Source organism: Ornithinibacillus gellani (genome assembly GCF_003730295.1).
Classification (GTDB): Bacteria; Bacillota; Bacilli; order Bacillales; family Amphibacillaceae; genus Ornithinibacillus_A; species Ornithinibacillus_A gellani.
This window is the reverse complement of sequence record NZ_QTSZ01000007.1, coordinates 1-57,671: the sequence shown is the minus strand read 5'-3', so window position 1 is coordinate 57,671 and position 57,671 is coordinate 1. Positions and strand designations below refer to the sequence as shown.

Sequence of the window (57,671 nt, the reverse complement as noted above, 5' to 3'; positions counted from 1 at the left end):
ATTTGGTCCATCTTGCGGTTAATAAAGATGGAGAACAGTATTATACGGTCACCATTGATGCAGAAGGATATCGGGAGCGCCGCCGTGAAACACTGGAAGGCTTAGGACTTCGAATGGCGGAGAAAGCGAAGCGGATCCAGCGCAAGGTTGCTTTAGAACCGATGCCAGCATATGAGCGAAAGATCATCCATAGTATTTTGCAGGAAAAAGGTGAGGTTACCACCTATTCCGATGGCGTCGAACCGCATCGCCACATCGTAATAAAACCATAACGACAAAAGCCCTCGGGAAACCGGGGCTTTTTTATATAGTTAAACCAACCCCCGCAGCAATCACCACCGCAGCTCTTGCATTTGAAGCGGAGCGCATCACACAAGCAGCCTTAAACTGCCCAAATGAAAAATCAGTCGGTCCGAGTCAAAAAATCTGCTAATCCTTTGGTGAAACTGCACTCACCAGTTGTTTGAGTTAAAAAATTTGCTGATTCTATTTGAAAACTACACTCACCAGGTGTTTGAGTCAAAAAATTAGCTGATCCTTTGGTGAAACTTCACTCACCAGTCGTTTGAGTTAAAAAATTAGCTGATTCCATTTGAAAACTGCACTCACCAGGTGTTTGAGTCAAAAAATTAGCTGATCCTTTGGTGAAACTGCACTCACCAGTCGTTTGAGTCAAAAAATTAGCTGATTCCATTTGAAAACTACACTTAAAAGATGCTTGAGTTAAAAAATTTGCTGATTCTATTGTAAAACTGCACTCAAAAGATGCTTGAGTTAAAAAATTTGCTGATTCTATTGTAAAACTGCACTCAAAAGGTGTTTGAGTTAAAAAATTAGCTGATTCCATTGTAAAACTGCACTCAAAAGGTGTTTGAGTTAAAAATTTTGCTGATTCTATTTGAAAACTACACTCACCAGGTGCCGAAGTTAAAAATCCGCCAATCATCTTTAAAAATTCAACTCACGTACTTCTGAATCAAGAAAATCTCACTCAAACAATCCCACATAAGACCATGTACCAACAAATAGCTGCTCATTATCTCTTGTGCCATGCTTGGCTTATCTACTTTGATCGGGGGGCTTACGTTGAGTTATGCTATTTTCAGGATGGAAGGGATTAAAACAACAAGTGATTTACGGCGGGATTGGGTAGCATAATGACGAAAGAATATCGGCAACAAAAGACGATATAAATAACGAACTTAGTCATGAAAATAATGTATTAGTTTCACTTAAAGATAAGTCTTATTTGGAACGATTTAATGAAATTGTTGAGCCTTACAAAAAAGAACTGTTAATGAAGATAAAGATATTAAGCCTGCACCAAAAACGATGAAAAATATTACAGGAAACCAAGTACCACTGAAAACCATGCTGTGTTTCTTCGAATTTATCGAGGTATTTCGATATATTTTTAATACTAACCCACGTTTCACCTTCGTTTTTACTGGACATTAATCCTTAATAGCATTCCCTGACAATTCTCGTAGAAGAAATTTTTAAAAATAGTAATTAAATGAAGGAGAATAAAAAAATATGTAGAATATGTAGAATTAGTAATAGTAATAAAGTGAGGAAAAAACAAATGAATGTAAGGGAAAAGTATGAAAAAAAACAATAAATATTTTTTGCTTTTCTACTATCATGATATTTTTAAACCTAAGTGTGGTATCGGCAGAAAAAAGTACTACATCCGAGCTTCTACAAAGCTGAATAAACTCTTACAGACGGAAACAAAGCAATATAGAACATCGAAAAAAGTTCAAGAACCCGGTATGTGTTTCCCCCCAATATAAATATATAAATAACAATCGATCGATATATATTTAATGGTAAAACTTCTAGCTGGAGTGGACTTGGTTTAAACTTTGCTAGTGAAGTAAAAAGTTGGAGGAAATAATATTGAAAAAAAAATAAAATGCATTGAATGTAATCAAATTAACGGTGTAACAATCGATATATTTAGGCAACCAAAAAAAATCTATTGCTCCAACTGTAATAAAAAAATGAAACCAACTTTTTTATCAAAATTAGTTTTTTCACTTATTCTCTTCATACCTAGTATTATTTTAATATATAATCTAGATAGTATAATTAACATGATACTGTTTGGTATATGGGTTATTCTATGTTTTTTTATCATTCAACCTGTAATATACAAATACGAATAACGAAAAAACACCCCCATTTTGATCATTTATTTGAAACAATTTCATAATTCAAAAGAGCGCTCCAAAAACCAAACTTTATAATTTGAGCAAAAGGCTTCCATTCTAGGTGGTCGCTTTCCGCGGGCGGCTGATAAGCCTCCTCAGGCTACGCCTTGCGGGGTCTTATCTAGGCCTTCCTCCCGCAGGAGTCGACCACCTGCCGTTTCAACCAATATCTGTATGAGCTGAAACACGAATAATTGTATTATATTTTCGTTTAATGATCGGTTTTATTCCGGCAATGACCTATTGTGAAACGGTTTAATATAAAAGGCTATTTCCCTATTTTCAGAAAATCAGGAAATAGAAATGTATTAATTGTCGTTTTTTGATTTGGATAGAAATAGTATTGTCTCAGTCTCTTTCCTTCGCCGAACGGATAAGGATGCCACAAACAACTAGAAGGTGAGAGGGAAACCCCTCACCTCGCCACTTAATTTAAATATTTCAGCATTTCAAAAATGTATAAAACAACTGAATATGTATGGGGAGTTTATGCTAAAACATCATCCGGCTACAAAAACAAGTTTTGTAGCCGGATGATATTTTTTATTCGCCAGTGATGGTGAACTGGTTTTGATTTTAGACTTAATTTTTTAAACTTGTTTTTACCCTTGGAGAGCACATATTGGAAAGGGTATGCCAATATAAGCGTGTGTACTCTTGTTGACTGGAAATACGCCATCTTAAAAGCCCCAAAACCAACATCTGCTTTTCACAAAAGTTCTCAGCTGCGAACGCATTAAAACAGAGAGGCTTTGTGGATAGTCTATGAAAATGAAAAATCTCATTATCCACATGTGGATAAAACACCATAAAAAAAGACAAAAATTCCAATTGTGGATAAGTTTATTTTTCGTTTTTTTTATGTTATTCTATTATGTTAGTGACATTAAAAAGTTTGTGGATAATATTCGTATAGTGAATTTTTCATATAGAAGGGTTTGTGTTGGAGGTGACAGGGATGGAAACAGATACGATAACGGCGATTTCAACCCCGGTTGGAGAAGGTGCAATAGCAATTGTGAGATTGAGTGGTCCAGATGCCATTCGAATTGCCAATGAATTGTTTCAAGGGAAAGATTTAGAAGCAGTGGAATCTCATACCATTCATTATGGAAAAGTGATGGATCCGGAGACAAATGAGATTGCAGATGAAGTCATGCTTTCGGTAATGCGTGCGCCGAAAACATTTACCCGTGAGGATATTGTTGAAATCAATTGCCATGGTGGGATGGTCGCGGTCAATCGTGTGTTGGATATCATCCTTGGTAAAGGAGCACGTATCGCAGAGCCCGGCGAATTTACAAAACGTGCTTTTCTTAATGGACGAATTGATTTATCGCAGGCAGAAGCAGTGATGGATCTAATTCGTGCCAAAACAGATAAAGCAATGTCTGTTGCTTTAAAGCAAATGGATGGAAGGCTATCCGGTTTGATTCAGAAATATCGACAATCTCTATTAGAAACGGTTGCTCATGTAGAGGTAAATATTGATTACCCGGAATATGATGATGTCGAGGAAATGTCGCATGAAATGATGCGGGAAAAAACAAAAGCCGTGCATGCAGAAATTGAAGAATTGCTATCTGTTGCCAAGCAAGGAAAAATATTGCGTGAAGGACTGGCGACGGCCATTATTGGCAGACCAAATGTTGGGAAATCCTCCTTGCTGAATACGCTTGTTCAAGAAAACAAAGCTATCGTAACAGATATTCCCGGTACAACAAGGGATATTATTGAAGAATATGTGAATGTACGTGGCGTGCCATTACGGCTTGTAGATACGGCCGGAATCCGGGAAACAGAGGATATTGTTGAAAAAATTGGTGTGGAGCGGTCCAGACAAGCGTTGATGGAATCGGATTTGGTGCTTTTTGTGTTAAACTATAATGATGCATTGACGAAAGAGGATTTGGCTTTATTCGAGGTCGTACGCGGACTGGAATTCATTGTCATTATTAATAAAACAGATTTGGAGCAACAGCTTGATTTGGAACAAGTGAAACAGCTGGCAGGAGATCATCCTGTTATTTCCACTTCTTTAATACAAGAGGAAGGAATCGACGAATTAGAAGCTGCGATTGCTGGTACCTTCTTTTCAGGAGATTTAGATGTTGGCGATATGACGTATGTTTCCAATGTAAGACATATTCAGCTGCTCAAACAGGCAAAACAAGCACTGGAAGATGCAATGGAAGCTCTGGAATTGGGAATGCCTCTGGATATTGTGCAAATTGATGTGACACGCACCTGGGAGTTTTTAGGTGAAATTATCGGCGATACAGCGAGTGACGGATTGATCAACCAGTTGTTTTCACAATTTTGTCTTGGAAAATAAGGAATAAAACGATATATCGTAAGGATTAGTGGATGATAAGAAAAGAGAGGATGAAATAAGATGGTGTACAATGCAGGAAAATATGATGTCATTGTTATTGGTGCTGGCCATGCTGGCTGTGAAGCAGGTATTGCTGCTGCACGAATGGGCGCCAAAACACTCATGCTGACATTGAATTTAGATATGATTGCCTTTATGCCCTGCAATCCATCACTTGGTGGACCAGCAAAAGGGATTGTTGTACGTGAAATAGATGCCCTTGGTGGGGTCATGGCAAAGGTAATTGATAAAACATACATCCAAATGCGGATGTTGAATACAGGTAAAGGACCGGCAGTGCAAGCATTACGGGCCCAGGCAGATAAGCCATTGTATATTCGAGAAATGAAAAATATACTTGAAAATGAAGAAAATATTACCCTAAGACAAGGGATGGTCGACGAGCTGATCATTGAGGATGGTGTCTGTAAGGGTGTGCTGACAGAAACTAAATCAGCTTACTATGCTGATACGGTCATCGTAACTACTGGTACATTTATGCGTGGAAAAGTGCTAATGGGTGATCTGGAATATGAAAGTGGTCCAAATAACCAGCGCGTTTCCATTAAGCTATCGGAGGATTTGGAGAAGCATGGCTTTGAATTGACACGCTTTAAAACAGGTACGCCACCACGTGTTAATAGCCATACCATTGATTATTCCAAAACAGAAATCCAGCCAGGAGATGAGAAGCCTCAAGGATTCTCGTATGAAACAACAGAATTCATTTTGGACCAAATTCCATGCTGGTTAACTTACACAAATGAAACGACCCATCAGGTAATTAACGATAATTTAACGTTGTCTGCCATGTATTCTGGTATGAAGCGGGGGACAGGACCACGTTATTGCCCGTCCATTGAGGATAAAATTGTTCGTTTTCATGATAAGCCGCGTCATCAGGTATTTTTGGAGCCGGAGGGACGTGAAACAGAAGAGGTATATGTTCAAGGACTTTCCACCTCTTTACCGGAATCGATTCAATATGACATTGTCCGCTCTGTTCCTGGCCTGGAAAACGCTGAAATTATGCGTCCTGGCTATGCGATTGAATACGATGCTGTCATCCCAACACAGCTATGGCCAACATTGGAATCGAAAGCTGTGTCCGGGCTATTCACTGCCGGCCAAATTAATGGTACATCCGGTTATGAAGAAGCAGCAGCACAGGGAATCATGGCAGGAATTAATGCAGCTTGCAAGGTATTTGGGAAAGAACCTGTTATTTTGGATCGTTCCCAGGCGTATATTGGTGTGTTAATTGATGATTTGGTTACAAAAGGAACAAAAGAGCCATATCGTCTATTAACATCTCGGGCGGAATATCGTCTATTATTACGTCATGATAATGCAGACATTCGTTTGACAGAGCTCGGTCATTCACTTGGATTAATTCGTGAGGAACGCTATGCAAAATTTGTAGAAAAAAATCGTTTAATCGAACAAGAAAAGCAACGTTTGAAAAAAATAACGATTAAGCCAAATGCGACCATTCAGGAACAAATGGCTGAAGCGAAATCTACAGCATTGAAGGATGCTATTAAAGCTTATGATTTACTGAAGCGTCCAGAAATCACGTATGCAACGATTGAAAAAATGATCGGTGCAGAAGAAACATTACCAACAGAGGTAAAAGAGCAGGTAGAAATTCAAGTCAAATATGAAGGCTATATTAAAAAAGCAAACGAACAAGTAGACCGCATGTTGAAGATGGAAGATAAAAAAATACCGGACAACATTGACTATGATGCCATAAGCGGTATTGCTACGGAAGCAAAGGAAAAATTAAAGCAGGTACGACCACTATCCGTTGGGCAGGCATCACGGATTGCTGGCGTAAACCCAGCTGATATCTCTATTTTGCTCATCTATATTGAACATGGAAAAATAGCCAAGGTCGCTAATTAATAAGCTAACGCAGCATCTGGAGGGAATTCTGGATGCTGCATACATATTGAGCCAATGATTAACCTCGGATAGACGAATTGGTATGAAAAGGAGACTGTACATGAATCCCGAACAATTTGCCGCTGAATTAAAGCAGCATGGTATTCTGTTGAATGAAACCCAGCTTAAACAATTTGAGCTTTATTTTCAAATTCTAGTAGAGTGGAATGAAAAAATTAATTTAACTGCATTGACTGTGAAAGAAGATGTTTATTTAAAACATTTTTATGATTCGATTTCAGCTGCCTTTCATTATGATTTTTCTGGTGAGCATACGATCTGTGATGTTGGAGCAGGAGCGGGATTCCCAAGTATCCCACTAAAAATATGTTTTCCTGAACTAAAGGTAACCATTGTAGACTCCTTAAAAAAGCGGATTGTATTTTTAAATCATCTTGCTGAAGCTTTAGGCTTGGAAAAGGTTGCATTTTATCATGACCGTGCAGAGACATTCGGTAAAAACAAGCAATTTCGTGAATCCTTTGATATCGTAACAGCACGTGCAGTTGCACGCATGTCTGTTTTGAGTGAATTATGCCTGCCACTGGTGAAAAAGGGTGGGGTATTTCTTGCGATGAAAGGTGCACAGGCGAAGGAAGAACTGGATCTTGCTGGAACGGCATTGCAAGTACTGGGAGGGGAAGTAGCCGCTTATCATTCCTTTACATTACCAGAGGAAGAAAGTGAGCGCTCCATCATTGTGATTGCCAAAAAACGACAGACACCGAAAAAGTATCCACGCAAACCGGGTACACCAAATAAAGAGCCTATCGAATAAAATGTAATTAATTTCCATTTAATGAGTGAGCGAGACAAATAAATGTATTCGTAAATTGCCATCGAATTGTTTCTTACCTTTCACTTTGTATCTATGGTAAAATAGAGTATACAGACGATTCGTGGCAAATGTTCCACGTGAAACATTTTGCTTGCGCTTTTTTATTGGCATATACATAGATAGAGAGAAGTATACTGCTAGTCTATTTATTAGTGAAGGTGGTGTTGGATTGTGTTGCAGCCTTTTAATAGAATATTTGGCTTGGGGGATAAATCCAATTCTGAAGACGAGAAAGTGGAAGAATCCTTTCATCCGGATGAGGTAATCCAGCTGCCGGTTGATCAAATTGAACCAAATCAATTTCAGCCGAGAACGATTTTCGATGATGAAAAAATCGCTGAATTGGCGCAAACAATAAATACACATGGTATGATTCAGCCCATAGTTGTTCGTAAAATGGACGATGATAAATATGAGCTGATTGCAGGGGAAAGAAGATGGCGTGCTGTTCAAGTGCTCGGGTGGGAACGTGTTTCTGCTATTATTCGAGAGATGACAGATACGCAGACTGCTTCCGTCGCGCTGATTGAAAACCTCCAACGTGAGGAATTGACAGTAATTGAAGAGGCGCTTGCCTATCAGCAGCTATTGGAATTGCATGATTTAACCCAAGAGGCATTAGCTCAGCGTTTAGGTAAGAATCAATCAACAGTTGCAAATAAATTACGTTTATTAAAGCTTCCAGATGAGGTACAGCAAGCACTGTTGCAAAAACAAATTACCGAACGCCATGCGCGTGCGTTAATTAAGCTGAAAGATGAAGAAAAACAGTTAAAATTACTTGCCATTATATTAGAACGAGGCTTAAATGTAAAACAGACGGAAGAGCGGATCGCAAAAATGAATGATCCCGTACCCGTAAAGAAAAAGCCTAGATTAAAAGGATTTAATAAAGATGTGCGCATTGCTATGAACACGATTAGACAATCCTTGTCCATGGTATCAGATACTGGTGTAGCTGTTGAATCGGATGAACAAGAACTAGAAGATTATTATCAAATTACGATTAAAATACCTAAAAAGAAATAATATATTTTCCTTATATCCATCCCCACCTTTGTGATCGGAGGTGGGGATTTCCATCTGAAAACTGCGAAATATAATAGCTTCATTACAAATCTCTAACAAAATCCACTTAAATGACTTATTCAAGAGATAAAAGTGATAGAATAAAATAGATAGACTAGGTAGGTGAAAACATGGGAAAAATAATATCCATCGCTAATCAAAAGGGTGGAGTAGGAAAAACAACTTCCTCCGTCAACTTAAGTGCATGTTTGGCACAATTGGGCAATAAAGTATTGCTTGTCGATATTGATCCGCAGGGAAACGCAACGAGTGGGGTAGGCATCAATAAAGCGGACGTAAATCAATGTATTTATAATGTGCTTGTAGAGGATGTCCCTGCCAAAGATGTATGTTTTCCTACTGATGTAGTAAATTTAGACATTATTCCTGCAACGATTCAGCTGGCAGGAGCAGAAATTGAGCTCGTGCCAACTATTTCAAGAGAAATTCGCTTGAAGGAATCATTGGAGAGCTTAAAGAAAGTCTATGATTATATCATTATTGACTGCCCGCCTTCATTAGGCTTGCTGACAATCAATGCATTAACTTCATCTGATTCAGTTTTAATACCGGTTCAATGTGAATATTACGCGTTGGAAGGATTAAGTCAGCTATTAAATACGATTCGATTGGTTCAAAAGCATTTGAACAAGCGCCTAATGATTGAAGGTGTGTTACTAACCATGCTGGATGCAAGAACAAATCTAGGGTTACAGGTTATCGAAGAAGTGAAGAAATACTTCCAAGACAAAGTATATAAGTCTATTATTCCGAGAAATGTTCGTTTAGGTGAAGCACCGAGCCATGGTAAACCGATCATTACATATGATCCGAAATCTCGTGGAGCAGAGGTGTATCTAGAATTAGCTAAGGAAGTGATGGAGAATGGCACGAGGGTTGGGTAGAGGGCTTGACGCGTTTTTTCCAGAAATAGAAGAACATGATGAGGAAATGATTCAAGAGATTGCAATCTCTGAGTGTAGACCAAATCCTTATCAGCCTAGAAAAACCTTTCATGCGGATGCAATAGAGGAATTAAAGGACTCCATCCTAGAATACGGCATCATTCAGCCATTAATAGTCCGAAAAAGCATCAAAGGCTATGAAATTGTTGTTGGAGAAAGAAGATTTCGTGCTGCCAAGGAAGCCGGACTAAAGGTTATACCTGCAGTTGTTAAAGAACTATCCGATGAGAAGATGATGGAACTTGCCTTATTGGAAAACCTGCAGCGCGAAGACTTAACTGCCATTGAGGAAGCACAAGCATATGCCAATTTAATGAGGGAATTGGATCTAACACAGGACGAGCTATCGAAACGACTTGGTAAAAGTCGTTCACATATAGCTAATATTGTTAGATTACTGTCCCTGCCCGATCAGGTTGTTGCATATATTAATAATGGTGAGTTATCCATGGGACATGGCAGGGCATTGCTAGGATTAAAGGATAAAGATAAGTTAATGCCATGTGTACACAAGATACGAAAAGAAAAATTAAATGTACGCCAGGTAGAAAAGCTCATCACCTTATTGAATGAAAAACCTGTGAAGAAAAAGCAAATTAAGAAAGACATCTTTATTCAGGAACGAGAATCCATCCTACGTGATCGCTTAGGTACAGCTGTAAATATTAACCGAGGCAAACGAAAAGGTAAAATTGAAATTGAATTTTATACGGATGATGATTTAGAACGCATTATAGAATTACTAGAAACAGAATAAAAGAAAATAGAATTTGAAGGATGAGTGCTTCGGCATTTATCCTTTTTCTTTTTATTGCATGATATAATAGATGCAATGATAAAGGGGGTGATGGGTATGATTTATTTTGATCAAGCAGCAACATCTTTTCAAAAGCCGCCCCAAGTATTGGAAGTAGTACAGGAAGCGATGCTGCATGCATCTGCTAACCCGGGTAGGGGAGGGCATATGCTGGCTAGAAAAGCGAGTGCAATTGTAGCAGACGTGAGAGAGAAGGCGGCTAAAGCATTTGGATGTAGTGACCCGCGACAGGCATTATATTTTCATAATGCAACGGCAGCTTTAAATCAAGCGATTAAGGGGATAGAGTGGCAGGCTGGCAATCATGTCATAGCGACTGCAATGGAACATAATTCCATTAGACGGCCATTGGAATATTTGCGTAAAACAAAAGACATTGAAGTTACATATATAGATGCAATGAAGGAAGATTCTTGTGGGAGCGTTATGAAGTCCATCACCCCACAAACCAAATTAATTGCTATGACACATGCTTCTAATGTTACAGGTGATATGGTGCCAATTCGAGAAATAGCTGGTATTGCCAAAGCACAACAAATTCCTGTGCTCATTGACGCCTCACAAACTGCGGGACATATTGCGATAGACATGAAAACAGATGAAATAAATATGCTCGTTTTTCCAGGTCATAAAGGTTTAATGGGACCACAAGGAACAGGCATGCTGTTGGTAGAAGGTGATATAGCCTTGAAACCGATTTTACATGGTGGAACAGGAGCATTTTCAGAGAATGTGGCACAACCTGAACAATGGCCTGAACGCTTTGAAAGTGGGACACTAAATGTGCCAGCCATTGCCGGTTTAGGTGCTGCAATAGAAGTCTATATGTCAAGAAAACATGAAAATGTTCCACGTGAAACAATCCTTATTAATCAACTAATAAAAGGGCTGGAACAAATAAATGGGATTCGTTGCTATGGACCTGGAGTAGGGGAGGACAGGCTTCCTATTATTGCATTTAATATAGAAGGTGCGAACTCACAGGAAATTGCAATGATCTTGGATTCCAGCTATAACATATGTGTACGAGCAGGCTTGCATTGCAGTCCACTCATTCATGATTCGCTTGGTACATTAGATCAAGGAATTGTAAGAGCGAGCTTAAGCATGTATAATACAGAAACAGAAATAGACCAATTTCTACATGCAATGACAGAAATAGCAGCTGCCTATCGCGTGTAATGGGTAAAATGGAGATATTCGCATGGCATTATTCGGAACAATCATCAATGGAATACTAATCATCATAGGAAGTTTGCTGGGCTTATTTTTCACCAAAATTCCAGATCGTTTTAAAGAAACAGTGATGCAGGGAATTGCACTAACTGTTATATTAATTGGCTTGAAGATGGCATTTGAAACAGAAGTGATCATTATTGTCTTGTTAAGCTTGTTGAGCGGGGCAATCATTGGTGAACTATTACAGGTGGAAAAAGCAATTAATCGTTTCGGAAATTGGATTGGCAGTCATTTCAAGAGCCAACAAGAGCAATTTTCCATTTCAGAAGGGTTTGTCACCGCATCACTTATATTTGTTATTGGAGCGATGGCTATACTAGGTGCTTTAGATAGCGGTATCCGAGGGGATCATGAAGTTTTGATAACGAAAGGGATTATTGATGGCTTCACCGCATTGGTACTTACAACAACATTAGGGATTGGCGTCATCTTATCTGCCGTACCCGTTGTCTTATACCAAGGCATCATTGCATTGCTTGCTACACAAATAGACAGACTGGTGCCGTTAGCATTTTTAGACGGTTTTATTGTAGAGTTAACTGCAGTCGGTGGCATTATAATCGTTGCAATTGGATTGAATCTATTAAAAGTGGTTCACATCCGCATCGGAAACTTACTCCCAGCAATACTAACCGTTATCATGATATATTCTATTTATTATCATTTCATATCTTGATAGGGAAGGGCAGCATATTTTAGAATATGCTGCTTTTTTATTGGAAAAATGTTATGTAGCTGCAACTGCATCCTCCAAAACTTCACTACGTCATAAATCCCCAGGTTGGTGGCAAGCATTTAATCATTTCAATTAAAAGGAATCTAAATCTATCGCCATTCCAGTTCTTTTGATAGGACGAGCATAAACTCTTCTTCAAGCGTGGTCCACAGCATGTATGACACGAAGGATGATAAGATGCTAGCGTAGTAATCCAAGAAAATTTTGTGTTTTTCTGAATGGGCGCTTATGCTCTTCCACAATTGTGTTTCGTTGGCGTATAATACGTTGCCGACGAATAGACCGTTTTGTAAGCTGATTGTCCAAATCTATGATTATATTTGCCATGGATGCAGCGATATCATAGACGAGTGATAATCTTGTATGCTGTAGGACAGCATACTCCATAAATCCGCCCACATTAACTATTCCAATCATATGCATATGCCCGACTGCCGGTAAATCTTTTTTTAAGGCGGCACCAGGCTTTAATGAGCCAATGCCTGTTAATATCGTGCCAACCGTTTGTTTCTTTCCAAGACAGGCATCTACACCAATAATATAGGGATTATGATGCTTTTCATAAATTTGATCAAGGGTTTCTACTAAATTTAATGCATGGACAGGCTCGTGCAGGGTGCCATAGACATGAAGATGTTTCAAGCCGTGTTGATGTAGATAAGTACCTGTTAATGGACCAAGTGCATCACCAGTGGAACGATCGGTACCAATACATAGAATAATATATTCATGAGCTTGTATGGGTAACCAGGATGCAATCGTTTCAGGCAATGCTGCGGCTTGCTCTGCATCTGTATGAGAAATCCGAATAGAATTTTTTTGATTATTTAGGAATGATTGCTTTCCATTCATAGCTTATCCTCCGCAAACATATTGTTAGTAGTATACGGATAATTGCCAAGCTTTATACATATGGCAATGACATACTAATGGAGGATGAGCATGCTGAAATCTGGATTGAAGTGGATGTTTTTAATCATTGGCACAACGATTGGTGCAGGGTATGCATCAGGGCGTGAAATATGGGAGTTTTTTGGCCATGGAAGTGGACTAGCAATCGTGTTATTTATCCTATTTTTTACGATATCATGTACCGTCATTATGTATATTAGTCATCAATTTCAAACAGAGGAATATCGTCCGGTGCTGCGGACAATTGTTGGTGGCAGATTAACCGCTGTATACGATGGGATGATTTTTTTATATTTGTATACAACAACAGTCGTGATGCTTTCAGGAAGTGGTGCATCTGTTCAATCCTTTCAACTATCATATGGCTGGGGAATTATCATCATGTGTATTGCATTAATCTTATTGTTTATCCGTGATATTAATGGTTTATTGGAAATCAATCAGATCATCTTGCCTGTATTGATTATTGGATTAATTGCTGTGCTATTACAATTTATTAGAGATGAACAGCTGGAGCTATTTTCGCATTGGCATGAGCAGGATAATTGGCATGCAGCATTTCCATTTACAGCCTTAAATATATTGCCTCTCATCGCGGTGCTCGGTGCGATTGGCAGTAAAATTAAATCGAAGCAGGAAATATGGATTGCCTGTATTGGCAGTGGACTTGTATTGGGAATCATTACATACATCTATAATAATAGCTTAATCCAAATTGCAGATGAATTATTGGTATATGAAATTCCATTATTCGCAATATTAAATAGTTATTCGTTAAATATGCTTATTTTTATGTCGTTCTTATTATGGTTTGCCATTTATACGACGGCTGCAGCTGGATTATTAGGTATTGTGACAAGATTAAAAGGATATTTCAAAAATGTACCGCTTTGGCTCATGACTAGTTGCCTGCTTATAACGATGCTGCCACTAACAGCGATCGGTTTTTCCACCTTGATTGGGTTCTTGTATCCATTATATGGAATTTTAAATTTATATGTATTAATACGATTATTACTCTACCCATTGTGGAATACAACGAAATAAGCGCCGATTGCATTATCCTTTAAATGCAAAAGAGAATGCGATAAAATCATCTATAATACGGTTTTCCGTTATAGAAATTGTCGAAGTCAGATGTTGGAGGTTTTGTTTTGAACAATGAAATTACAAATCTAATTGAATATTTAAAAGGACCCGAGCTATGGGTGAAGCTGGCACAGGGTGCATTGAAAATCGTGTTTATTTTGCTTCTGATGCTTATTATTGTGAAAATAAGCAACCGATTGATTGAGCGATTTTTCACTCGGAAGCAGCATGGACCCATACGAATATCTGAACGTCGGGAAAATACGCTGAAGAAGCTCATTCAAAATATGGTTTCTTATGTTGCGTATTTCACCGCGTTTATTATGATTTTAGAAGTATTCACCATCAATATTGGTGCTTTATTAGCTGGTGCAGGAGTTGCAGGTTTGGCAATTGGTTTTGGTGCCCAAAACCTGGTGCGTGATGTGATATCCGGTTTCTTCATTATATTTGAAGATCAGTTTTCGGTTGGCGATTATGTCGTCGTATCTGGTGCTGAGGGTACCGTGGAAGAAATCGGTATTCGTACAACGAAGGTAAAGAGCTGGACAGGGGAAATGAACGTCATTCCAAACGGAAACATTACCCAGGTAGTCAATTACTCGGTGCGAAACGGATTATCTGTGGTCGATGTCAATATTCCCTATGAAGACGATGTAGAACGGGCAGAACAATTAATTTCTGAAATCATCGCAACGCTACCGGAAAAATACGAGGAATTTGTATCCACGCCAACGATTCACGGCGTGCAAGTATTGGACACATCACATTATGTCATTCGAGTCATTGCGGAAACACAGCCGGTATATCAATGGTTTGGTGAACGAGTGATTCGGAAGGAAATAAAGGATAAGCTATATCAAGCAGGAATAGATATTCCATCCCCTCGTCTTGTATTGTATCATGGTAGAGAAGAAGCAGAAGGACCAATCCAACGGGCGCAAGAGGAATAAGCTGTGGTCAACGATAAAATAGAGGAGAACGATGAAGATGGCTGAAAAGGACTTTGGTTTAAATGACGTGGTACAAATGAAAAAGCCGCATCCATGTGGTGAAAATCGCTGGAAAATTATTCGAATGGGTATGGACATTCGCATTAAATGCTTAGGCTGTGACCATAGCGTCATGATTCCAAGACGCGAATTTAGCAAGAAATTAAAAAAGGTATTAGAATCGGCAGAACAGGAATGAAAATAGACGAAAACAATGTAAAAATGGTATACTAACCATAGAACATGCAACGAAATTCAAAAAAGCGTCTAATATAAATGAAAAATGGGTGCTGAGAAGTGCCCGTTTTTTGTGTTTTACGCTTTTGTCTTCTATTTCGCTTGTCATTATAATGGGACGTAACGCGTTCATATGAATGGAATCCTTAAGGAGTGGTAACATGTCGTTGACAGCAGGAATTGTCGGGCTACCGAATGTGGGGAAATCGACTTTATTTAATGCCATTACACAGGCAGGAGCGGAATCTGCAAACTATCCGTTCTGTACGATTGATCCAAACGTAGGTATTGTAGAGGTACCTGATGATCGCTTAAATAAATTAACAGAATTAGTCAAACCAAAGAAAACCGTACCGACTGCATTTGAATTTACAGATATTGCCGGTATCGTAAAGGGGGCTAGTAAAGGAGAAGGGTTGGGGAACCAATTTCTTTCCCATATTCGTCAGGTAGACGCAATATGTCAGGTGGTTCGTTGCTTTGTCGATGAAAACATCACACATGTCTCCGGACAAATTGACCCAATTGATGATATTGAAATTATTAATTTGGAACTGATTTTAGCAGATTTAGATACGGTTAATAAACGCTTTGACCGGGTGCAAAAGCTTGCCAAGCAGAAAGATAAATCAGCGATGGCTGAATTTACTGTTTTGGAAAAGCTTAAGGCTGGTTTAGAGCAGGAACAACCAGCACGTGCATTGGAATTCACAGACGAGCAGCAAAAGCTTGTGAAAGGTCTTCATTTACTAACAGGTAAACCAATGCTGTATGTTGCGAATGTTAGTGAAGATGAGGTTGCTGATCCGGACACCAATGCAAATGTGCAAAAGGTAAAGGAATATGCTGCCAAGGAACAAGCAGAAGTGATTGTTGTTTGTGCAAAAATTGAAGAAGAAATTGCAGAGCTGGACCAGGATGAAAAGGAAATGTTCCTGGAGGAGCTGGGAATTGCAGAATCCGGATTGGATAAGCTTATTAAGGCTTCCTATCATTTGCTTGGACTAGCCACTTACTTTACTGCTGGGGAGCAGGAAGTACGTGCATGGACATTCCGTAAAGGGATTAAGGCACCACAGGCAGCTGGTATTATTCACACGGATTTCGAAAGAGGTTTTATCCGTGCAGAAACAGTTTCCTATGATGATTTAGTAGTGGCAGGCTCCATGGGACAAGCCCGTGAAAATGGACGTGTTCGTTTGGAAGGTAAGGAGTACATTGTACAGGATGGGGACGTTATCCACTTCCGATTTAATGTGTAAGTAAGAAACGTAGAAAAGGTCTCTCGAATGCTTGTTATTTTATAATCTATTTGATATAATAAATCGTCGTGAGTAATTTTAATTTGATTACTCCTTGCTTCATCTGAGCTGACCAGGCTCAGCAACAGGATGGAGCCGCTAAGACCAAAAGGAGGTGCTACGGATGACCAAATACGAAATCATGTATATCATCCGCCCAGACATGGAAGAGGAAGCGCAAACAGCTTTGCTAGAGCGTTTCAACAAAATTTTGACTGATAATGGGGCGGAGATTGAAAAGGTTGATGAAAAAGGCAAGAAGCGTCTTGCATATGAAATCAACGACTACCGTGATGGATATTATGTTGTAATTAACTTCAGCAGTGGCGATGAAGCAATCAATGAATTCGACCGCCTAGCGAAGTTCTCTGATGACATTATTCGTCATATTATCATTCGAGAAGATGATCAATAATAAGGGAATGTTCTAAAAAACAGTTTTACCTGTTTTTGAGCAACCTTTCATAAAAGGAGTGTTCTGATGTTAAATCGTGTCGTACTTGTCGGCAGGTTAACGAGGGATCCTGATCTACGTTATACACCAAATGGCGTGGCAGTAGCTAATTTCAACATTGCAGTTAATCGTCCATTTTCCAACCAGCAAGGAAATCGGGAAGCCGATTTTATCAATTGTGTCGTATGGCGCAGACCAGCAGAAACGCTGGCTAACTATATGAAAAAAGGTAACTTGATTGGTGTCGATGGACGGATTCAAACACGTTCATTTGAAGGACAGGATGGTAAAACTGTTTATGTAACGGAAGTGGTAGCGGACAGTGTTCAATTCCTTGAATCGAAAGGCTCCGGCTCTTCTCAACCAAGAGAAGGACAAAACCAATTTGGGGGATCTGGTCACCAGCAAAGTCCAAATCAGAATCAAAACTTCAATCAGAACCGTAAAGAGGACAATCCGTTCCAAAATGACGGAGAGCCAATTGATATATCAGATGATGATTTGCCTTTCTAATGAAGAAGGAATCGTTAGAAGGAATCGTTCCAACTAACGGATAAACTGCAAAAAAAGGAGGGGTACACATGGCAGCAGCTCGTCGCGGACGTGCAAGACGTCGTAAAGTGTGTTACTTCACAGCAAACGGTATTACACATATTGACTATAAAGATGTTGATTTGCTAAGACGTTTCATTTCTGAACGTGGAAAAATTCTTCCTCGTCGTGTAACTGGAACATCTGCAAAGTATCAGCGTAAACTTACAAAAGCTATTAAACGTGCTCGTATTATGGCACTACTACCTTTTGTAGCAGAATAATAATAAAATCCCATTTTGGCTTAGGCTGGAATGGGATTTTTAAGTTGAAAATGATAAGTGATTTAGTATCCAAAAGGAGAAGGGTGATGCATTTGTATCTGTAGTATAGATAAAGCCCCCCAACCTCAGCTTGTGTAAATATTTCACGGAAGTGGGGGGTTCGTTTATTTGACGCTTACTTTTATGATGCTGTCCTCTCCTGTAATGGTTGAATCTCCTGATATTCCTTTGTGCCTTTCCAAATTTCGTCTTTCAAAGGATGTAGACGAAATTTCATAATTCTATACACTTGCCATATTGCTAGAAAAACGTTTAATCCTAAACTAATTAAAGCAATCGTCCAGTTAGCTGCTGGATTATAGGATACACTGACATTAAACGTACTTCCTGTTGCGAAGAAGTACGGGAATGTCATGACCCACATCATCCAGAAGGATAGGGTCTGTGCACGGTTTTGCATCCATGTTCCCTTGGCCCAAAGTAGAGCAGGAACGGTTGCAGCGATATTTAGTGCAAATCCGGAATAAAAGGCATTACCTGGTGCACATGCATACACGTAAGCAATATTCCAAACACCGTAGGCAATGATCCATAGCTTTGTTTGGTCGGGCCATATCATATCTTTTTTCTTACCAGATGTTGCATATATTCCGGCCCAGCCACAGATTAATAGTAAATTTAGGATACCGGCAATCGCATTCACATAATTCCAACCACCAGAAATATAATACATACCATCGATTACGCCTTCAAATCCCATAATACCAACTTGGAATTCACGAATAACAGCTTCGGCAATATTAATGGCTAGTATCAATGGTACGAGTATTAAATACCATGGATGCTTTTTGTGGAAATCCGTAAAACGAATCACCATATAAATGATACTACCAGCAAGGGCCGAATAAACCTTCACCCAGTGGAACCAAGAAGTAAGTTCAGAATCTACGACAAAAAACCAAATGGGTGTTAATACAATTGGTATCACCATAAAGATAATGACACTTCCCCACTTACTAGAACGAGCAACTTCATTCAAACCAATTAAAAGACCAAACACAACAAACCACATGAAGACGTTGTACCAGGGAATGGATTCAAAGAAGAACATTGCTCTCCTCTCCTTTATGAAGTTTTAGGACAACCGGGTGAAAGCATGATGTATGTTATTTTGTGACATAACGAATGTTCGGTATGTCCTTGTGAATATCTTAACAAACACCATACCTATTGTCAATATTGCAAAGGATTACTGGGTTTGTTTTGGTAAACGTTCACATTTTTTTCATTCATACTTTACCAATTGTTCGCAATTGCTACCTTGGGGTGGGAGAAATAATTTATGATATAATGATTCATTATAGGTAAGGAGTTTCGATATAGATGTGTAATACTGGCAAGACAAAAATTATAGATGCAGCCAGAACCATTATCAGTGAACATGGGATACAAGGTGCGACTATTCGCGGAATTGCGGAAGAAGCAGGAGTTAGTACGGGTGCCATTTATCATTATTACAGTTCGAAAGAGGCTATATTATACGATGTAATGGATGATGGTTTAAGTGAGATGAAACGTATCTCAACCATTTCAACGGAACAAAAGAAAAAATTTGAAACGCTTATTCAAGAAATATTTGATAGCATGCAGGAGCGGTTTCAGAAGGATGCGGAAAGCCGTTTACAATTTTACTTAGCACATGAAGCGATTCTTGGGAATGAAGAGCTGAAACATAAATTCAAAGATAAATATAAGGATTGGATTGATCGACTAGAAATCATTTTCGTACAAGCGTACCATATCGAGCCTGGACCATTAACGAAGGCAGTTGCGGCCTGGACGCTGGCCGGGATCGATGGTATGGTGCTCCAGATTCTGTTAGAGACAAATACCGTAAACCTGACACATATTAACCAAATATTAGATTATTTATTAAATGAAGGGTTTACGCATTTCTTTCAAATCATTGGAAATGAATGAATATCTGCATGATATCGCGTTTACTTTCAAAAGTGATGAACGCTGCCTTTTATTGCAGAATAATGATAAAATCCCATTTTGGCTTAGGCTGGAATGGGATTTTTTAATAGAAAAAATAGTATCATATAGATATGGTATTTTATAAAAGCATTTGTTATAATAAATAGGAACGTATATTCGCATTTTATTAAAGGAGGGAATCCAATGGATGGTTCCATTATTTTTTGGTCAACGATGAATTGGGGGACACGTACGTTTTACCTTGCTGCAGGAAAGAAGGGGTTATGTTATTTAAGCACACCTGGTGCAGACAGCAAAGAAATGGAAATCTGGTTACGTCGTAAATATCCAAATAGCCAGCTGGTAGAAAATGAGGAAGCGTTAAAGCCATATAAGGATGAGCTTGAAGCCTATTTTAATGGGGAAAGAATGGCTTTAAATTTGCCAGTTGCGATTAAAGGAACCCCTTTTCAAGAGGCGGTATGGTATGCGTTAAGAGATATACCAGCAGGTGAAACTGCCAGCTATTCTGAAATAGCAAATCAGATTCAAAATCCAAAGGCTGTCCGGGCAGTGGGAGCAGCAATTGGAGCCAATCCCATCTTAATTTACGTACCTTGTCATCGGGTGATTGGAAAAAATGGATCATTGGTTGGTTTCCGGGGTGGTATTGATATGAAAACCGATTTATTAGCGTTAGAAAGCAAGCTGCCGGTGAAATAGATTTAAACGATCTATTTCACCGGTTGGTCTCGTTGCAATTTTCCATCGTGTAAGTATAATATGCGATCACCGAGTTTTTCTGCTTCCTGTTGGCTATGGGTAACAAGAATGATTGGAATTTTCCAGAGACGGTGCAGGCGTAATAGCTCCTCATGGCTTCTTGCGCGTGCCTGCTCATCTAGTGCGGAAAAAGGTTCATCCAGGAGCAGTAGCTTTGGTTCTGTTGCAATCGCACGGGTAATGGCAGTTCGCTGTTTCTCACCACCAGATATCTCATTAGGGTATCGGTCCCGAAGATGGTCAATACCCAGTTCCTTCATGAGCTGCTCTGCGAATGCTTTTGATTTCATACCATAGGATATGTTTTTCCAGACGGTCATATGGGGAAATAAAGCATAGTCTTGAAATAAGTAGCCTATCTTACGCTGTTGAATCGGCAAGAAGGTTTGCTTGTCTTCTACCAATATCACGTCATGGAGCTGAATTTTACCGGTGTCAGGCTTTGCCAGCCCTGCAATACAATTTAAAATGGTCGTTTTTCCAGATCCGGAAGGGCCAAATAAAACGATAATTTCATCGGAAACGGTAAATGCTACATCTAATTCAATATGCTCCAGTTTTTTCTTCATTTGTACAGTCAGCATTTATATATCACGCCCTCATTGATGATGCTGTTTTTGGGAATAACGCATCATATTTCGTTTGCTCCACCAATTGAGCCAATAAATGGCAGTAAATCCAAGTGCAACGATAATGATTACCCAGAAGGTAGCCATCTCCATGTTGCCAGATTCTACGGCGAAATATATGGCTAACGGCACCGTGTCCGTTACCCCGGGGATAAAGCCGGCCAGCATTAAGGTAGCACCAAATTCACCAAGCGCTCTGGCAAAAGAAAGCACTAGTCCTGCAAGCAAGCCGGGCCATGCAAGCGGGAAGGATACCGTCCAAAATACTTTCCATTTAGAAGCGCCCATCGTGTATGCAGCATGCTCCAGATTAGGATCATCATGTTGAAATGCAGCAGATGCACTTTGATACATGAGTGGGAAGGATACCACAACTGCAGCAATGATCACCGCATGCCACGTAAAAACAACCTGAAAATCAAACATATCTAAAAGCAACCGTCCTAGGATCCCATTTTTTCCAAATAGGTAGAGTAATCCAAAGCCGACAACAGTAGGTGGCAGTACGAGAGGAAGCATAAAGACGGCCTCCAAAACACCCTTACCGAAAAATTGGTTTCTAGCAATGATACGTGCTAGGAAAACACCTGTTAAAAATACAATGATTGTTGCAACTCCCGCTGTTTGGAAGGAAAGCCAGAGCGGGGATAGGTTGATATCTGACATATTCATCACCTGCAATTATTTGGTAAAGCCGTGTTTTGCTAAAATATGCTGGGCAGTATCTGTTGCCATAAATTCCATGAATGCCTTTGCTTCCTTCACATGTGGTGAATCCGCAATGACAGCGCCAGGATAAATGATTGGATCATGCATGCCTGTTTCTGCAGCGGCAAGTATTTTTATTTTATCTGAGCTTAAAGCATCACTTTCATATACAAAACCAATGTCTGCATTCCCAGTTTCTACATAGGTAAGTACTTGGCGAACATCTTTAGCGAGTACAAACTTACTTTCCATTGTATCCCAGAGGTCCAGATTTTTCAGTGTTTGTTCCGTATATTTGCCTGCGGGGACACTTTCCGGGTTCCCGATTGCCAGCTGGTCGATGTCTGCGGTATCGATGTCATGAAAGGATGAATAATCAATGGTTGCATCTTTACCGGTAATAAGCACCAGCTGGTTCCCAGTGATATCATCTCTCGTATCGGAAATGATTTCTGCTTCCGCCTCCAAGGTATCCATCCAATCCTGGTTTGCCGAGATAAATACATCTGCCGGAGCACCTTGCTGAATTTGCTGTGCTAGTTTCCCAGAGCTGCCAAGATTGAAGGACAGCTCTACTGGATGATTTGCTTCATATATCGCTTTTATTTCCTCCAATGCATCTGTCAGGCTAATAGCAGCAGAGATGGTCAGGCGTGTTTGATCTGCATTCTTTTGAGTCGTTGCTGAATGCTTCACTTGATCATTTTTTCCACCACAGGCAATTAAAACAGTCATGAGTAAAACGAGCGTAGCAAATATACGAAGCTTTTTCATGGAAACCCTCCTGGATATATCTATTTATAACCACTTATAATTAGTTATATTTAATTATAAATGGATTTATGTGAATAGCAAATGATAAAATATAAGAAATGAGCAGAATTCGGAGTTGATGACATGGCAAATGGGGAGTCATATACAACAGAGGACATTGCGCGCTTGCTGAAGGTTTCCAAGCTAACGGTTTATGATCTGATTAAGAAAGGTGAACTGAAGGCATATCGAGTTGGACGCCAAATGCGAATTGACGCTTCAGAATTGGAAAGTTATAAACAACGAGGTCAAGAGGTGCAAACCCCCGCTAGGACGGAGGGAAATAAAGCATCAAAAGCAGCCGCACAATCCATCGTCATCAGTGGACAGGATCATTGCCTGGATATTTTGGCGCGTCAGTTGGAAACGGATTATCATCAATCCTGTTTGCGATCCTATAGTGGGAGTTTGGATAGTTTAATTGCGATGTATGAAGGTAAGGTCGATATGGTCAGTACGCATTTATTTGACGGCGATACAGGGACATATAATATTCCCTATGTGCGGAAACTGTTTGTGAGTAAAGCGTTTGTGATCGTACATTTTATTAAACGGCAGGCAGGACTATATGTAGCAGAGGGCAATCCGAAAGCTATTCATGGCTGGCAGGATTTAGCCAAGCCGCATATTACCATTGTAAATCGGGAGGACGGTGCAGGGGCACGTGTCTTGCTGGACGAACAATTGCGTATGCATGGTATTCCCAAACAGGATATCAAAGGATATACCAATGAGCGAACCAGTCATTTAGCGGTTGCCTCTGCTGTTGCCAATGGACAAGCAGATGCAGGGGTTGGAATTGAAAATGTCGCCAAAGTGGCGGCAATTGATTTTATTCCCATGGTGGAGGAAAGCTATGACCTCGTCATGCTGCGAACAAAAGATAATGAATCATTTATACAGCAACTATTGGAAACCTTACGGGACAGCGAGTTCCAAGCAAAACTTCAAGCTCTCGGCTACGGAACCACCAACATCGGGGAAATCGCCTATGAGCAGTGAAAAGCCTGCAGCAAAAGAGCTGCAGGCTAGTTCCTTTTCCGACGCTTCGGATAAATAGAGATAATTTTGATTAAAAACAAGAAAACATAAATAATAATGAGCAGCATACAATGATCGCCCAATGGATACATAAAGGAAATCAATGCATAAAGCAATAAAGGAATCGTCGTCGCATAAGCAGACATTTTCCACAGAATAGAAAACCGCAATTTCCGTTGCATGATTCGGGTAATGAAGGTTCCGATATAGGCGATGATAGATAAAGCAATAAACACCATAATCGTTAGTGGCAGATAAGAAAACATAAAAACATAGATAAGCATGAATAATATATTTAACGATGCAGCAACCCCAGTAGGATGCGCAATCTGGTTAATCATCACAGGAAGTTGCACAAGGAATATTAACATAAACATGTAAATGACGGTGATATCCATCCCGGAACGATTTAATTTGAAAACTGCCTTCTTGCTGGGTAATCGTAAACTATCCAAAAAAGTTTGCCAAAAAATCATGAAATCCATCCTTATTCTATAAAACCATGATGCCTATATTATATATGATAAAACCGTTTCTGCGTACTACGACGGTGGCAATTCCGTGACAGCCATACATGCATCAACTTCAAATCCAATCTCCAAACCTAAAAACATCAAGCCTGGAAATCAGCCCCAAGAACATCTTATTCCCAAAAAACCAACATAACATGTTATTATAAGAAGATGAATCTGATTTTTTAATCGGTCAGTCATCTAGTTTGTATACGTTATTTTTCTTTAAATAGGATAAACGGGTTGGTATCTTTAATTGAGGTGTGAATATGAAACAAACGAAACCATTAGTTGAAGCGGCACTGCTGACGTCTATTTATATGATTGTGCTGCTAGTCTTTTTTTATGTTCCGTTGCTATCGTTTATCGTCATGTTTATGCTGCCGATACCTTTTGTCATTCTGGCGCAGCGCCAGGGCTGGCGGGGTTCCTTGTTCATGCTAATGTTAGCGAGTGCGCTTTCCATGCTGCTGGCAACAATCTTTTCCCTGCCAATTACCCTGTTGGCCGGTATTGGTGGAAGCATGATTGGGCTTGCGATTCATAAGGGGTCATCCGCGTATGAAACATGGGCACGTGGTACGGTCGGTTTTGTGATTGGCTTGGTACTGACATTTTTTCTGTCTACCTTTTTGTTTCAATATAATTTAACAGAAGCATTTAATGAAGCCATTCAGGAATCCCTGCAATTTAGCCGTGACATGTTTAATCAGGTTGGCCTAAGTGATCAGGCGGAACAACAACTGCAATTATTCGAGGAGCAGATTGGTTTATTCCAGAGCTTAATGCCAGTTTGGTTCGTGATGACAGCGATATTAATGGCTTTGGTTAGTCAATGGCTTAGCTATAAGCTGATTAACCGATTACAACCAGAGAAGCTCTATTTTCCCAAGTTTCAGGAGCTGCAATTTCCAACAGCCATTATCTGGTTTTACTTTTTGGCTTTGATTATTACGTTTTTCGATCCGGAGCCAGAGGGAATGGTCAATATAGGTGCCCAAAACGTCCTGATGCTTGCCGGGCTGTTTATGGTCATTCAAGGTTTTTCCTTTATTTTCTATTATGCCAATGAGAAAAAAATAACAAAGGCGATGCCAGTTATTGTATTGATTTTGTCACTGATTCTATCACCTTTATTACTTCCATTGGTACGAATCTTGGGTATAATTGATATAGGCTTTAAATTACGTGAAAGACTCTCACAGAAATAGCATATAAACGCCATCAGGCATGAATGGGACGAATCGGAAACACAGGCATAAGCGCGTGTGACGACTCGTCCTCTTATGTCCTAGAGGGTCGTAATCATATAGGGTAAGGGAAGGCACGTTTTTTTACATCAGGCGTGTGTCTGAATAGGAGCTGAAGTTATGGCGAATTTACAAAAAAAACGGGGACTAAGCAGTCATTTAATGCTCATTTATATGCTGTCATTGATTCTGCTAGTTGTCATCTGGTATTACCAGTGGATACTGGGCTTGCTGATGACACTGTTTTTGGCCGCGTCCTTTTATTACAGCCTGAAAACAGAAAAGGTGATGCATGATGAGACGGAACAATATATTACAACCCTCTCTCATCGTGTGAAAAAAGTAGGCGATGAAGCACTACTGGAAATGCCTATAGGTATCATTCTGTTCAGTGAGGATTATAAAATTGAGTGGACCAACGCATATATGAATCAGTTTGCCGAGGGGGATAATTTCTTTGGCAAATCATTAAATGAAGTGTCAGAAGACCTCATTCCAATGATCAATGAAAATTTAGAAGAGGTCTGGATAGAGCTTGAAGCATTTACCTTTCAAGCGTATGCGAAAAAGGAAGAGCGGCTCATCTATTTATTTGATCGAACCAAGCAGGCGGAAATAGAGCGTTCCTATGAAAATGAACGTGCGGTGTTTGCTATTATTTTTCTCGATAATTATGAGGAAATTACACAGACGATGGATGATACGGCGAAAAGTCGTTTGAACTCGGCTGTTACGACTTTATTAAATGAGTGGGCTCATCAATACGGTTTATATTTAAAACGGACATCACAGGAGCGGTTTTTAGCAGTTGGGACAAAGGAAATTTTGGAACGATTGGAGCAGTCTAAATTCGATATCCTCGACGAAGTCCGTGAATTGGATGAAGAGAATCGTAATCCGGTCACACTTAGCTTTGGTGTCGGCTTTGGGGCCTACGGTTTACCGGAGCTTGGTCAACTGGCCCAATCCAGCCTAGATTTGGCATTGGGACGTGGTGGTGACCAGGTCGTCATCAAGGAAGAGTCTGGTAAGGTGCGTTTTTATGGTGGGAAAACAAATCCAATGGAAAAACGTACGCGGGTACGGGCAAGAGTGATTTCTCACGCACTGAAAGAGCTGGTAACGGCCAGTGATCGTGTCATTATCATGGGACATAAATCACCGGATATGGATGCGCTTGGCGGTGCGATTGGGATTCTTAATTTGGTTCGAACGAATGGGGTGGAAGGACATATCGTCTTTGACCCGGATGATGTAGATATTGGGGTAAGCCGACTGGTGGACGCCATCCAAAATGATGCAGAGCTATGGCAGTATTTTATCGAACCATCCGATGCAATGGATCTTATTACGGATGACAGCTTACTTGTAGTAGTGGACACACATAAGCCGTCCATGGTCGCAGAAAGTAAATTATTACGTAAGGCGGCACATACCGTTGTAATTGACCACCATCGTCGTGGCGAAGACTTTATTGAAAATCCAACGCTTGTTTATATGGAACCATACGCGTCCTCTACAGCAGAGCTGGTGACAGAGCTGTTGGAATATCAGCCGAAAGGAAAGAAGCTGACGATGCTCGAGGCGACGGCAATGCTGGCAGGGATTATTGTCGATACGAAGAGCTTTACCCTTCGTACGGGCTCGCGTACGTTTGATGCTGCTTCCTACTTGCGCTCCAAGGGGGCTGATACGATTCTTGTTCAACAGCTGCTGAAGGAAGACCTGGATCAATATATTAGACGCTCGAAACTGATTGAGCATGCGGAAATTTATCATGAGCATATTGCCATTGCCAAAGCAGCTCACGGGCAAAAATATGGCCCAGTATTATTAGCACAAACAGCGGATACCTTGCTCACGATGAGTGGCGTAAATGCTTCCTTCGTGATTTCAGAGCGTAAGGATGGAAAGATTGGAATTAGTGCCAGGTCACTTGGCGATATTAATGTGCAGGTGATTATGGAGCGGATGCATGGTGGCGGTCACTTAACCAATGCTGCTACACAGCTGGAGGATACGACAATTGATGCAGCTGAAGCAGAGCTAAAAGGTATATTAGATGAATTTTATGAGGGGAGCAATCAAGAATGAAAGTAATTTTTATTGAAGATGTAAAAGGCAAAGGAAAAAAAGGCGAAGTAAAGAACGTTTCACTCGGATATGCACGAAACTACTTGCTTAAAAATAATCTTGCCATTGAAGCAACCCCTGGCAATTTGAAGGCGTTAGAGAATCAGAAGAAGAAGGACGAACAACAAGAGCAGCGTGAAAAAGAAGAAGCGATGAACTTGAAGGATAAGCTTGCTGAATTAAGTGTTGAAATCAAAGCAAAGGCTGGAGAAGGCGGTCGTTTATTCGGTTCCATCACGAGTAAACAAATTGCGGAAGAACTGAAAAAACAGCATAAGATCAAGGTAGATCGTCGTAAGATTGAGCTTGACCAACCAATTCGTGCATTAGGCTATACAGTTGTACCTGTGAAGCTGCATCCAGAAGTTTCCGGTAGCGTAAAAGTACATGTCGACGCACAATAGGTATGGTACAGCATGAAAAGAGGAGGAAAATGTCGATGGAAGCAGGACGCAGACCACCACATAATATTGAGGCTGAACAGGCCGTCATCGGTGCTATCTTCTTAGAGCCAGAGGCATTTTCAACGGCTTCCGAAATTTTGCTTCCGCAGGATTTTTACCGGGCAGGGCATCAACGGATATTTGAAGCGATGATGCGTCTAGCCGATCGTGGCGAGGCAATTGATGTCGTAACGGTCACCGCAGCGCTTGAGAATAGCAAAAATCTAGAGGAAGCTGGCGGCGTATCGTACTTAACAGAGATTGCAACGAGTGTACCAACTGCAGCAAATATCGGTTACTACAGCCGTATTGTCGAAGAAAAGGCGGTATTGCGACGACTCATTCGAACGGCAACAGATATTGTCACCAATTCCTTTGATAATGAGGATGCGGTCGAGGATGTCCTGAATGAAGCGGAAAAAGGTATCCTTGAGGTATCCGGCAGACAAAATTCCGGTTCCTTTAAACAAATTAAAGATGTACTCATAGAGGTATACGATAATATTGAACAGCTTCACCAATCGAAGACAGATATTACTGGGATTCCAACTGGATTCCGGGATCTGGACCGCATTACATCGGGGTTCCAGCGTAATGACTTAATCATTGTGGCAGCAAGACCATCTGTTGGTAAAACTGCCTTTGCCCTGAATGTAGCGCAAAACGTGGCCGTTAACACAGATGAAAATGTTGCGATATTCAGCCTGGAGATGGGCGCGGAGCAGCTCGTTCAGCGGATGCTTTGTGCAGAAGGTAATATCGATGCCCAGCGGCTCCGAAATGGACAATTGATTGCAGAGGACTGGGGCAAGCTTACGATGGCAATGGGTTCCTTGTCCAATGCTGGAATTTTTATTGATGATACTCCAGGTATTCGGGTCAGTGAAATCCGTTCCAAATGCCGTCGCTTGAAGCAGGAGCACGGACTTGGGATGATATTGATCGACTATTTGCAGCTCATTCAAGGTAGTGTCAATTCCAAGGAAAACCGGCAGCAAGAGGTTTCGGAAATTTCACGTTCCCTAAAAGGCTTGGCACGGGAACTGAACGTACCGCTTATTGCCTTATCACAGCTTTCCCGTGGCGTAGAGCAACGCCAGGACAAGCGTCCGATGATGTCAGACTTACGTGAATCTGGAAGTATTGAGCAGGATGCGGATATCGTTGGATTCCTATATCGTGATGATTATTATGATCAGGAATCTGAAAAACAGAATATCATCGAAATTATTATATCCAAGCAACGTAACGGTCCAGTCGGCACAGTCGAGCTGGCCTTCGTGAAGGAATACAATAAATTCGTTGACCTGGATCACCGCTATGATACGAGCGACATCCCACCTGAACCTATGCAGGTGTAAAGGAGTAAGCTAGATTTGGACATCCGAATCTAGCTTATTATTTTTGCTTGCTAGTGGTGGGGGTTCCAAGCGTAGTGAAGAATCCAATATTACAGTGGGATGACAAGAGGGACGTTTTTCGACAAAATCCGACTTGAATTTAGCGATACACATCAAATTTATCGTTGTAAAATGTTATAAATTGTAAGCTATTATACAGTTTCTTTACATTACCAAAATCGGCTATCTAATCCATTAGACCTATGGTAAATTAATAGTGGAAATCATATAGCTAGATTCGGCTTTGCTTTTTACATAGATTCATAAACAAACAGACCTTGAGAAAGTCTTACAGCGCAAGCAAAGTTCCGTTTTGGTAAGGAGGATACGAAGGTGTCAGGGGAATACAATCGAAAAGAAGGCTTAAATGGCCAGCTCCGTAGACAAAAAAAGCCGAGCGGTACATTTATAGCATTGATCCTATTGGCTATCTGTGTGCTTTTTTCTGTTTCATCGACTGCATGGGCAACAGGTAAGCTACAGACGGTTTACCACGTCTACGCAGATGATACATATATTGGCAAGGTGGACGATCAGGCAGTGGTAGAGCAATTTATGGAGGACAAGCTGGAAGCAGCGGCACAGGAGGAACCTTCCGTACATCCTGTTTTTGCGGAGGAGATATCCTTCGTTCCAGAAAAAATGTTCGAACCATCCTTTAATAATGACGAAACGATTGCTGCATTAGCAGGAAATCTTACGATAGCAGCAGATGCTGTGGAATTACGCATTGGCGGTACATCTGTCGGCTTTTTTCCAGATGAGGAAACGGTGCTTGCCGTGTTAACGGATTATGTCACCGCATTTGTAGATGAAAAGGATTTTGCAGGTATAGAAGTGGTTGATGGAGCGGAAGATGCTGTTTGGCAGGATGTACAGCTGACATTAAATAAAGGGAAAAAGAAGCTCGCGGTCGGCTATTCCGCTATTCGTGACGTGCAATTCTCAGAAACGGTACAAATCGGCAAGCAAAAAATGGATCCTGCTTCGCTATTAACGGAAAAACAAGGTGTCAAGCTATTGAAAAAAGGAACATTGGCGGAGAAGGTTCACCTCGTTCAGTCTGGTGAAGTATTAAGTGAAATTGCTGCGGCATATGATTTGTCGACGAAGAAGCTGCTGCAATTAAATCCGGATGTGAGGAAAAATGATGTCCTGAAAATTGATCAAGAGATTCAGGTGGAGAAACGAGAAGCTCTACTTGATGTTTTGGTAACCAAAGAGGAAAAACAGGAAAAGAACGTCGCATTTGAAACGGAAGTCATTGATTCCAAGGACATGTACAAAGGCGATGAAAAGCTTGAACAAAAAGGTAAAAAAGGAAAGAAAGAAGTTGTTTATTCGATAAGCCTAAAAAACGGCAAGGAAGTTAGCAAAAAGAAAACGGCTGAAAAAGTCATCAAAAAACCAGTGGATAAGATCATTGTCAAAGGTACGAAGGTGGTGCCATCACGCGGAACCGGCAAGCTATCCTGGCCAACGTCTGGTGGATATGTTTCCAGTCAGATGGGGCAGCGCTGGGGCAGGATGCATAAAGGAATTGATATTGCGCGCCCAAGTAATCGTGCCATCACAGCAGCCGACAATGGTGTTGTCACATCTGCCGGCTACCAAGGTGGCTTCGGAAATAAGATTGTGATTAACCATAACAATGGCATGCAGACCATTTACGCCCATTTATCGGCCATCCAAGTCAAGCCGGGACAGGTCGTTGAAAAAGGAACGAAGATTGGTGTCATGGGATCCACTGGAAACTCAACAGGCGTCCATTTGCATTTTGAAGTCCATGTGAATGGCGCATTGAAAAATCCACTGAGCTATTTAAATAGATAAGATACCCGCAAGCTAGTCCAGGCAAAGCATGTAGCGCCTGACTGGCTTGCTTTTCTGTTGGGTAAAAGTCACCCGCCAATTTCACCATCTGCCAAAAAAACAACCCAATCTGCTGGGGATAATTTTGGTGAAAGACTTTTTGGTCAAAGTACGTTAAAATGTACGAAAGGGCGTTATTTTGTTACAACAGGAATGATGCATGAAAACATATAGATGAAGTTTATTATGAGGAAAAGGGAAGTGAAGGAATTGGCACAGAAGATTTTAGTTGTCGATGATGAACAGCCTATTGCTGATATATTGAAATTTAATTTGGAAAAAGAAGGTTACGAAGTCGTTTGTGCGTATGATGGCGATGAAGCGATTGAATTGGCGGAAGCAGAGAATCCGGATTTAATTTTATTGGATATTATGCTGCCGAATCGGGATGGCAATGAGGTTTGCCGCGAAATTCGAAAAACGAAGACCGTACCGATTATTATGCTGACTGCAAAGGATTCAGAGATTGATAAAGTGTTGGGTCTCGAGCTTGGAGCAGATGACTATGTGACAAAGCCGTTCAGCAATCGTGAACTGATTGCGCGGGTAAAGGCGAATCTGCGTAGACAGCAGCAAGTACCGGATGACACGATGAAAGCAACGAAGGATATTGAGATTGGCAGCTTGACGATTCATCCAGATGCATATACGGTTTCGCGGAATGGTGAGGAAATTGAATTGACCCATCGTGAATTCGAGCTATTGCATTATTTGGCACGTCATATTGGACAAGTGATGACAAGAGAGCATTTATTAGAAACGGTTTGGGGCTATGATTATTTTGGTGACGTTCGTACAGTTGACGTAACGGTAAGAAGACTGCGCGAAAAAATCGAGGAGAATCCAAGTAATCCGATGTGGATTGTAACCCGCCGTGGCGTTGGATACTATTTGCGTAATCCAGAGCAGGAGTAGGTTAACATGCGTAAGGTTGGTTTTTTTCGATCGATTCAAATCAAATTTATCATCATTTATATTTTATTATTGCTCATTGCGATTCAAGTGATTGGCTCCTATTTTGCGACTAAGCTGGAGCAAGGACTTACGGAAAGTTTTTTAGAAACCGTTGATGAGCGTGTAAAATTGCTGAGCTATAATTTAGAGCAGGCATTTAATAAAGAACGGACAGATGATGACCAGGAACCAAGTCTGCAGGAAGAAGTGCAGGCAATTGTTGAAGGCGGGGATACGAATGATATCACTCGCCTTCAAGTCGTGAATTTACAAGGTCGGGTACTCGGGACGAATGATTCCCTCAACTACGACATCATCGGTAAAAAAACGACGGAAGATATTATTCAAAAAGCACTCTTACTCGGTATTTCACCGGATCGAATGATGCAGGACCCAAAGGCAAATGAACGTGTCTTTGTCAAAACGGTGCCACTGTACAATGAAACGAAGGAAAACATTGTTGGAGTCATCTACTTGGAGGCTTCCTTAGAGGGTGTGTATGCCCAATTACAGGAAATCAATGAAATCTTCTTAAAGGGATCCGTTTTGGCCATTGTCATCTCGGCCTTGCTTGGTGTACTCGTCGCACGAACGATTACGAAGCCAATCAAGGAAATGCGGGAACAGGTCCAGACGATTGCCCGTGGAGACTTTTCGGAGAAGGTAAATGTGTACAGCTCTGATGAAATTGGTCAGCTTGCTGGCACGTTTAATGATATGAATGACCGCTTAAAGCTAAGCTATGCCACAATTGAAAAAGAACAGCAGAAACTGAGTACTGTACTGGAAAACATGTCAGAAGGTGTTATTGCGACCGACCGTGGCGGGGCCATTACGTTAATGAATGAAGCTGCCGGCCGGTTAATTGGTCAAAGTCCTGAGGAAAGCATGGACCAGTTTATTTTGGATGCCTTGCGCTTGGATGAGAAGTTTGTCGATGTGAGTGAATTAGCTGATACTGGTTCCATGATCATTGATTTTAGTGAGGATGAGGATGTTTATTTACTCAAGGCTAATTTCTCCACCGTTGTGGATGAGGATGATACGATTACCGGCTTTATCATGGTGCTCAGTGACGTAACCGAGCAGGAGAAGCTGGAACAGGATCGTCGTGAATTCGTATCGAATGTATCGCACGAGCTCAGGACCCCACTCACTACGATGCATAGCTATATTGAGGCATTGACAGAAGGGGCTTGGGAGGATAGGGAAATTGCTCCGAAGTTCTTGGATGTAACCCAAAATGAAACGAAGCGAATGATCCGCATGGTGAATGACTTACTGCAGTTATCGAAAATGGATAACAAGGAAAATGAATTACACCGGGAGCGGACGGAATTTATTGGTTATATGAGTGGTATTGTGGATCGCTTTGAAATGAATTTACCAGAGCATATTGCGCTGAAGCGTGACTTCCCAGCTGGGCGTTACTTTGTCTGGATGGATAAAGACCGGATGACACAGGTGCTGGATAATATTATTTCCAACGCAATTAAATATTCCCCTGAAGGTGGTCGCATTACCTGTCAAATCGTCAAGCAGAAGCATCAGCTGCTGATCAGCATTGCGGACGAAGGGATGGGGATTGCCTACGACCGCTTGGATAAAATCTTTGAGCGCTTCTTCCGGGCCGATAAAGCACGGACAAGGAAGCTTGGTGGTACAGGACTTGGTTTAGCCATCGCCAAGGAACTGGTAGAGGCGCATCATGGTCGAATCTGGGCAAAGAGTAAGGAAGGTAAAGGAACGACCATTTACTTTACACTGCCGCTAATGGGCCAGAAGCGGAGGCGCTACGAATGAATTTTGAAGTAATCAAGACGTATATATTATGTATTTTAGTTGGGCTAAGCCTCCTGCTAACCTTTAGCTTATGGAATTATAATCCGCGCTATGATTATTTAAGTGACTCGGATTACTTGGATGAAATTGATTTTGGCGGAGAAGTTTTATCCAAGAAAGAAATCATTAAGCCGTCCACCTTTGTTTTTAAACAGGGTTCCAATTATTATGGTTTTAGTAACCCAAAGCTAATGGAATCCCTGTATCATGATATGCAATCCTGGCATTTGGAGAATTTCCAAGTCGGACCGGTATCCAAGCCGCCAACGAATAATGAACAGGTGATCATTCGTTTTTCAGATGCGTTGCCATTAGAGGTTTTGTCTAGTTTGACCTCCTTGGAGGATGTGGAATTCCCAACGTGGCAATTTGATACGATATATATCACATTAGATACGGTTCGTTCCACCTTGCAGCTTCAAGTGATGTCGACAGATGGGCAGAAACGGGTCACCGCGACCGTTAATAATGCGACGAAATTTCAGCTCATCCAAAACTATATGAATGATCGGGAGAAGCTGGTGGATTATGTTCGCTATGATGTAGCAGAAAAACCGCTATTTATTCCAATGGAAGCGGTGAAGATGATCCGCAGGCCAGTGACAATCAATACGATTCCCGCGCGTTCGATTGTCAATGCGCTATTTAATAATCCGCAATCCGCACGAAGAAATGTGTCACCGAATGTGAATGAAGTATATTACACAGACGGGCAGCGTGGATTAACGATATTCCAGGAATCACGGCATATGGAATTTTATAATCCGATACAAGCTGGAACGGAGCAACTGGATGCGGTCAGTTTATTGGATCGAAGCATTTTGAATATTAACGAGTTCAAGGGCTGGAAGGCAAATGAATATCGTCTGGAAAAATTAAATACACCGTTGCAGCAAATATCTTATCGCATGCATTATGAGGGGTATCCGGTCTTTAGCAGTAATGATATTACGACGATTGACCAAACCTGGGTCAACCAGGAGCTGTCTTTATATGATCGTCCGTTATTCAGCTTGAATTATTCCTTTGAAGGGACACAGGACGTATTGCCATCTGGTCATGAGGTCATTGAATTTATCGAGGAAAATGACAAGTATACGCCAGAGCTCATTTCCGATATTCAGATCGGCTATCGACTCAATCATGAGGACAGTACATTGTATAATTACACGTTGCAGCCTGCCTGGTATATGAAATACAACGGCAATTGGAAAGAAATCAATATTAGCGATGACTATATGGATCGAGGGGTGGAATAAGGATGCAATGGAGCCAAATTAAAACATTATTTATCCTCTGCTTCCTTGTCCTCGATGTCTATTTATTATTTTTATTTATTGATAAGCAAAAGGAAGCAGATATTGGTGTTATCGAAAGACAGACAGCGCCAATTGAACAGACATTGGAATCAGAGAATATCTCCATCAAGGAGCTGCCGGAGGTTCCAGAGGATGAATCCTTCTTATCGGTTAAACAAAAGGTGTTTGATAAGGAAGATAAGAAGCTTCTGAACCAATTAACGAAGCAGGAAGTCATGATTGTCGATGATAACTTTATCATCGCAGAGCTGGATAAGCCGGTAAAGATTCCAGAGAACATAAACAATGACGGTTTAAAGGAACTATTGAAAAATATCGTTCTGTATCCGGAAGAATATGAGGTTTGGGATACTAACGAGGAGTATAATGCCATCGTGCTGTTTCAGCGAAAAAATGACCGACCTGTTTACTTTAATCGCAACGGCATGCTCATGTTATTTTTGAATGAAAAAAATGAGATAGCCTTCTATACCCAGACAATGCTCGGGGAGGCAGAGGAGCATGATCAAGAGGATAAGAAGTCGTTGATCAAGCCCATTCGCGCGGTAGAAACCCTTTACCAATCGAACCAATTGAATGCTGGTGAAGAGGTAACGAAAATAAAAATTGGTTACCATACAAGAATTCCGCTCCCAGATGGGGTGCAAGTATTTGTGCCGACGTGGAAGGTAACTGTGAATGGCGAGCGTAATTATTTCGTCAATGCGATTGAAGGCTTTGTCTTCTCGAGTGAAGATGATAAGTTTGTCTATGATACGATTGATAAATACTTGGATCGGATTTTTCCATTGATTCAGGATGATGAAGCGAAAAAGAATTTATGGAATCAATTAAAGAATAAATTAGATACAGTGAATCAGGGGGAGGAGTAAATGACGATGCGGTTTAGCGTATTGGCATCCGGAAGCACAGGGAATGCTTTTTATATCGAATCAGGTGATAATCGATTGCTCGTGGATGCGGGCCTGAGCGGGAAACAGTTGGACAAGCTATTCCAGCAGGTGCAAATCGACCCACAGACCCTATCTGGCATTCTCGTGACCCATGAGCATAGTGACCATATCAAAGGGCTTGGTATTGCTGCCCGGAAGTATAACCTGCCCATTTATGCCAATGATAAAACCTGGCGCGCAATGGAAGGATCACTCGGCAAGCTCACCACAGATCAGAAGTTCCATTTTGAAATGGGCGAAGTAAAAACATTTGGCGATCTTGACGTGGAATCCTTTGGGGTCTCCCATGATGCGGCAGAGCCAATGTTTTACACCTTCCATAAAAACGGCAAAAAAGTAGCACTTGTAACCGATCTTGGTTATGTATCGGAGCGGATTAAAAAAACCGTCGAGCAAGCAGATGCGTATATATTTGAAGCGAATCATGATGTAGATATGCTGCGAATGGGACGGTACCCATGGAGTGTGAAGCGCCGTATTCTTGGTGATTCCGGCCACGTATCCAATGAGGATTGCGGGCTGGCGCTTGCAGACATTATCGGCAATCAAACGAAGCGAATCTACTTAGCACATCTAAGTCAGGATAATAATATGAAGGATCTCGCGCGCATGTCTGTGGATCAAATTTTGCAAGAGCGTGGGATTCAAATGGAATTACATGATACAGATCCTCAAAAGGCAACACCTTTATATGATGTTGGTTAATTTGCTTTTTATTTGATAGTTTCATGGACGCTAGGGAATACTTTGGATGTAATCGAATAAAAGAAGGGGGACGACTATGGGCTACTATAATGATTTGCCGCCGAACCATCGAAGACAAAAGAAAAGCGGCTGGCTCATCCCAATTTTATTAGGTGTCATTATCGGTATACTACTGACAACACTTGTTGTACCAGCTGTCATGGACAAGAATCAGGCTACCAATCAGCAGGACGATGATTCCGCCAGTATCACGAAAAAGGATGATACAGGTGTGGGCCATACGGTAAACGTAGATATTTCTACAAAAGTAACAGATGTGGTCGAAGAGGTATCACCAGCAGTTGTCGGTGTCTCCAACCTGCGCATGCAGTCAAACTTCTGGGACCAATCGAGTGAGGAAGAGCAGGGGACGGGCTCAGGCGTCATTTATAAGCAAGATGATAAATACGCCTATGTCGTGACCAACTACCATGTTATTGAGGGAGCGGATGAGGTAGAAGTGGTGCTGTTTGACGACACCCATTTAAAAGCACGCCTCTTGGGAGGAGATTTATTCTCTGACCTTGCTGTTCTCCGCTTAAATGCAGGCGATATCGAAAAAACAATTGAAATGGGCACTTCCAGCAAGCTAAAGGTTGGCGAGCCTGTCATTGCAATTGGAAACCCATTGGGGCATATGTTTGCCGGTTCTGTAACCCAAGGCATCATTAGTGGAACTCAACGAACGATTCCACAGGATTTTAATGGAGATGGACGCCCGGATTGGCAAGCTGAAGTCATCCAAACAGATGCCGCCATCAACCCAGGAAATAGTGGTGGCGCCCTCATCAATATGGAAGGCCAGCTTATCGGAATCAACTCGATGAAAATCAACGAGACAGCCGTAGAAGGTATCGGATTCTCGATCCCAATCGACAGCGCTCGTCCCGTTATCGAAGAGCTGGAGAAATCCGGCAAAGTGACCAGAGCCTATCTCGGCGTAGAAATCTATTCCTTGGATGATGTACCACAAACCGAATGGACTAATACATTAAAGCTACCAAATAATGTAAAAGGCGGCGTCTACATCTGGAGCGTCGAAACGATGTCACCAGCAGACCAAGCAGGACTCCAGCGCCTCGACGTGATCACAGCCCTGGACGGCAAAGAAATCATCGATACCGTCGAACTACGCAAAGTCCTATTCCAGGATAAAAAAGTCGGCGATAACGTTGACGTCACCTTCTACCGAGAAGGCAAGAAAAACACCATCACCATCAAACTCGGCGAACAAAAGTAAAGTGAAATTTCAATCAGTGGGGATTTTCGCACTTCCCCACTGATTGTTAGTTGAACGAATCAGGCCTTTACTGGCTAATGATCCCCTACTTACTGTTCTTGTTATCAACAAAAACTCTTGGAGTGGGGGTCTTACAGCCAGTTAATCTGTGATAAAGTGAAACTTCAATCAGTGGGGATTTTCACACTTCCCACTGATTGTTAGTTGAACCAATCAGGTCTTTACTGGCTGTTGATCCCCTACTTACTGTTCTTGTTATCAACAAAAACTCTTGGAGTGGGGGTCTTACAGCCAGTTAATCTGTGATAAAGTGACTCTTAGAAGAAACGGTTTCCCAAGCGGAAACCGTTTTGTATTTACGGAGGAAAGGATGGAATCGGCATACCGATTCCAAAGGATTGATTGGAACTTGTGCGAGGCGGTGAATCTGGAGGGTAGAAATCGGCTGATGCCGATTTCAACAACCTTTGATCTATTTAAATCCTAGTCATACTGTAAAGTCGCGCGCCAATCGGGTATAGTCGCGCGTCGCCGGGCAGAAGTCGAGCGCCGAACGTGTGAAGTCGCCGTCACCGGGCAGAAGTCGAGCGTCAAACGTGTGAAGTCGCGCGTCACCGGTTGAAAGTCGGGCATCAAACGTGTGAAGTCGCGCGTCACTGGTTGAAAGTCGGGCATCAACTACTATAAGTCGCGTAGCCCGAGCCAAAGAAAACTTAAAACGAAGGAATCGGTGTACCGATTCCAACAACATTTCATTTAAAAGATTTCATCACCCAATTTGGGCAGAAACTCGCATGGGTTTGGGTAGAACCCGCATGACTAAGCCATCCACTCGCATACCTTTAGCTCAAAGTCGCATGCCCCAGCATTCATCTCGCATAGGTTTGATCGAAAGTCGCATACCTTTGTCCATAAGTCGCATGCATCAAGAGGGAAGAAATCGGCTGATGCCGATTTACAACCTTTAATCCATTTAAATCCTAGTCATTCTGTAAAGTCGCGCGCCAAGGGGAGGAAGTCGAGCGTCAATCGAGTAAAGTCGCGCACCACCGGACAGAAGTCGAGCACCGAACGTGTAAAGTCGCGCGTCACCCAGTATAAGTCGAGCACCAACCGTACCAACTCGAGCACTAACCAGCCCAACTCGCGCGCACAAATCATTTATAAAAAAGGATGGAATCGGTCACCGATTCCTACCGAATAGACATGTGTACCCAAAAAAATGCCAATGTGGTTGGAATCAGTGCACCGATTCCAACCACTATATGATTTCCCCAACTTGGCGGGTGCCAAGGCTGTGGAGAATTACCTAAAAAATGTCCATTTTCAAGCTTTTGGCCTGTTTATAACAGTAAAGTTATACACAGAAATGAAAAGTTATACACAAACGGTGGATAGAACACAGGGTCTATCGATATGTAGTAGGCGAATCTTGTCGAAAACACAAAATATCTGCGAACATTTGTGCATATGTGGATAACTTTGTGGACAAATTGGGATAAGTCCAAAAAACTGGTATAATTCTGTGGAAAAACTGTGGATTACGTATTCGGTATGGCATGACGATGAATGAATAATAGGACCAAAATGAGGATGATATCGAGTCTTGCTTCGAATGCAAAGGCAAGAATTCCTGGTGCAGAAACTAATGGCAATTTGGTTAAAATAATGGCCGCAATCAGAATGAGAATTAATGGTGCGACGGCTTGCTTCAGATATATTTGTCCGGCAATAAAAGCTCCACAGGCGATTTCTGTGATGGCAACGATAAATAGCATGAGTGCTGGAAATGGGATACCTAGCTCGGCAAAGGTTGTTTTAAAGTTTTCATTTAACAACTTCATGGCGCCGGAAACAATGAATACATAGCCAATGCCATAGCATAGCCAGGTGAAACGCTGATGTCGCTTCATGGAAATGCCTCCTTTCTTCATACAAGCTATATAGCATGTATATGCACGGGCTTGGCTACCATGCCTAAAAGATGTGTGCTTTGAGCCTTCTTGTTGCTAAAGTATAGGCGAACACATATAATTTTCTGTATACTTGACCATCAGCAGCTGGTTAGAACATAAAGAAGGAAGTGCAAATACGAATGATCCGACGCTTTTTCTCCTACTATAAGCCGCATCGCCGCTTATTTATCATTGACTTTTCCTGCGCTGTAATCGTCGCTTTACTGGAGTTAGCCTTTCCAGTTGCCGTTCAATGGTTTATCGATGATCTGCTGCCAGGTAACAACTGGGATATGATTATCATGACGAGCATTTTACTTTTGCTTGTTTATCTGCTCAGTACTTTTCTTCAATATGTGGTGACGTATTGGGGACATAAACTTGGCGTCAACATTGAAACTGATATGCGCCAGGAATTATTTGGCCACGTCCAAAAGCAATCCTTTCGTTTTTTTGATAATACGAAAACGGGTCATATCATGAGTCGGATTACCAATGACTTATTCGATATTGGCGAGCTCGCTCACCATGGACCAGAGGATTTTTTCATTGCCATCATGACCTTTGTCGGGGCTTTTTTGCTCATGTTCAATATTAATTTTCAGCTTTCTGTTATTATCTTAATTGTGGTGCCAATTCTCGTTTGGCTCATGGCTTACAGCAATATTAAAATGAACAAGGCTTGGCGTAAAATGTATGGAAAAATTGCCGAAGTAAACGGTCGGGTAGAGGATTCCGTTTCCGGTGCACGTGTCGTTCAATCTTTCACAAATGAAGATTTTGAAATGGAACGCTTTACAAAGGATAACTACAGCTTTCGGAAGGTGAAGGTTGGGGCCTATAAGGTCATGGCTTTCGTTAACTCCAATATTTATATGATGATGCGATTGATTGTCCTCGTCGTATTGGTTGTCGGTGCTTGGCTCACCTTTAATGGTCATCTCAAATACGGGGAGCTGGTAGCGTTTATTTTGTACGTCAATGTGCTGTTTAGACCAGTAGAAAAAATTAGCGCATTGCTGGAGCTCTATCCGAAAGGGATGGCAGGCTTTAAACGATTCGTCGATATTTTGAACATTGATCCAGATGTGGTGGATCGAAAGGACGCTAAAGATGTAGACCATTTGAAAGGATATATTTCCTTCCATAAGGTAACGTTTGGCTATGAAAAAATACAAGGTCCTGTACTGAAGAATGTTTCCTTCAATATCAATGCAGGTGAAACAATCGCCTTTGTTGGACCATCTGGGGCAGGAAAAACAACCATTTCATCGCTTATTCCACGATTTTATGATGTGGATAGCGGACAAATTTCCATTGATGGAATCGATGTTCGCGATATGACCAAGCGCTCACTGCGACAACAAATTGGTATTGTGCAGCAGGATGTCTTTCTATTTACAGGTACATTGCGGGAAAATATCGCCTATGGTAATCTCCATGCGACAAATGCCGAGATTGAGGAGGCTGCTCGTCGTGCGCATCTCATTGATTTCATTGAAGAGCTGCCAGATGGCTACGAAACCCAGGTTGGGGAACGTGGACTGAAGCTTTCCGGTGGTCAAAAGCAACGTATTGCAATAGCAAGGATGTTTTTAAAAAATCCGCCAATCTTAATTTTGGATGAAGCAACATCCGCATTGGATACCGAAACAGAAATGATTATTCAAGAGGCACTCACAGAGCTTGCGAAGGACAGGACAACCCTTGTCATTGCCCATCGACTCGCAACCATTAAAAATGCCGATCGCATTATGGTCGTGACCAAGGATGGAATTGCAGAGGAAGGCTCCCATGAAGAGCTGCTGAAGCAGGGTGGTATTTTTGCCCAGCTGCATAATGTACAAATGAAATAAAAAAAGAGGAGCACCCGAGTAGGGGGGAGCTCCTCTTTTTTGCTGAAACAGCTGAAATACTTACGATGCGCGTTTTTTATATGCATGTTTGGATAGATCGGATTTTTCCTTGGTAATCACGTGAAGTGCAAGCCCGGTAAATAGAAACCCACTAATGAAGTTGCCAATCGTAACAGGGATTTGGTTCCACATCCACCATTGTCCAAAGCTAATATCAGCACCGAGCATTATCCCGGCTGGAATTACAAACATGTTAACGACGGCGTGCTCAAAGCCTTGCGCAAAGAACATAAATACCGGAATTCCCATTGCGACAATTTTCCCAATGGTGGACTGGGACATGAAAGCCATGACGGCACCAATGGTTACCATCCAATTACAAAGCAGTGCCTTCACAAACAGGACAACCATTCCATCGCCACCAATCGCTTGATAGGCAATGGTTTTACTTTCCGCGACGGCAATGATTTTTTCTATGAGGGCAGAATCGGTGACATGCCCAAATTGTGTAATATATATAGCGAAAAGTACGGCATATATCACACTACCAATTAAATTCGCCAGGAAGGCCCAGCCTAAATTACGTAATAACAGCGGCATGGTCGTTTGTCCGCGTAGTTTTGCAATTGGTAGCATCGCAAATGAACCTGTGACGAGTTCTAAATTTAACAGTAAGATGAGGATGAAGCCGGTGGGAAACACGAGCGCGCCAACGACATCGATTCCAGTTTGTGTGCTAGCGGTAAAGGCAAGTGTTGTGGCATAGCCGAGCAGTCCACCTGCCAACATACCCTTGATTAAAATATGACTGATGGAAAGCTCGGATTTTGTCTTTCCTGCTGTTGCTATCGCCTGTACGGCATCATTTGGTTTCACATAATCCATGCTTCATACCTCATTTCTACATGTTTTCAATAAAATTTCAGATACTATGAATAACCTACCATAAATAAATGGCCATGCGGGCTAATCCCGGGAAATAACAATCGACAATATTGTGGATAGACAACATGCAGATAGTGAAAATATCGTCAGCGAGGTTATGGAAGAAAGAGAAACGGGAATCAGTAGGCTAAAGGAGGAAATGATAATGAAACGATTAACTGATGAACAAATTACAACGGAGCTGGAAAGTCTGCCGGAATGGAAACGTGTTGATGAAAAATGGGTGCAGCGCAAATATCGTTTCAAGGAATTTCCCGAGGGAATAAGATTTGTTGACCAAGTAGCTGACTATGCGGAAACAAAGCAGCATCATCCGTTTATTTCTATTGACTATAAGGTCGTAACGCTGAAAATATCCTCATGGCAGGCGAAGGGTTTGACGGATCTGGACTTTGAAATGGTACGCCATTTTGATGAGATATATGAATGGATGCAGAGTGAGAAACCTAGCAAATAGCATCGACAATATACACTGTTTTTTGACATTATTTCCCGGGAAATTTATAGTGGAAAAGGTTGTGAACAAAATTTGAACAACAGTAATAATTGGAAACACTTTATCCATTTTTTTACAGGAAATATGCCCCGGGGCTAAAAAAATGGTTTATAATGTAAATGTAGCGGGTAGAACAAACAATGGATCATGATCGCGCTACAATAAACACTAATGGAGTGATGAAAAATGAAGAAGTTTTTAATCGTAATGATGAGCGTACTATTGATGACACTTGCCGCATGCGGCAGCAGTGATGAAGATAAGGGAAACACGAACGGAACAACGGATGATAACAATACGGGTGTAGAGGATCAAACCGGTGACACAAACGATGATGCCGTTGATGAAGATGACGATGCGACAGACGATGATACGGCAGCAGATGACGAAGCTACAGATGATAATGATTCAGCAGATACAGACGATGCCGATGACAATGAAAGCAACGACTCCGAACTTGCTGAATTCCCAGAACATGATATCGTTGCCGAAAAAATAGACCTTAACAAATACGAAGCAGACCTAGAAACAGACAATGACAATAACCGTGTTTTTCTTTACAAAGATGAGAAAGACGAAGAACATTATAAAACCATCTTCATCAAACACGACAAACGCCTAAAAATCATTGAATTTGGTAAAGGCGAAATCTACAACGAAGTAATTAAGTAATAACAGAAAAGACTGCTCCACGTCATCCAATGACGCAGGAACAGTCTTATTTTATATGGGAGAAATCGGTCTGCGCCGATTTCAACATCATATTTCTGTGATGGAAGGAATCGTCTTGGGACGATTCCTACGTATGCCATGGGCTGAAGTCGCATGCCAAGGCCGTGAAGTCGCATGGATTTGGATTGAAGTCGCATGCCAAGGCCTGGAAGTCGCATGTGTTTGGTTGAAAGTCGCATGCCAAAGCCGTGAAGTCGCATGTGTTTGGTTGAAAGTCGCATGCCTAGGCCGGAAAGTCGCATGTGTTTGGTTGAAAGTCGCATGCCTTGGCCCAAGAGTCGCATACTTTTCGCCCAAACTCGCATGCCCCAGCTCCAAACTCGCATACCCAGAAGTCGCATGCATAAAAGGGGAAGAAATCGGCCTACGCCGATTTCAACCTCATATCTTCAACCCATCTCGCGTACCAACCACGCCAACTCGCGCGCCAAAGAGCCAAACACGAGCGTCAACGAGCCAAACTCGCGCGCCAGCCACCTCATTCCTCCTTACAGGTCATCCAGCACCTTAAATGATAGAAATGCTGCAATCGTCACGATATCTATATGTAGTGACTATAATCACTGGACAATACTATATATTGTGTTAAAGTGAATTTGGATTCACATTCTATCAGTAAGGAGAGGTTTGTACATGTTCCAAAATACGACAGACATTATTGAGAAGTTTACATCACAGCAGGAAAACAAGCAGACAGATTATCTCAGGCATGAAAATAGTAATTATGTTTATTCCTTGCCGCTTTTAAGGCATAATTTAACGAATTATGCGGAGGAGGAGTTTCTTTTTAATCATATTTTGCCGCCGAAGATAAAAGAGTTGTATGAGGAAGGCATTGTTTATGTGCATGATAAGCAGCTTGCGCCATATTGTGTGTCGATTAGCTGTAAGGACATTGCGACAAAGGGAATTCCTTCTTTGGCTAAAAATATGATTTCCTCCAAGCCGACGAAGCGGATATCGACGCTTATTCGTCATTTCAGCAATGTTGTCACGCTGATATCTCAGCAAGTATCTGGTGCCGTGATGCTGGCGCAGCTATCAACGATTACGGCTTCCTATCTGTACGATGAGGAAAATCGGGGCGTCGTTTATACGGATGAGGATCTTGTGGAATTATTCCAAAGCTTGATTTGGGAGCTGAACATGCCGCTTCGGTCCGGGGCACAGAGCAGCTTTTCCAATATTACCTTGGAGTTTGGCAAACCGTCCGAGGAAATCATGGATGATTATATTGTCATTGGCGGTGAGGCGCGAAACATGCAGTATAAGGATATTCCGTCCGCTTATTTTGACCGCATCAATCAAGCGATTATTGATGTGATGAGCAAGGGGACAGGCAGTGATGGCATACCATTTACCTTTCCACTGTTAACGGTGCAAATCGATGATTATTTTAATTATCATAATCCATTATTTTTAGAGCTGCTGGATAAAATGTATCATTGGGGCGGTGTGTACTTTGAAAATTTCAAAACAAAACCTTTCGAGGATCCGTATTATAAAGCACTGAACCCACTCATTAAAGCGAAGGATCCAGAAGTGAGCAGAAGCCTATGCTGCAGGTTACAAATTAATTTGGAAACACTATCGAAGGCAGGGGGCGGAGTATTTGGCTCATCAACCGGTTCGACAGGCGCGGTCCAGGTACTGAATCTGAATATGAATCGAATGCTGTTGGAATTTGGACACGACCTTGAAAATCTGAAATGGAAGATTCGTGAATATATGGAAATCATGCAGGAAGCACATATGAAAAAGCGGCAGTGGATTGAGCAGAACAAGGAATTGTATCCAACATTTTTTGCCTATAACAAGGATTTAAAAAATTACTTTAATGTATTCGCGCTGACTGGAATGAATGAGGGTCTAATCAATATTGGATATCCGGATGGGATAAAGGACAAAGCTGGCAAAATGCTTGCACATGAAATCATGCAATACATGACGGAGATTGTGAATGAATTTATTGTGAGGGACAAAGTAGCATGCGGCATCGAATATGCACCCGCAGAAAATGCTGCCATCAAGCTTGCCCGCCATGATTTACAATGGGCACGGAAACATGAACGGGAGATTTTCGTACAGGGTGAGGGAGAAAATCCATATTTAACAAGTGGCTGCATGACCCCATTTTCAGAAGAGGATTTCCTGGAACAATTGGAAAACAGTGCTGAATTTCAAGGCTATGCCACATCTGGCAGTGTGTTGCATCATTTTCTGGAATCCAAAGTAAAGCCCGAGAATCTAGCAACGTATTTGGACAAAATTTTTTCCAAGCCAATTAATTACATTACGTTAACACCGACCATTACCTCCTGTATGACATGCGGACAGAAAATTATCGCAGAGGATGCCAAAAACATTCAACATTGCCCAGTTTGTGCGTCCACCGACATTGCTACCTTCAGCAGGGTAATTGGTTATTTGAAGATGATTTCCCGAAATAATATTCATGTGAATGACAAAGGGTATTACGAAGGAAAATATAATTTCTGGTCAAAGGTGAGACGACATGATTGGACCGTCCGAAAACGACTTAAGGAAGATGTGTTGGAGGAGGTTGTTCACCGCTGATGTCAGGGTGAAAATACCATGATCAAATTATACAATAACTTTATTCGCATATTTACCGACCTGCCAGATCATACGACATTGCTCATCCATTCCCTGGAGGGCTGTCCATTACATTGTTTTGGCTGTCATAACTATGATGAAATTATCGCCAACACACCAAAAATATATAAAATGCCAGACGATCTATATGATTATATTGGGAAGAGCGGCTTTTTATTCGATGCTATTATGTTCAGTGGCGGCGAATTTTTAATCAGTCCCATCGACGAAATACGAACACTGCTGAAAAATGTAAGAATACGATTTGCTGGGAAAATTATCGTTACGACCAGCGGAATCTATCATCAAAAAATGCGTAGCCTATATGAGGAAAATCTTGTAGACGGCATACATATCGATATGAAGCTGCCTTATCATGTGTTGGATGTAAAAGAGGATGCGCAGATTTATCGGGATATTATCGGAATCACTCCAAGTGAAAAAGTAGTTCAGCAATTCCTTGCAAGCATTGATACGGTGATTGCACATAATTCGCCATTGGACCAAGTGCGGACCGTCCGATACCCATTGCTGGATGAATCATTCTTTACAGCGATCCGCCATTTTGTCGACGAAAGAAAAACCTATCATAACAGCATCGTACCGTATTACCTAAATGAATTTGTACCACCAGCCAGTTAACCAAATAGAAAATAGATAGAAATCGGCCATCGCCGATTTCTTTCATAATGAGGGAAGTGGAAGGAATCGTCCGAGGACGATTCCTATCTGATCTATGTGCGTGGGGAGTCGCATGACTGGGCCAGAGAGTCACATGGTTTTGGGAGGAAGTTGCATGTCTTGGCCTGGAAGTCGCATGCCTAGGCCTGGGATTCGCATGGGTTTGGTTGAAAGTCGCATGCCTAGGCCCGAGAGTCGCATAGGTTTGGTTGAAAGTCGCATGCCTAGGCCCGAGAGTCGCATACCTTTCGCCCAAACTCGCATGCCCCAGCTCCAAACTCGCATAGGTTTATGCCAAAGTCGCATACATAAAAGGGGAAGAAATCGGCCCACGCCGATTTCAACATCATTTAAAAAGCCCAAATATTAGAATCCCGCTAAACTGGCGCACCGAACGCCGCAACTCGCGCACCAACCACGCCAACTCGAGCACCGACGAGCCAAAGTCGCGCACCAACCACGCCAACTCGAGCGCCAACGAGCCGAACTCGCGCGCCAAACGAGCAAACTCGCGCGCCAACCACCCCAACTCACACCCTAAACCCCACCAAAAAAGGAATCAGCATCAGCTGATTCCTTCCCTTTAAAATCTTTCCAAAATCTGTTCTACAGTATCTTCTATCGTTCCGCTACAGTGGGTCACGCCGTCTACGTAATAAAAAGATGCAGCTGTTTCCGGTTGAATTCCATCTGCTGCATAGATATAGATTTGCTTTCCCGCTGCTAATGCAATGCCGAGTTCGGTGTGGCTTCCTTTGCCAGCAGGTAGGATTAGCAATAGGACATCACATGCCAAAATAGCTTCAAATTCTACCGTACCGATTTTTCGTAGCGTATCAATGTCTACGGCACGATCATTCTGCGTCCAATCATAGGTTTGCACATGTCCAGCACGACGCAGTAAATCCGAAGCATGCCTTACCGTGGCAATATTCGCGAAGCCAGACGCAATATAAAACTTCATCAACGACGCTTCCCTTGCTGTTCCCATTCCTCAGCAAGCATGCCGTAGATGACATGGTCCACGTAATGATTGTATAAAAATTCCGCCTGGCGAATGTGACCTTCTTCCTGATAGCCGAGTCGCTTCGGAATGGCGCGGCTTTTATGGTTATCGACAGCGGCACGGATGTCGACGCGATTCAGCTTCAACTCTTGAAAGCCGTAATCAGTCAGCGCAGAGGCTACCCTGGTCATGATGCCATGTCCTTGGAAATCGGCACCGAGCCAATAGCCAATATAGCCAACACCATTGCGCCAGTCAATACTGTTGTATCCCGCCATGCCGACTAGTTGGTCGCGATAAAAAATCCCGGCTGAAAATCCAGCGCGGTTATTGTACATGGTCAAAGCATGCTCGATAAATTGACGGGAATCCTCCACCGTCACGGTATCATCCAGCCATGGCAGCCATTCGCGTAAGTATTCTCTGGAAGCATCTGTTACCTTAAATAAATTCTCCGCATCGATGCCCGAAAGCAGGCGAAGGGAGATCTCCTCATCCACCGCAAGCAATAGCATACTTTTCATCCCTCTCCATGTGAATAGATATATATCATATCATAATTTTTTCTGGTTGCGATGTGAATGTTGCATGAATCAAAAGACCGATGCATAAACTAGAAACTTCGCGTAACGAACCAGGCCTGTCCTACGAAGTAACCATTTTTAGAAAATTCAAGTATTTACTCGTGTATTTTGGAATATATTACAGTATACTGGAATCAAATGTAAATAAAGGTGGCGATACACATGCAAAACCGCAAAAGCTGGAATAGAATTGGTGCTGCTCTTTTGCTTGCCCTGCTTATTTTCCTACCCTTGTCCACGGGGGAACAGACGGGCACTGTAAATGAATTGCATCAGGCTGCGGTTGGGTCAACGGTGTCTGCAGAAGGTGCTGACAAGACAGGTGTACAAGCTAACAAGACGGAACTGACAAGAACAGATGTAGAGGACATCGACGAGGAACTAGCGGAAAAAATCGATGCCATATTAGCGGACGATCAGCTAATTGGAAGCATCACGGGTGTCAGCGTGCGCAAGGCAAGTGACGGAACCTTGCTGTATACGCATGATGGGGACGTCATGCTGCATCCCGCATCCAATCAAAAGATGATCACATCGATTTCGGCATTGGAAACGCTCGGGCCGGATTACCGCTTTTCGACAGAGGTACGGACAGATGGTAATCTGAAAGGGAAGGTACTGCATGGCAATGTCTACTTAGTTGGAAAAGGCGATCCAACCTTAATGCAGGACGGATTGGAAACGCTCGCCAAGCAATTAAAGCAACAAGGTATTCATAAAATTAAAGGCGACCTTATTGGCGATGATAGCTGGTATGATGACGTACGACTATCTACAGACCTGAATTGGGATGACGAACCGTATTACACGGGTGCACAGATTTCCGCACTGACGATGTCTCCAAACGAGGATTACGATACAGGCACAGTGATTGTGGAGGTTGATCCCGGAAAGAAGCCTGGCAGTAAACCAAAAGTCAACATCATTCCCGAAACATCCTATGTGAAGGTCATCAATAAAGCAAAAACAATTTCCGGCGCGACTGGCAATACGATATCGATTGAACGGGAGCATGGTACGAATCATATGATTATTACCGGTGAGCTGCCACAGGAAGCCAACCAAGTCCGACAATGGCGCTCGGTTTGGGAGCCAACCGGCTATGTGCTGGATGTATTCCATCGGGCCCTTCAAGCAGAAGGAATTAAACTCATCGGCAACAGCAAGGTGAAAACAGGAACCGCACCAGCTAAAACGAAACAGCTGGCCGTAAAAGAATCGATGCCGTTGAAGGATATTCTCATCACATTTTTGAAGCTCAGCAATAATGGTCATGGGGAAATCCTCACGAAAGAAGTGGGCAAAGTCGTACATGATGAAGGGAGCTGGGATAAAGGGCTGGAAGTAGCGGCAAACGTACTGAAGGATTTAAATCTGAATACAGAATACGTATTGCTTCGTGACGGCTCAGGCATGTCCCATAAAAATCTCATCCAAGCGAATGAACTGTCCTATTTATTCTATGCCATCCAGGATAAAGACTGGTTCCCGTATTTGGAAACAGCCTTACCACTCGCAGGACACCCGGAGCGGCTCGTTGGCGGCACATTGCGCTACCGCATGACGGAAGAGCCAACGAAGGAAAATGTCATCGCGAAAACAGGCTCCTTAACAGGGGTAAGCACACTCGCAGGCTATGTCACGTCCAAGGATGGCGAAAAACTCACCTTCTCTATCATGATGAATAATTACAAAAGCGGCAGCATGACCGATATCCAAGACGAGATCGCCACAATACTTGCATCTCATGAATTCAAATAAAAAATAACAAAAAGCGCCTTTCCACAAACGAGGGAAGGCGCTTTTTCACGTTCAAAAAAGGTCCCTTTCACAAAAATTCACGCAAATAGCAACCATATAGGAAATATGTACCATCATACTTAGATTTCACAGCCAAATTCTGCTATACTGTGATTAGAAATTTTGTCGAATATTCTGATGTTGATGATCGCAAAAGCCCACGCTTACGGCATCATCGGCAATTGCTTCACGTGAAACATATTGTAGCATTCGTTCGTAAGGAATAGAGATGGATATCGCAAGAATCGGATTGGTTGGCGAGGAGACTGTGTATGGAAGACATTGTGGTTTGGTTTGCTGAATACGGCTATTTCGTGCTGGGCTTTGGGCTATTCATGGAGTTTTTGTTTTTGCCATTTCCAGGAGGAACCGTCATGGGTTTTTCCGGCGTACTGGCTTACCAGGGCGATTTAATATATATCGTTAATATTCTATTCGCAGGAATCGGCACATCACTCGGTATGTCCGCAACCTATTTAATCGGTTATAAGCTCGGCGCACCATTTTTCGAAAAGCACGGCAGCAAATTCTTTCTCGGACCAAAACGCAGACAAGCCGTCCAAAAATGGTATGACCGCTTCGGAAACAAGGTCGTATTTGTTTCCTTTTTCATACCGGGCGTCCGCCATTTTACCGGCTACTTCTCCGGCATCATGCGACTGTCCTTTCCAACCTTTATCATTTATACCGTCGGCGGCGCCTTTGCATGGGCCACCACTTTTGTATCATTCGGCTATTTTCTCGGCCCAAGATGGGAAAACATACTACACGCAACCTACCCATATTTACTACCCGTCTCAATCCTAGCCGTCATCATCGCCGGCATTTATTTCTATTACAAATTCATGCGCGTCCGTAAGCCGTAATACGCAACCGATTGCAGCACGCCAAAGCATGACATAATAAATAAAATGAAAAACAAACCCATTAATCCATTACAGCAGAAAGGCAGGCGAACATCCTATGAAAATCAGCATCATCGCCGTCGGAAAAATAAAAGAAAAATACTTAAAACAAGGCATCGACGAATATAAAAAACGACTCTCCAGCTACGCCAAGCTGCAGATCATCGAAGTCCCCGACGAAAAAACACCAGACAACATCAACAGCAAAGACGCCGCCATCGTAAAGGACAAAGAAGGGGAGCGCATCCTCTCCCATATACACCCAGACAGCCACGTCATCACCCTGGAAATCAACGGCAAAATGCGCAGCTCCGAACAGCTGGCAAAGGATATAGAAAACTTAAGTACCTACGGCAAAAGCCATATCACCTTCATCATCGGCGGCTCCCTCGGCCTCAGCCAAGCCATCCAAAACCGCAGCAACGACACCTGGTCCTTTTCCAAGCTGACTTTTCCACATCAGTTGATGCGACTGATGTTGTTGGAGCAGGTGTATCGGGGGTTTAGGATAATTAGGGGAGAACCGTATCATAAATAAGGGTAAAATATTAAGGGAAGTTAAGGCTTCCCTAAAGTTTTCCTCCCTTGAAAATGGCTCTTCCATAAAGGTTGTATCTAGTGGTGCAATGCAGTTTATTTCAGACATTTTATTAATTAAGATACTAGAGCTACCTTGTAAGGCCTCAATGGTGAAGTCAAACATCAGATTGATACACTTGATTTGTCTACCTTCCTTGTGAGATACCTTTTCTTTGGTTATTTGGATATCCTTTATAAAGAGTGAAAGCAGCTCCTTCTTTTCTGTAGCATCTGCTTTATCCAGAAGAGTATCAATGTTTTTGAGAAGATGAGTCAGTGCTTCAGCATCGATGGGATCTTTACTGATAGTTTGTAGCTCTTTTTCAACCTTCTCTATATGACTCTCAATGGTAACCAGTTGTTTTTTCTGTTCTAGCATTTTTTTACTATAAATATCCCTTAAATCGGGATCATCCATTAGCAATGTAACTAAATTGTCTAATTGCTTTTCTGTTTTCTTTTTGTTTTTAAGCAGCCGTTTTTTCTCATCTAGTAATGGAGATTCAGCTTTCAATCTCTCGTTATTCATTTTATTGACTAACTTCTCGATAAAATAGGGAAGTGTTACAATATGCTTTAATTCATTGATTACATATTGTTCAGCCTTGTCCGCATTAATGGTATGGGCTTGGCATGCAGTTCTACCTTTGTTTTTATACTGACCACATTGATAAAGTCTATATTGCTTGCCATTTTTACCCCTGGACTTTGCTGCAGTCATTCCATATCCGCATTCGGGACAACGAAGTAATCGACCTAAGAAGTATGGTTTTGACGATTGTGCTGGACGGAAGGAGCGTGTTTTCAATTTTTGCTGTACTTGATTCCAAAGCTCCATCTCGATTATTGGAGTGTGTATACCATCTCTTATAATCGGATTATCATTTTTACCTTTTCTTCTTTTCTCAGACCAATTCTCATGCTGATTATAACGAATTTTTCCTATGTATAAGGGATTCTCTAAAATACCTTTAATAGTAGCAATGGAGAAATCCTTCTTCTTTTTTGTTTTATAACCAAGCTTGTTCATTTCATAAGCAACTTTCTTATAGCCATGGCCTTTACTTGCTAAGATAAATATCTCTTTTACAATCTTTGCTTCACTTTCATTGATGATAAGTTCCTTGTTAATCACATCATAACCAAGCACTATTCCACCATTCCACATTCCTTGATTAGCTCGTTGATTCATTCCCATCTTAACACGATCAATTATCGTTGCCCGCTCCATTTCAGCAACAGAACTCATTACTGTGTAGAACATCTTTCCACCAGGTGTAGTAGTATCAATGTTCTCTGAATAACTCATTAGTTGAACATTGTGGCGTTCAAGAGTTTCAACAATTTCAAGTGAATCCCTTGTTTTACGTGCCAATCGGTCTAGTTTATATGTTATAACAGTATCAAATTCTCCATTTTTTGATTCCTTAAGTAGACGCTGCATTTGTGGCCTACCCTCAATACTTTTTCCACTTCTTCCCTCATCGATATATTCATCAATGATCTGAATGTCACGTTGTTTTGCATAATCGTAGAGAAGCTGTTTCTGTGCTTCAATACTGTATCCTTCTGTTGCTTGTTCCTCTGTACTTACTCGTGCGTAGATTACTCCTTTAATCATTAAAACTCCTCCTTAATTAGCGATTCTTTTCGTTGTCAGTTACATCACTCTTAGATAAAGTACTTTCAATAATAGATGCCAGGTGATCTAAAAAAGCTTCTCTTTTTTGTTCCTCTACTTTTAGTTCTTCAACGAGACTGTGGGTTGAGCTATTTTGCACGTTTTATCCCTCCATAAGATACTTAATTTATTTGGTCTCCTTATTAGTAAGAAGATTTAAAAGTTCATCAGCAGACAGAACCTTGTTGTGACGATTGATAATTTCAACGGCTTCTTGTAATGGATGAACAGCTTTAGATGTTTCAAATTTCTTTTTAGATAGGGTTGTAGTCTCAAGAAGAAGCCTCGAAATCAAATGTTCTATTTCATCATCAGTAATGTCTTCCTTAAACTGAATATGATATATAGGTTCAATTTCACTTCTGCCTAAGCAGTTATATAGTAAAATCCCCTTTATTTCATCAAAGTCAAAAAAGTTCTTATCCTTCTCGTTTTCATCATTAATAACAGTACTATATTCATCTGTATCCTCAATGATGAAATCTTCATCGTCAATGATTATTGGTTCCTCAGGCTTACCTATAGCAAATAACCTTTCCTCACTCATATAGAATTCATCTGTAACGGATTCCAGAGGTACTCCATATTCTTTTGTTAGTTTATGAACAATAAGAAATGAGGGGTTCTTGGAACTACCTCTTTCAATTGATGAAATTGTTTGAGGAGATACTTCAAGGCGAGAACCAAGAGATGTAATTGTAAAATCATCCGAATTATGACTGTACTGCATTATGTGATGACGAAAGAATTTCAACCTTTCACCTATAGTAGACCTTTTAAGATATTGAAAATCATATGTATCAATATGTATTTTAGGCATCGTGCATTCAACTCCTGTTTATTTAATTCTTGATTTTATTTTACCAACATTGTACTATATAGTCAATTATATAATAGAATTATTGAATTATATAATAACAAGTAAGGAGAATACCATTGAAAAATTTAGCAAGGTATATTGTGAACGACACAAAACCTAACCAATTTAACATATCTAGGAATGGTCAGTTTATTATTCAAAGAAAGATATTTTCAGATATTTACCCAGATTTTCCTGACCTTATTACTTTTAAACTTTATATATACCTGTGTAGGTCATATGAATGGAGATATCAGAGGGTGAAGAAGGCCAAAAGTGAAATGCAGCAGGATTTGAATTTGAATCGTTCTCAACTTAATAATGCATTGGGATGGCTAGAGGCTCATTATTTTATAGAGAGAACCAATTCCCATAAACAGCAAATGTTTCAAGCAGAATTATTAACTGCGCCAGATTACGATCCATTTACCAATACATATATAAGCTGCAAATCTATAGCGTTCCATACAAGTGAATTGAAACAAAGGAATCAAGGGTATATTATGCTGCCGGCAGATGCAGTTACTAATATAATGCTAGAAAACACGTCCACATCCGATAGAATATGGACATACACAAAGCTGAAGGTTTATCTACTTTTGTATGGTAACTGTTGGTTAAGCTATTTTGGTGGAGTAAATCCTGACTCTGTACATATAGAAAGTAATGCAATTCATGTCGAACCTTCATTCTATTACAATGTAAAAAAATCGGAGAAACAGGTGATTAAAACAATAGAGCTGTTATTATCTATGGATTTATTTAAAGTTGTAAAGGTTGGCTTTATAAAAGGTGAATACATAGGGGACAGTTTAGTAGTACCTAAAAGCAATGGCTTAAAGGAACATTTCGTTTTACGACCATATCATTTATCTGAGAAAAAAGTGAAAGACAAGAAGTTAGACAACATAAGGGGATGTATGATTCTATGACATACAATAAGATTAGAGCAAAGATTATGGATAAGAGTGTATTAATAGAACATGACGGGGGTAGTCATATAGTTATACATGATCAGCCAATGGAGATGCCACATTCAAGCTCAAAAGGAACCGAACGATTACAGAATACCTCTATGATGGATTTTCAGGGGAAGATATCCATGGTATTACGCGCAATTTCCAACCAAAAGAACATTCAGCTACCCCTTCCTAAGGGTGTTTATGGTGTTGATATAAATATCACAACATCAAGATCTCATAAGGAGCTTAACCTACTTGATTCAGTAAAAGCTATTGTAGATGCAATTAACCGTGAAATAGTATTTAATGATGCTGAGATCTATTCTTTGAAAATTAACTTGTATTTGACTAGTTCAGGTTCAAGAAAGAGGACTAGTATTCCCTCAGATAGTATTGATCTTCGTATTTATGACCATTTAACTCAAAATACTATACTTCAGTTTAATAGCCTTACTACGTATATTGTGTCCAAGAGTAAACCGATGCTTTCCGGTGGCTTTGATGAGGAGAATTTCTATCCTCACATTGAGTTATTACATCATCATGTGGGACAACTTATCTACAAGGATGGATTTAAAATCGTGGCTGCAAATGAATATGCTGTAAAGCTGCACTTTAAAGGAGCGGTACAATCCAAAGACTTAGATAACATGGCAAAGACATATCTACCAATCTTATATGGAACACAAGTAGTAACACCGCATAATATAGTAAAACTTGAACTATTGAAAGAGCATGAATCAAATAGAACAGGCTCTATTGATATACGAGTAATTTGTAATAATGTGCAACCATAGATAAAGTCTTGTATATCAAGGAAATATGACACTTTTATACACTGTTACTATGCAACATATACTAGAGGTATTTCAAAATCCAATGTTACAATTTGGGGTAATAGCGGATTAATACATAGTAATTGAGCAATTTTAATTTTTGGCGGATTTTAGTATCTATACAAAATTCTTAGGAAACTCCTATATACCAGGGTTTAAGGTCATTTCAATAGCGGTACCCATCAAAAAAGTGATGACTTTTTCAAACTTTAGCCCATAACTTGATGATTTTAGGAGAAAGCCAGTGTTGGTGCTATTTCTAGCACATTCACTGACTTTCCTATGAAATATTTTTTATAGATATCCTTTTTCTTTCAAACTAGTATATTTCTCATGGCCCACAATGATATGATCCAAAATCTCAATACCCATCATCTTTCCAGCCTCACCTAGACGTTTTGTTACATTAATGTCTTCCATACTTGGTGACACGTGTTATCAAGAGTAAATTACTAAAAATCCATTAACATCAATGTTTTTACTTTAAGGACATATATTTAACGCATTAAATCAAAAGAAAAAATACAATGTAATTATGAGATGACAATTGATTACGGTCATA

Annotated in this window: 56 protein-coding genes and 1 pseudogene (1 of these 57 running past the window's edge); 40 read left to right on the top strand and 17 right to left on the bottom strand. The window is 41.2% G+C overall.

The annotated features are described in order from the left end of the window. On the top strand, nt 1-272 hold the end of the coding sequence (jag, locus tag DX933_RS01710) for an RNA-binding cell elongation regulator Jag/EloR (RefSeq protein ID WP_123314754.1). It extends 343 nt beyond the left edge of the window; 272 of the gene's 615 nt are visible here — the last part of the coding sequence; the start codon falls outside the window, past its left edge; it ends in the stop codon at nt 270-272. A 278-nt stretch (nt 273-550) separates the two neighbouring features. On the opposite strand, the gene DX933_RS01705 is transcribed toward jag, so the two are convergent. Continuing rightward, nucleotides 551-946, bottom strand: coding sequence for a hypothetical protein (locus tag DX933_RS01705; protein ID WP_123314753.1), 396 nt, complete (start codon nt 944-946; stop codon nt 551-553). A gap of 2,228 nt (nt 947-3,174) precedes the next feature. On the opposite strand from DX933_RS01705, the gene mnmE reads away from it, so the two are divergent. The 8 genes from mnmE (at nt 3,175) to DX933_RS01665 (ending at nt 12,140) form a co-directional block, all read left to right on the top strand. Beyond that, nucleotides 3,175-4,551, top strand: a complete 1,377-nt coding sequence (mnmE, locus tag DX933_RS01700; protein WP_123314752.1) for a tRNA uridine-5-carboxymethylaminomethyl(34) synthesis GTPase MnmE — start codon at nt 3,175-3,177, stop codon at nt 4,549-4,551. A gap of 60 nt (nt 4,552-4,611) precedes the next feature. Next, nucleotides 4,612-6,498 (top strand): tRNA uridine-5-carboxymethylaminomethyl(34) synthesis enzyme MnmG, encoded by a 1,887-nt coding sequence (gene mnmG / locus DX933_RS01695; protein ID WP_123314751.1) that lies wholly within the window; start codon nt 4,612-4,614, stop codon nt 6,496-6,498. A gap of 100 nt (nt 6,499-6,598) precedes the next feature. Beyond that, nucleotides 6,599-7,315 (top strand): 16S rRNA (guanine(527)-N(7))-methyltransferase RsmG, encoded by a 717-nt coding sequence (rsmG, locus tag DX933_RS01690; RefSeq protein ID WP_123314750.1) that lies wholly within the window; start codon nt 6,599-6,601, stop codon nt 7,313-7,315. A gap of 231 nt (nt 7,316-7,546) precedes the next feature. Beyond that, nucleotides 7,547-8,404: a nucleoid occlusion protein gene (gene noc, locus DX933_RS01685; RefSeq protein WP_123314749.1), complete on the top strand. Its 858-nt coding sequence runs from the start codon at nt 7,547-7,549 to the stop codon at nt 8,402-8,404. Between the two features lie 170 nt (nt 8,405-8,574). Then, nucleotides 8,575-9,348, top strand: coding sequence for a ParA family protein (locus DX933_RS01680; RefSeq protein ID WP_123314748.1), 774 nt, complete (start codon nt 8,575-8,577; stop codon nt 9,346-9,348). Next, nucleotides 9,329-10,165, top strand: coding sequence for a ParB/RepB/Spo0J family partition protein (locus DX933_RS01675; RefSeq protein WP_123314747.1), 837 nt, complete (start codon nt 9,329-9,331; stop codon nt 10,163-10,165). The genes DX933_RS01680 and DX933_RS01675 overlap by 20 nt, the downstream gene beginning before the upstream one ends. 96 nt (nt 10,166-10,261) lie before the next feature. Next, a complete protein-coding gene (locus DX933_RS01670; RefSeq protein ID WP_123314746.1) occupies nt 10,262-11,407 on the top strand; it encodes an aminotransferase class V-fold PLP-dependent enzyme in 1,146 nt (381 codons plus the stop codon). A gap of 22 nt (nt 11,408-11,429) precedes the next feature. Continuing rightward, nucleotides 11,430-12,140 (top strand): DUF554 domain-containing protein, encoded by a 711-nt coding sequence (locus tag DX933_RS01665; RefSeq protein ID WP_123314745.1) that lies wholly within the window; start codon nt 11,430-11,432, stop codon nt 12,138-12,140. Between the two features lie 240 nt (nt 12,141-12,380). Here DX933_RS01665 and yyaC read toward each other — a convergent pair whose 3' ends face one another. Further along, nucleotides 12,381-13,052: a spore protease YyaC gene (yyaC, locus tag DX933_RS01660; protein WP_123314744.1), complete on the bottom strand. Its 672-nt coding sequence runs from the start codon at nt 13,050-13,052 to the stop codon at nt 12,381-12,383. A gap of 90 nt (nt 13,053-13,142) precedes the next feature. On the opposite strand from yyaC, the gene DX933_RS01655 reads away from it, so the two are divergent. The 7 genes from DX933_RS01655 to rpsR all read left to right on the top strand — a co-directional run bounded on the left by DX933_RS01655 (nt 13,143) and on the right by rpsR (nt 18,000). After that, nucleotides 13,143-14,159 carry a YkvI family membrane protein gene (locus tag DX933_RS01655; RefSeq protein WP_123314743.1) on the top strand — a complete coding sequence of 339 codons (1,017 nt, stop codon included), beginning with the start codon at nt 13,143-13,145 and terminating at the stop codon, nt 14,157-14,159. Between the two features lie 107 nt (nt 14,160-14,266). Next, on the top strand, nt 14,267-15,154 hold the full coding sequence (locus DX933_RS01650) for a mechanosensitive ion channel family protein (protein ID WP_223805840.1): 888 nt from the start codon (nt 14,267-14,269) through the stop codon (nt 15,152-15,154). A gap of 37 nt (nt 15,155-15,191) precedes the next feature. Next, on the top strand, nt 15,192-15,392 hold the full coding sequence (locus DX933_RS01645) for a DUF951 domain-containing protein (protein ID WP_123314742.1): 201 nt from the start codon (nt 15,192-15,194) through the stop codon (nt 15,390-15,392). A gap of 199 nt (nt 15,393-15,591) precedes the next feature. Continuing rightward, complete coding sequence (gene ychF, locus DX933_RS01640; RefSeq protein WP_123314741.1) at nt 15,592-16,692, top strand: redox-regulated ATPase YchF; 1,101 nt, start codon at nt 15,592-15,594, stop codon at nt 16,690-16,692. A gap of 163 nt (nt 16,693-16,855) precedes the next feature. Further along, nucleotides 16,856-17,146, top strand: coding sequence for a 30S ribosomal protein S6 (rpsF, locus tag DX933_RS01635; RefSeq protein WP_123314740.1), 291 nt, complete (start codon nt 16,856-16,858; stop codon nt 17,144-17,146). 66 nt (nt 17,147-17,212) lie between these two features. Then, nucleotides 17,213-17,698 carry a single-stranded DNA-binding protein gene (gene ssb / locus DX933_RS01630; RefSeq protein WP_123314739.1) on the top strand — a complete coding sequence of 162 codons (486 nt, stop codon included), beginning with the start codon at nt 17,213-17,215 and terminating at the stop codon, nt 17,696-17,698. Nucleotides 17,699-17,766: 68 nt separating this feature from the next. Continuing rightward, a complete protein-coding gene (gene rpsR / locus DX933_RS01625; protein WP_123314738.1) occupies nt 17,767-18,000 on the top strand; it encodes a 30S ribosomal protein S18 in 234 nt (77 codons plus the stop codon). Nucleotides 18,001-18,181: 181 nt separating this feature from the next. Here rpsR and DX933_RS01620 read toward each other — a convergent pair whose 3' ends face one another. After that, nucleotides 18,182-19,111 carry a DUF5692 family protein gene (locus tag DX933_RS01620; protein WP_123314737.1) on the bottom strand — a complete coding sequence of 310 codons (930 nt, stop codon included), beginning with the start codon at nt 19,109-19,111 and terminating at the stop codon, nt 18,182-18,184. A 272-nt stretch (nt 19,112-19,383) separates the two neighbouring features. Here DX933_RS01620 and DX933_RS01610 point away from each other — a divergent pair, with 272 nt between their 5' ends. Both DX933_RS01610 and DX933_RS01605 read left to right on the top strand, forming a co-directional pair. Further along, complete coding sequence (locus tag DX933_RS01610) at nt 19,384-19,980, top strand: TetR/AcrR family transcriptional regulator (RefSeq protein WP_123314735.1); 597 nt, start codon at nt 19,384-19,386, stop codon at nt 19,978-19,980. A gap of 204 nt (nt 19,981-20,184) precedes the next feature. Next, nucleotides 20,185-20,703 carry a methylated-DNA--[protein]-cysteine S-methyltransferase gene (locus tag DX933_RS01605; protein WP_123314734.1) on the top strand — a complete coding sequence of 173 codons (519 nt, stop codon included), beginning with the start codon at nt 20,185-20,187 and terminating at the stop codon, nt 20,701-20,703. Nucleotides 20,704-20,714: 11 nt separating this feature from the next. On the opposite strand, the gene DX933_RS01600 is transcribed toward DX933_RS01605, so the two are convergent. Genes DX933_RS01600 through modA form a run of 3 tightly spaced genes read right to left on the bottom strand, consistent with a single transcriptional unit; the run spans nt 20,715 to nt 22,874 of the window. Next, nucleotides 20,715-21,347 carry an ATP-binding cassette domain-containing protein gene (locus DX933_RS01600; RefSeq protein ID WP_123314733.1) on the bottom strand — a complete coding sequence of 211 codons (633 nt, stop codon included), beginning with the start codon at nt 21,345-21,347 and terminating at the stop codon, nt 20,715-20,717. A 15-nt stretch (nt 21,348-21,362) separates the two neighbouring features. After that, on the bottom strand, nt 21,363-22,058 hold the full coding sequence (modB, locus tag DX933_RS01595) for a molybdate ABC transporter permease subunit (protein ID WP_123314732.1): 696 nt from the start codon (nt 22,056-22,058) through the stop codon (nt 21,363-21,365). 15 nt (nt 22,059-22,073) lie between these two features. Then, nucleotides 22,074-22,874, bottom strand: coding sequence for a molybdate ABC transporter substrate-binding protein (gene modA, locus DX933_RS01590; RefSeq protein ID WP_123314731.1), 801 nt, complete (start codon nt 22,872-22,874; stop codon nt 22,074-22,076). Between the two features lie 123 nt (nt 22,875-22,997). Here modA and DX933_RS01585 point away from each other — a divergent pair, with 123 nt between their 5' ends. After that, nucleotides 22,998-23,915, top strand: coding sequence for a helix-turn-helix transcriptional regulator (locus DX933_RS01585; protein WP_123314730.1), 918 nt, complete (start codon nt 22,998-23,000; stop codon nt 23,913-23,915). 26 nt (nt 23,916-23,941) lie between these two features. Here DX933_RS01585 and DX933_RS01580 read toward each other — a convergent pair whose 3' ends face one another. Next, the gene (locus DX933_RS01580; protein WP_123314729.1) at nt 23,942-24,430 is read right to left on the bottom strand and encodes a DUF1189 family protein; all 489 of its coding nucleotides are present in this window, start codon (nt 24,428-24,430) and stop codon (nt 23,942-23,944) included. Between the two features lie 305 nt (nt 24,431-24,735). On the opposite strand from DX933_RS01580, the gene DX933_RS01575 reads away from it, so the two are divergent. The 11 genes from DX933_RS01575 (at nt 24,736) to DX933_RS01525 (ending at nt 38,616) form a co-directional block, all read left to right on the top strand. Further along, nucleotides 24,736-25,677, top strand: a complete 942-nt coding sequence (locus tag DX933_RS01575; protein ID WP_123314728.1) for a YybS family protein — start codon at nt 24,736-24,738, stop codon at nt 25,675-25,677. A gap of 159 nt (nt 25,678-25,836) precedes the next feature. Continuing rightward, a complete protein-coding gene (locus DX933_RS01570; RefSeq protein WP_123314727.1) occupies nt 25,837-27,810 on the top strand; it encodes a DHH family phosphoesterase in 1,974 nt (657 codons plus the stop codon). After that, entirely contained in the window at nt 27,807-28,253 is a 447-nt protein-coding gene (gene rplI / locus DX933_RS01565; RefSeq protein ID WP_123314726.1) for a 50S ribosomal protein L9, read from the top strand. Before DX933_RS01570 ends, rplI begins: the two co-directional genes overlap by 4 nt. 35 nt (nt 28,254-28,288) lie before the next feature. Continuing rightward, nucleotides 28,289-29,653 (top strand): replicative DNA helicase, encoded by a 1,365-nt coding sequence (gene dnaB, locus DX933_RS01560; RefSeq protein WP_223805839.1) that lies wholly within the window; start codon nt 28,289-28,291, stop codon nt 29,651-29,653. Between the two features lie 372 nt (nt 29,654-30,025). Further along, the gene (locus tag DX933_RS01555; protein ID WP_123314724.1) at nt 30,026-31,525 is read left to right on the top strand and encodes a M23 family metallopeptidase; all 1,500 of its coding nucleotides are present in this window, start codon (nt 30,026-30,028) and stop codon (nt 31,523-31,525) included. A gap of 249 nt (nt 31,526-31,774) precedes the next feature. After that, the gene (gene yycF / locus DX933_RS01550; protein WP_123314799.1) at nt 31,775-32,479 is read left to right on the top strand and encodes a response regulator YycF; all 705 of its coding nucleotides are present in this window, start codon (nt 31,775-31,777) and stop codon (nt 32,477-32,479) included. A gap of 6 nt (nt 32,480-32,485) precedes the next feature. After that, nucleotides 32,486-34,321 carry a cell wall metabolism sensor histidine kinase WalK gene (walK, locus tag DX933_RS01545; RefSeq protein ID WP_123314723.1) on the top strand — a complete coding sequence of 612 codons (1,836 nt, stop codon included), beginning with the start codon at nt 32,486-32,488 and terminating at the stop codon, nt 34,319-34,321. Continuing rightward, complete coding sequence (locus DX933_RS01540) at nt 34,318-35,619, top strand: YycH family regulatory protein (protein WP_123314722.1); 1,302 nt, start codon at nt 34,318-34,320, stop codon at nt 35,617-35,619. The genes walK and DX933_RS01540 overlap by 4 nt, the downstream gene beginning before the upstream one ends. A gap of 2 nt (nt 35,620-35,621) precedes the next feature. Then, complete coding sequence (locus tag DX933_RS01535) at nt 35,622-36,551, top strand: two-component system regulatory protein YycI (RefSeq protein ID WP_123314721.1); 930 nt, start codon at nt 35,622-35,624, stop codon at nt 36,549-36,551. Then, nucleotides 36,552-37,337: an MBL fold metallo-hydrolase gene (locus DX933_RS01530; RefSeq protein WP_123314720.1), complete on the top strand. Its 786-nt coding sequence runs from the start codon at nt 36,552-36,554 to the stop codon at nt 37,335-37,337. It begins immediately after the preceding gene. Nucleotides 37,338-37,413: 76 nt separating this feature from the next. Beyond that, nucleotides 37,414-38,616, top strand: coding sequence for a S1C family serine protease (locus tag DX933_RS01525; RefSeq protein ID WP_123314719.1), 1,203 nt, complete (start codon nt 37,414-37,416; stop codon nt 38,614-38,616). A 1,541-nt stretch (nt 38,617-40,157) separates the two neighbouring features. Here DX933_RS01525 and DX933_RS01520 read toward each other — a convergent pair. After that, entirely contained in the window at nt 40,158-40,529 is a 372-nt protein-coding gene (locus DX933_RS01520) for a DoxX family protein (RefSeq protein ID WP_123314718.1), read from the bottom strand. 182 nt (nt 40,530-40,711) lie between these two features. Between DX933_RS01520 and DX933_RS01515 the strand changes: the two genes are divergently transcribed. Beyond that, a complete protein-coding gene (locus DX933_RS01515; RefSeq protein ID WP_123314717.1) occupies nt 40,712-42,427 on the top strand; it encodes an ABC transporter ATP-binding protein in 1,716 nt (571 codons plus the stop codon). Between the two features lie 60 nt (nt 42,428-42,487). Here DX933_RS01515 and DX933_RS01510 read toward each other — a convergent pair whose 3' ends face one another. Next, nucleotides 42,488-43,312: a formate/nitrite transporter family protein gene (locus tag DX933_RS01510; protein WP_123314716.1), complete on the bottom strand. Its 825-nt coding sequence runs from the start codon at nt 43,310-43,312 to the stop codon at nt 42,488-42,490. Between the two features lie 205 nt (nt 43,313-43,517). Between DX933_RS01510 and DX933_RS01505 the strand changes: the two genes are divergently transcribed. Both DX933_RS01505 and DX933_RS01500 read left to right on the top strand, forming a co-directional pair. Beyond that, nucleotides 43,518-43,829: a 4a-hydroxytetrahydrobiopterin dehydratase gene (locus tag DX933_RS01505; protein ID WP_123314715.1), complete on the top strand. Its 312-nt coding sequence runs from the start codon at nt 43,518-43,520 to the stop codon at nt 43,827-43,829. A gap of 225 nt (nt 43,830-44,054) precedes the next feature. Beyond that, a complete protein-coding gene (locus DX933_RS01500) occupies nt 44,055-44,540 on the top strand; it encodes a hypothetical protein (protein WP_123314714.1) in 486 nt (161 codons plus the stop codon). Here the strand turns inward: DX933_RS01500 and DX933_RS18325 are convergent. Then, nucleotides 44,519-44,905, bottom strand: coding sequence for a hypothetical protein (locus tag DX933_RS18325; protein ID WP_123314713.1), 387 nt, complete (start codon nt 44,903-44,905; stop codon nt 44,519-44,521). The two genes, DX933_RS01500 and DX933_RS18325, sit on opposite strands and share 22 nt — an antisense overlap. 328 nt (nt 44,906-45,233) lie before the next feature. Here DX933_RS18325 and nrdD point away from each other — a divergent pair, with 328 nt between their 5' ends. Continuing rightward, nucleotides 45,234-47,177: an anaerobic ribonucleoside-triphosphate reductase gene (gene nrdD / locus DX933_RS01490; protein ID WP_123314712.1), complete on the top strand. Its 1,944-nt coding sequence runs from the start codon at nt 45,234-45,236 to the stop codon at nt 47,175-47,177. An 18-nt stretch (nt 47,178-47,195) separates the two neighbouring features. Then, on the top strand, nt 47,196-47,858 hold the full coding sequence (locus DX933_RS01485) for a 4Fe-4S cluster-binding domain-containing protein (RefSeq protein ID WP_223805838.1): 663 nt from the start codon (nt 47,196-47,198) through the stop codon (nt 47,856-47,858). Nucleotides 47,859-48,274: 416 nt separating this feature from the next. Here DX933_RS01485 and DX933_RS18320 read toward each other — a convergent pair whose 3' ends face one another. The 3 genes from DX933_RS18320 to DX933_RS01470 are packed head-to-tail and all read right to left on the bottom strand — an operon-like array spanning nt 48,275 to nt 49,418. Next, the gene (locus DX933_RS18320) at nt 48,275-48,421 is read right to left on the bottom strand and encodes a hypothetical protein (RefSeq protein WP_190279376.1); all 147 of its coding nucleotides are present in this window, start codon (nt 48,419-48,421) and stop codon (nt 48,275-48,277) included. Between the two features lie 59 nt (nt 48,422-48,480). Continuing rightward, on the bottom strand, nt 48,481-48,861 hold the full coding sequence (locus DX933_RS01475; RefSeq protein ID WP_223805837.1) for a nucleoside 2-deoxyribosyltransferase: 381 nt from the start codon (nt 48,859-48,861) through the stop codon (nt 48,481-48,483). Beyond that, the gene (locus DX933_RS01470) at nt 48,861-49,418 is read right to left on the bottom strand and encodes a GNAT family N-acetyltransferase (RefSeq protein WP_123314709.1); all 558 of its coding nucleotides are present in this window, start codon (nt 49,416-49,418) and stop codon (nt 48,861-48,863) included. Before DX933_RS01470 ends, DX933_RS01475 begins: the two co-directional genes overlap by 1 nt. A gap of 231 nt (nt 49,419-49,649) precedes the next feature. Between DX933_RS01470 and dacB the strand changes: the two genes are divergently transcribed. From dacB to rlmH, 3 genes are all read left to right on the top strand, one after another. Then, nucleotides 49,650-51,248: a D-alanyl-D-alanine carboxypeptidase/D-alanyl-D-alanine endopeptidase gene (dacB, locus tag DX933_RS01465; RefSeq protein ID WP_123314708.1), complete on the top strand. Its 1,599-nt coding sequence runs from the start codon at nt 49,650-49,652 to the stop codon at nt 51,246-51,248. Nucleotides 51,249-51,559: 311 nt separating this feature from the next. Then, the gene (locus tag DX933_RS01460; protein ID WP_123314707.1) at nt 51,560-52,153 is read left to right on the top strand and encodes a DedA family protein; all 594 of its coding nucleotides are present in this window, start codon (nt 51,560-51,562) and stop codon (nt 52,151-52,153) included. Between the two features lie 97 nt (nt 52,154-52,250). Continuing rightward, entirely contained in the window at nt 52,251-52,730 is a 480-nt protein-coding gene (rlmH, locus tag DX933_RS18545; protein WP_123314706.1) for a 23S rRNA (pseudouridine(1915)-N(3))-methyltransferase RlmH, read from the top strand. Between the two features lie 627 nt (nt 52,731-53,357). On the opposite strand, the pseudogene DX933_RS18540 reads toward rlmH, so the two are convergent. The 3 genes and pseudogenes from DX933_RS18540 to DX933_RS01445 all read right to left on the bottom strand — a co-directional run. Then, nucleotides 53,358-54,392: pseudogene (locus DX933_RS18540) on the bottom strand (recombinase family protein); the annotation flags it as partial. A gap of 16 nt (nt 54,393-54,408) precedes the next feature. Next, a complete protein-coding gene (locus DX933_RS18310; RefSeq protein WP_190279375.1) occupies nt 54,409-54,552 on the bottom strand; it encodes a hypothetical protein in 144 nt (47 codons plus the stop codon). A gap of 27 nt (nt 54,553-54,579) precedes the next feature. Further along, nucleotides 54,580-55,272, bottom strand: a complete 693-nt coding sequence (locus DX933_RS01445) for a helix-turn-helix domain-containing protein (protein WP_123314704.1) — start codon at nt 55,270-55,272, stop codon at nt 54,580-54,582. A gap of 299 nt (nt 55,273-55,571) precedes the next feature. Here DX933_RS01445 and DX933_RS01440 point away from each other — a divergent pair, with 299 nt between their 5' ends. Together DX933_RS01440 and DX933_RS01435 are read left to right on the top strand one after the other, a co-directional pair. Further along, nucleotides 55,572-56,243: a hypothetical protein gene (locus DX933_RS01440; RefSeq protein ID WP_145962255.1), complete on the top strand. Its 672-nt coding sequence runs from the start codon at nt 55,572-55,574 to the stop codon at nt 56,241-56,243. Further along, nucleotides 56,240-57,070: a hypothetical protein gene (locus tag DX933_RS01435; RefSeq protein WP_123314702.1), complete on the top strand. Its 831-nt coding sequence runs from the start codon at nt 56,240-56,242 to the stop codon at nt 57,068-57,070. The genes DX933_RS01440 and DX933_RS01435 overlap by 4 nt, the downstream gene beginning before the upstream one ends. Before the next feature lie 333 nt (nt 57,071-57,403). Here DX933_RS01435 and DX933_RS01430 read toward each other — a convergent pair whose 3' ends face one another. Further along, on the bottom strand, nt 57,404-57,529 hold the full coding sequence (locus DX933_RS01430) for a JAB domain-containing protein (RefSeq protein WP_397315631.1): 126 nt from the start codon (nt 57,527-57,529) through the stop codon (nt 57,404-57,406). Nucleotides 57,530-57,671: the final 142 nt, after the last annotated feature.

Coding starts and splice junctions, on each gene's coding strand:
- DX933_RS01705 (WP_123314753.1), bottom strand. CDS start 946: ATGATTGGCGGATTTTTAACTTCGGCACCTGGTGAGTGTAGTTTTCAA.
- mnmE (WP_123314752.1), top strand. CDS start 3,175: ATGGAAACAGATACGATAACGGCGATTTCAACCCCGGTTGGAGAAGGT.
- mnmG (WP_123314751.1), top strand. CDS start 4,612: ATGGTGTACAATGCAGGAAAATATGATGTCATTGTTATTGGTGCTGGC.
- rsmG (WP_123314750.1), top strand. CDS start 6,599: ATGAATCCCGAACAATTTGCCGCTGAATTAAAGCAGCATGGTATTCTG.
- DX933_RS01680 (WP_123314748.1), top strand. CDS start 8,575: ATGGGAAAAATAATATCCATCGCTAATCAAAAGGGTGGAGTAGGAAAA.
- DX933_RS01675 (WP_123314747.1), top strand. CDS start 9,329: ATGGCACGAGGGTTGGGTAGAGGGCTTGACGCGTTTTTTCCAGAAATA.
- DX933_RS01670 (WP_123314746.1), top strand. CDS start 10,262: ATGATTTATTTTGATCAAGCAGCAACATCTTTTCAAAAGCCGCCCCAA.
- DX933_RS01665 (WP_123314745.1), top strand. CDS start 11,430: ATGGCATTATTCGGAACAATCATCAATGGAATACTAATCATCATAGGA.
- yyaC (WP_123314744.1), bottom strand. CDS start 13,052: ATGAATGGAAAGCAATCATTCCTAAATAATCAAAAAAATTCTATTCGG.
- DX933_RS01655 (WP_123314743.1), top strand. CDS start 13,143: ATGCTGAAATCTGGATTGAAGTGGATGTTTTTAATCATTGGCACAACG.
- DX933_RS01645 (WP_123314742.1), top strand. CDS start 15,192: ATGGCTGAAAAGGACTTTGGTTTAAATGACGTGGTACAAATGAAAAAG.
- ychF (WP_123314741.1), top strand. CDS start 15,592: ATGTCGTTGACAGCAGGAATTGTCGGGCTACCGAATGTGGGGAAATCG.
- rpsF (WP_123314740.1), top strand. CDS start 16,856: ATGACCAAATACGAAATCATGTATATCATCCGCCCAGACATGGAAGAG.
- ssb (WP_123314739.1), top strand. CDS start 17,213: ATGTTAAATCGTGTCGTACTTGTCGGCAGGTTAACGAGGGATCCTGAT.
- rpsR (WP_123314738.1), top strand. CDS start 17,767: ATGGCAGCAGCTCGTCGCGGACGTGCAAGACGTCGTAAAGTGTGTTAC.
- DX933_RS01620 (WP_123314737.1), bottom strand. CDS start 19,111: ATGTTCTTCTTTGAATCCATTCCCTGGTACAACGTCTTCATGTGGTTT.
- DX933_RS01610 (WP_123314735.1), top strand. CDS start 19,384: ATGTGTAATACTGGCAAGACAAAAATTATAGATGCAGCCAGAACCATT.
- DX933_RS01605 (WP_123314734.1), top strand. CDS start 20,185: ATGGATGGTTCCATTATTTTTTGGTCAACGATGAATTGGGGGACACGT.
- DX933_RS01600 (WP_123314733.1), bottom strand. CDS start 21,347: ATGCTGACTGTACAAATGAAGAAAAAACTGGAGCATATTGAATTAGAT.
- modB (WP_123314732.1), bottom strand. CDS start 22,058: ATGTCAGATATCAACCTATCCCCGCTCTGGCTTTCCTTCCAAACAGCG.
- modA (WP_123314731.1), bottom strand. CDS start 22,874: ATGAAAAAGCTTCGTATATTTGCTACGCTCGTTTTACTCATGACTGTT.
- DX933_RS01585 (WP_123314730.1), top strand. CDS start 22,998: ATGGCAAATGGGGAGTCATATACAACAGAGGACATTGCGCGCTTGCTG.
- DX933_RS01580 (WP_123314729.1), bottom strand. CDS start 24,430: ATGATTTTTTGGCAAACTTTTTTGGATAGTTTACGATTACCCAGCAAG.
- DX933_RS01575 (WP_123314728.1), top strand. CDS start 24,736: ATGAAACAAACGAAACCATTAGTTGAAGCGGCACTGCTGACGTCTATT.
- DX933_RS01570 (WP_123314727.1), top strand. CDS start 25,837: ATGGCGAATTTACAAAAAAAACGGGGACTAAGCAGTCATTTAATGCTC.
- rplI (WP_123314726.1), top strand. CDS start 27,807: ATGAAAGTAATTTTTATTGAAGATGTAAAAGGCAAAGGAAAAAAAGGC.
- dnaB (WP_223805839.1), top strand. CDS start 28,289: ATGGAAGCAGGACGCAGACCACCACATAATATTGAGGCTGAACAGGCC.
- walK (WP_123314723.1), top strand. CDS start 32,486: ATGCGTAAGGTTGGTTTTTTTCGATCGATTCAAATCAAATTTATCATC.
- DX933_RS01540 (WP_123314722.1), top strand. CDS start 34,318: ATGAATTTTGAAGTAATCAAGACGTATATATTATGTATTTTAGTTGGG.
- DX933_RS01535 (WP_123314721.1), top strand. CDS start 35,622: ATGCAATGGAGCCAAATTAAAACATTATTTATCCTCTGCTTCCTTGTC.
- DX933_RS01530 (WP_123314720.1), top strand. CDS start 36,552: ATGACGATGCGGTTTAGCGTATTGGCATCCGGAAGCACAGGGAATGCT.
- DX933_RS01525 (WP_123314719.1), top strand. CDS start 37,414: ATGGGCTACTATAATGATTTGCCGCCGAACCATCGAAGACAAAAGAAA.
- DX933_RS01520 (WP_123314718.1), bottom strand. CDS start 40,529: ATGAAGCGACATCAGCGTTTCACCTGGCTATGCTATGGCATTGGCTAT.
- DX933_RS01515 (WP_123314717.1), top strand. CDS start 40,712: ATGATCCGACGCTTTTTCTCCTACTATAAGCCGCATCGCCGCTTATTT.
- DX933_RS01510 (WP_123314716.1), bottom strand. CDS start 43,312: ATGGATTATGTGAAACCAAATGATGCCGTACAGGCGATAGCAACAGCA.
- DX933_RS01505 (WP_123314715.1), top strand. CDS start 43,518: ATGAAACGATTAACTGATGAACAAATTACAACGGAGCTGGAAAGTCTG.
- DX933_RS01500 (WP_123314714.1), top strand. CDS start 44,055: ATGAAGAAGTTTTTAATCGTAATGATGAGCGTACTATTGATGACACTT.
- DX933_RS18325 (WP_123314713.1), bottom strand. CDS start 44,905: ATGCGAGTTTGGGCGAAAAGTATGCGACTCTTGGGCCAAGGCATGCGA.
- nrdD (WP_123314712.1), top strand. CDS start 45,234: ATGTTCCAAAATACGACAGACATTATTGAGAAGTTTACATCACAGCAG.
- DX933_RS01485 (WP_223805838.1), top strand. CDS start 47,196: ATGATCAAATTATACAATAACTTTATTCGCATATTTACCGACCTGCCA.
- DX933_RS01475 (WP_223805837.1), bottom strand. CDS start 48,861: ATGAAGTTTTATATTGCGTCTGGCTTCGCGAATATTGCCACGGTAAGG.
- DX933_RS01470 (WP_123314709.1), bottom strand. CDS start 49,418: ATGCTATTGCTTGCGGTGGATGAGGAGATCTCCCTTCGCCTGCTTTCG.
- dacB (WP_123314708.1), top strand. CDS start 49,650: ATGCAAAACCGCAAAAGCTGGAATAGAATTGGTGCTGCTCTTTTGCTT.
- DX933_RS01460 (WP_123314707.1), top strand. CDS start 51,560: ATGGAAGACATTGTGGTTTGGTTTGCTGAATACGGCTATTTCGTGCTG.
- rlmH (WP_123314706.1), top strand. CDS start 52,251: ATGAAAATCAGCATCATCGCCGTCGGAAAAATAAAAGAAAAATACTTA.
- DX933_RS01445 (WP_123314704.1), bottom strand. CDS start 55,272: ATGCCTAAAATACATATTGATACATATGATTTTCAATATCTTAAAAGG.
- DX933_RS01435 (WP_123314702.1), top strand. CDS start 56,240: ATGACATACAATAAGATTAGAGCAAAGATTATGGATAAGAGTGTATTA.
- DX933_RS01430 (WP_397315631.1), bottom strand. CDS start 57,529: ATGGAAGACATTAATGTAACAAAACGTCTAGGTGAGGCTGGAAAGATG.